The 57671-nt window shown below is 61.5% G+C and carries 56 protein-coding genes and 1 pseudogene (2 of these 57 only partly in view); 20 read left to right on the forward strand and 37 right to left on the reverse strand.

All coding sequences use genetic code 11. The features are described 5' to 3' along the window. The 6 genes from BJ997_RS05090 to BJ997_RS05115 form a co-directional block, all read right to left on the reverse strand. Positions 1-401: the 5' end (the start) of a Gfo/Idh/MocA family protein gene (locus BJ997_RS05090; protein ID WP_035836842.1), read on the reverse strand. It extends 739 nt beyond the left edge of the window; 401 of the gene's 1140 nt are visible here — the first part of the coding sequence; its start codon is at positions 399-401; its stop codon lies beyond the left edge, outside the window. Next, on the reverse strand, positions 401-1375 hold the full coding sequence (locus tag BJ997_RS05095; protein WP_035836841.1) for an ABC transporter permease: 975 nt from the start codon (positions 1373-1375) through the stop codon (positions 401-403). The genes BJ997_RS05090 and BJ997_RS05095 overlap by 1 nt, the downstream gene beginning before the upstream one ends. Next, positions 1376-2884, reverse strand: coding sequence for a sugar ABC transporter ATP-binding protein (locus BJ997_RS05100; RefSeq protein WP_035836840.1), 1509 nt, complete (start codon positions 2882-2884; stop codon positions 1376-1378). 5 nt (positions 2885-2889) lie between these two features. Then, complete coding sequence (locus BJ997_RS05105) at positions 2890-4080, reverse strand: levoglucosan dehydrogenase (RefSeq protein WP_035836839.1); 1191 nt, start codon at positions 4078-4080, stop codon at positions 2890-2892. A gap of 133 nt (positions 4081-4213) precedes the next feature. Then, on the reverse strand, positions 4214-5371 hold the full coding sequence (locus BJ997_RS05110; RefSeq protein WP_035836838.1) for a substrate-binding domain-containing protein: 1158 nt from the start codon (positions 5369-5371) through the stop codon (positions 4214-4216). A 37-nt stretch (positions 5372-5408) separates the two neighbouring features. Next, positions 5409-6263: a sugar phosphate isomerase/epimerase family protein gene (locus tag BJ997_RS05115; RefSeq protein ID WP_244962571.1), complete on the reverse strand. Its 855-nt coding sequence runs from the start codon at positions 6261-6263 to the stop codon at positions 5409-5411. A 182-nt stretch (positions 6264-6445) separates the two neighbouring features. On the opposite strand from BJ997_RS05115, the gene BJ997_RS05120 reads away from it, so the two are divergent. Next, positions 6446-7660, forward strand: a complete 1215-nt coding sequence (locus BJ997_RS05120; protein ID WP_052542277.1) for an ROK family transcriptional regulator — start codon at positions 6446-6448, stop codon at positions 7658-7660. Positions 7661-8123: 463 nt separating this feature from the next. On the opposite strand, the gene BJ997_RS21160 is transcribed toward BJ997_RS05120, so the two are convergent. From BJ997_RS21160 to BJ997_RS05140, 4 genes are read right to left on the reverse strand one after another with little or no spacing between them, the layout of a single operon-like run. Then, a complete protein-coding gene (locus tag BJ997_RS21160; RefSeq protein WP_201771717.1) occupies positions 8124-8303 on the reverse strand; it encodes a recombinase XerD in 180 nt (59 codons plus the stop codon). 12 nt (positions 8304-8315) lie between these two features. Continuing rightward, positions 8316-9122 carry a tyrosine-type recombinase/integrase gene (locus BJ997_RS05130; protein ID WP_221243926.1) on the reverse strand — a complete coding sequence of 269 codons (807 nt, stop codon included), beginning with the start codon at positions 9120-9122 and terminating at the stop codon, positions 8316-8318. A 38-nt stretch (positions 9123-9160) separates the two neighbouring features. Beyond that, positions 9161-10117, reverse strand: a complete 957-nt coding sequence (locus BJ997_RS05135; protein WP_035836835.1) for a tyrosine-type recombinase/integrase — start codon at positions 10115-10117, stop codon at positions 9161-9163. Beyond that, complete coding sequence (locus tag BJ997_RS05140; protein ID WP_338080919.1) at positions 10114-11418, reverse strand: tyrosine-type recombinase/integrase; 1305 nt, start codon at positions 11416-11418, stop codon at positions 10114-10116. Before BJ997_RS05140 ends, BJ997_RS05135 begins: the two co-directional genes overlap by 4 nt. A gap of 132 nt (positions 11419-11550) precedes the next feature. Between BJ997_RS05140 and BJ997_RS05145 the strand changes: the two genes are divergently transcribed. Then, positions 11551-11805 carry an integrase core domain-containing protein gene (locus tag BJ997_RS05145; RefSeq protein ID WP_268871381.1) on the forward strand — a complete coding sequence of 85 codons (255 nt, stop codon included), beginning with the start codon at positions 11551-11553 and terminating at the stop codon, positions 11803-11805. A gap of 91 nt (positions 11806-11896) precedes the next feature. Here the strand turns inward: BJ997_RS05145 and BJ997_RS05150 are convergent, their stop codons facing one another. From BJ997_RS05150 to istA, 4 genes are all read right to left on the reverse strand, one after another. Then, positions 11897-12154: a hypothetical protein gene (locus tag BJ997_RS05150; RefSeq protein ID WP_035836832.1), complete on the reverse strand. Its 258-nt coding sequence runs from the start codon at positions 12152-12154 to the stop codon at positions 11897-11899. A gap of 23 nt (positions 12155-12177) precedes the next feature. Beyond that, on the reverse strand, positions 12178-12978 hold the full coding sequence (locus tag BJ997_RS05155) for a hypothetical protein (protein ID WP_152602197.1): 801 nt from the start codon (positions 12976-12978) through the stop codon (positions 12178-12180). A gap of 179 nt (positions 12979-13157) precedes the next feature. Next, entirely contained in the window at positions 13158-13907 is a 750-nt protein-coding gene (locus BJ997_RS05160; RefSeq protein WP_183323274.1) for an ATP-binding protein, read from the reverse strand. After that, positions 13904-15457 (reverse strand): IS21 family transposase, encoded by a 1554-nt coding sequence (istA, locus tag BJ997_RS05165; protein ID WP_183323275.1) that lies wholly within the window; start codon positions 15455-15457, stop codon positions 13904-13906. The genes BJ997_RS05160 and istA overlap by 4 nt, the downstream gene beginning before the upstream one ends. 192 nt (positions 15458-15649) lie before the next feature. Between istA and BJ997_RS05170 the strand changes: the two genes are divergently transcribed. Both BJ997_RS05170 and BJ997_RS05175 read left to right on the forward strand, forming a co-directional pair. After that, a complete protein-coding gene (locus BJ997_RS05170; RefSeq protein ID WP_160175930.1) occupies positions 15650-18529 on the forward strand; it encodes a PA14 domain-containing protein in 2880 nt (959 codons plus the stop codon). A gap of 203 nt (positions 18530-18732) precedes the next feature. Beyond that, positions 18733-19119, forward strand: a complete 387-nt coding sequence (locus BJ997_RS05175) for a hypothetical protein (protein WP_152602368.1) — start codon at positions 18733-18735, stop codon at positions 19117-19119. Positions 19120-19440: 321 nt separating this feature from the next. On the opposite strand, the gene BJ997_RS05180 is transcribed toward BJ997_RS05175, so the two are convergent. The 3 genes from BJ997_RS05180 to BJ997_RS05190 all read right to left on the reverse strand — a co-directional run bounded on the left by BJ997_RS05180 (position 19441) and on the right by BJ997_RS05190 (position 23588). Then, entirely contained in the window at positions 19441-20832 is a 1392-nt protein-coding gene (locus tag BJ997_RS05180; protein WP_035841060.1) for an IS1380 family transposase, read from the reverse strand. A gap of 121 nt (positions 20833-20953) precedes the next feature. Beyond that, positions 20954-22084, reverse strand: a complete 1131-nt coding sequence (locus BJ997_RS05185) for an endonuclease NucS domain-containing protein (protein WP_160175860.1) — start codon at positions 22082-22084, stop codon at positions 20954-20956. A 766-nt stretch (positions 22085-22850) separates the two neighbouring features. After that, positions 22851-23588, reverse strand: coding sequence for a DUF6338 family protein (locus BJ997_RS05190; RefSeq protein WP_035836305.1), 738 nt, complete (start codon positions 23586-23588; stop codon positions 22851-22853). A 321-nt stretch (positions 23589-23909) separates the two neighbouring features. On the opposite strand from BJ997_RS05190, the gene BJ997_RS05195 reads away from it, so the two are divergent. The 4 genes from BJ997_RS05195 to BJ997_RS05210 all read left to right on the forward strand — a co-directional run bounded on the left by BJ997_RS05195 (position 23910) and on the right by BJ997_RS05210 (position 29419). Next, positions 23910-24608 carry a hypothetical protein gene (locus BJ997_RS05195; RefSeq protein ID WP_152602144.1) on the forward strand — a complete coding sequence of 233 codons (699 nt, stop codon included), beginning with the start codon at positions 23910-23912 and terminating at the stop codon, positions 24606-24608. Between the two features lie 325 nt (positions 24609-24933). Continuing rightward, positions 24934-25875, forward strand: a complete 942-nt coding sequence (locus tag BJ997_RS05200) for a hypothetical protein (RefSeq protein ID WP_152602145.1) — start codon at positions 24934-24936, stop codon at positions 25873-25875. Positions 25876-26669: 794 nt separating this feature from the next. Further along, entirely contained in the window at positions 26670-28715 is a 2046-nt protein-coding gene (locus tag BJ997_RS05205; RefSeq protein ID WP_035836309.1) for a hypothetical protein, read from the forward strand. A gap of 299 nt (positions 28716-29014) precedes the next feature. Then, positions 29015-29419 (forward strand): hypothetical protein, encoded by a 405-nt coding sequence (locus tag BJ997_RS05210; protein ID WP_035836336.1) that lies wholly within the window; start codon positions 29015-29017, stop codon positions 29417-29419. 1490 nt (positions 29420-30909) lie between these two features. Here BJ997_RS05210 and BJ997_RS05215 read toward each other — a convergent pair. After that, complete coding sequence (locus tag BJ997_RS05215; RefSeq protein ID WP_035836311.1) at positions 30910-31476, reverse strand: TetR/AcrR family transcriptional regulator; 567 nt, start codon at positions 31474-31476, stop codon at positions 30910-30912. Between the two features lie 136 nt (positions 31477-31612). Here BJ997_RS05215 and BJ997_RS05220 point away from each other — a divergent pair, with 136 nt between their 5' ends. Together BJ997_RS05220 and BJ997_RS05225 are read left to right on the forward strand one after the other, a co-directional pair. Further along, complete coding sequence (locus BJ997_RS05220) at positions 31613-32584, forward strand: NAD(P)-dependent alcohol dehydrogenase (protein WP_183323276.1); 972 nt, start codon at positions 31613-31615, stop codon at positions 32582-32584. Positions 32585-32661: 77 nt separating this feature from the next. Then, positions 32662-33324, forward strand: coding sequence for a stage II sporulation protein M (locus tag BJ997_RS05225; RefSeq protein WP_052542160.1), 663 nt, complete (start codon positions 32662-32664; stop codon positions 33322-33324). A gap of 68 nt (positions 33325-33392) precedes the next feature. Here the strand turns inward: BJ997_RS05225 and BJ997_RS05230 are convergent, their stop codons facing one another. The 4 genes from BJ997_RS05230 to BJ997_RS05245 all read right to left on the reverse strand — a co-directional run bounded on the left by BJ997_RS05230 (position 33393) and on the right by BJ997_RS05245 (position 38399). Beyond that, on the reverse strand, positions 33393-34304 hold the full coding sequence (locus BJ997_RS05230; RefSeq protein ID WP_152602146.1) for a CPBP family intramembrane glutamic endopeptidase: 912 nt from the start codon (positions 34302-34304) through the stop codon (positions 33393-33395). A gap of 355 nt (positions 34305-34659) precedes the next feature. After that, positions 34660-36059, reverse strand: a protein-coding gene (locus BJ997_RS05235; protein ID WP_152602147.1) for an IS3 family transposase whose coding sequence is annotated in 2 segments (ribosomal slippage) — positions 34660-35738 and positions 35738-36059 — 1401 coding nt in all. Because the reading frame shifts where the segments join, the coding sequence is not laid out codon by codon here. Positions 36060-36288: 229 nt separating this feature from the next. Next, positions 36289-37722 (reverse strand): MFS transporter, encoded by a 1434-nt coding sequence (locus BJ997_RS05240; RefSeq protein ID WP_052542162.1) that lies wholly within the window; start codon positions 37720-37722, stop codon positions 36289-36291. Between the two features lie 107 nt (positions 37723-37829). Then, a complete protein-coding gene (locus tag BJ997_RS05245; protein ID WP_035836314.1) occupies positions 37830-38399 on the reverse strand; it encodes a TetR/AcrR family transcriptional regulator in 570 nt (189 codons plus the stop codon). A 101-nt stretch (positions 38400-38500) separates the two neighbouring features. Here BJ997_RS05245 and BJ997_RS05250 point away from each other — a divergent pair, with 101 nt between their 5' ends. After that, on the forward strand, positions 38501-39655 hold the full coding sequence (locus tag BJ997_RS05250; protein ID WP_035836315.1) for an SGNH/GDSL hydrolase family protein: 1155 nt from the start codon (positions 38501-38503) through the stop codon (positions 39653-39655). A 293-nt stretch (positions 39656-39948) separates the two neighbouring features. On the opposite strand, the gene BJ997_RS21900 is transcribed toward BJ997_RS05250, so the two are convergent. Further along, positions 39949-40236: a CPBP family intramembrane glutamic endopeptidase gene (locus BJ997_RS21900; RefSeq protein ID WP_035836316.1), complete on the reverse strand. Its 288-nt coding sequence runs from the start codon at positions 40234-40236 to the stop codon at positions 39949-39951. A 62-nt stretch (positions 40237-40298) separates the two neighbouring features. Continuing rightward, positions 40299-40706: a RidA family protein gene (locus BJ997_RS05260; protein WP_035836317.1), complete on the reverse strand. Its 408-nt coding sequence runs from the start codon at positions 40704-40706 to the stop codon at positions 40299-40301. Positions 40707-40785: 79 nt separating this feature from the next. On the opposite strand from BJ997_RS05260, the gene BJ997_RS05265 reads away from it, so the two are divergent. Next, the gene (locus tag BJ997_RS05265; RefSeq protein WP_035836318.1) at positions 40786-41166 is read left to right on the forward strand and encodes a winged helix-turn-helix transcriptional regulator; all 381 of its coding nucleotides are present in this window, start codon (positions 40786-40788) and stop codon (positions 41164-41166) included. A 153-nt stretch (positions 41167-41319) separates the two neighbouring features. On the opposite strand, the gene BJ997_RS05270 is transcribed toward BJ997_RS05265, so the two are convergent. Beyond that, positions 41320-42315, reverse strand: coding sequence for a CPBP family intramembrane glutamic endopeptidase (locus BJ997_RS05270; RefSeq protein ID WP_201771705.1), 996 nt, complete (start codon positions 42313-42315; stop codon positions 41320-41322). Between the two features lie 26 nt (positions 42316-42341). Next, complete coding sequence (locus BJ997_RS05275; protein WP_052542163.1) at positions 42342-42950, reverse strand: DUF3887 domain-containing protein; 609 nt, start codon at positions 42948-42950, stop codon at positions 42342-42344. A 124-nt stretch (positions 42951-43074) separates the two neighbouring features. Between BJ997_RS05275 and BJ997_RS05280 the strand changes: the two genes are divergently transcribed. Beyond that, positions 43075-44109, forward strand: coding sequence for a DUF418 domain-containing protein (locus BJ997_RS05280; RefSeq protein ID WP_052542164.1), 1035 nt, complete (start codon positions 43075-43077; stop codon positions 44107-44109). Here the strand turns inward: BJ997_RS05280 and BJ997_RS05285 are convergent. After that, the gene (locus tag BJ997_RS05285) at positions 44106-45305 is read right to left on the reverse strand and encodes an MFS transporter (protein WP_236628922.1); all 1200 of its coding nucleotides are present in this window, start codon (positions 45303-45305) and stop codon (positions 44106-44108) included. The two genes, BJ997_RS05280 and BJ997_RS05285, sit on opposite strands and share 4 nt — an antisense overlap. 103 nt (positions 45306-45408) lie before the next feature. On the opposite strand from BJ997_RS05285, the gene BJ997_RS05290 reads away from it, so the two are divergent. Further along, the gene (locus tag BJ997_RS05290) at positions 45409-46005 is read left to right on the forward strand and encodes a TetR/AcrR family transcriptional regulator (protein ID WP_236628923.1); all 597 of its coding nucleotides are present in this window, start codon (positions 45409-45411) and stop codon (positions 46003-46005) included. Between the two features lie 80 nt (positions 46006-46085). Here BJ997_RS05290 and BJ997_RS05295 read toward each other — a convergent pair whose 3' ends face one another. From BJ997_RS05295 to BJ997_RS05310, 4 genes are all read right to left on the reverse strand, one after another. Next, positions 46086-47264 (reverse strand): AI-2E family transporter, encoded by a 1179-nt coding sequence (locus BJ997_RS05295; RefSeq protein WP_084141170.1) that lies wholly within the window; start codon positions 47262-47264, stop codon positions 46086-46088. Positions 47265-47329: 65 nt separating this feature from the next. Next, positions 47330-48064: a helix-turn-helix domain-containing protein gene (locus tag BJ997_RS05300; protein ID WP_052542165.1), complete on the reverse strand. Its 735-nt coding sequence runs from the start codon at positions 48062-48064 to the stop codon at positions 47330-47332. A 102-nt stretch (positions 48065-48166) separates the two neighbouring features. Continuing rightward, positions 48167-48982: an ABC transporter permease gene (locus BJ997_RS05305; RefSeq protein WP_152602149.1), complete on the reverse strand. Its 816-nt coding sequence runs from the start codon at positions 48980-48982 to the stop codon at positions 48167-48169. Then, positions 48979-49875 carry an ABC transporter ATP-binding protein gene (locus tag BJ997_RS05310; RefSeq protein ID WP_035836320.1) on the reverse strand — a complete coding sequence of 299 codons (897 nt, stop codon included), beginning with the start codon at positions 49873-49875 and terminating at the stop codon, positions 48979-48981. Before BJ997_RS05310 ends, BJ997_RS05305 begins: the two co-directional genes overlap by 4 nt. 130 nt (positions 49876-50005) lie before the next feature. On the opposite strand from BJ997_RS05310, the gene BJ997_RS21365 reads away from it, so the two are divergent. Together BJ997_RS21365 and BJ997_RS05320 are read left to right on the forward strand one after the other, a co-directional pair. Next, positions 50006-51316: a sensor histidine kinase gene (locus BJ997_RS21365; protein ID WP_160175861.1), complete on the forward strand. Its 1311-nt coding sequence runs from the start codon at positions 50006-50008 to the stop codon at positions 51314-51316. Then, positions 51313-51969 (forward strand): response regulator transcription factor, encoded by a 657-nt coding sequence (locus BJ997_RS05320; protein WP_236628924.1) that lies wholly within the window; start codon positions 51313-51315, stop codon positions 51967-51969. Before BJ997_RS21365 ends, BJ997_RS05320 begins: the two co-directional genes overlap by 4 nt. 16 nt (positions 51970-51985) lie before the next feature. Here BJ997_RS05320 and BJ997_RS05325 read toward each other — a convergent pair whose 3' ends face one another. After that, the gene (locus BJ997_RS05325; RefSeq protein ID WP_035836322.1) at positions 51986-52477 is read right to left on the reverse strand and encodes a MarR family winged helix-turn-helix transcriptional regulator; all 492 of its coding nucleotides are present in this window, start codon (positions 52475-52477) and stop codon (positions 51986-51988) included. Between the two features lie 96 nt (positions 52478-52573). Here BJ997_RS05325 and BJ997_RS05330 point away from each other — a divergent pair, with 96 nt between their 5' ends. From BJ997_RS05330 to BJ997_RS05345, 4 genes and pseudogenes are all read left to right on the forward strand, one after another. Beyond that, positions 52574-53476, forward strand: a complete 903-nt coding sequence (locus tag BJ997_RS05330) for an NADP-dependent oxidoreductase (RefSeq protein WP_035836324.1) — start codon at positions 52574-52576, stop codon at positions 53474-53476. 167 nt (positions 53477-53643) lie between these two features. Further along, complete coding sequence (locus BJ997_RS05335) at positions 53644-54024, forward strand: nuclear transport factor 2 family protein (RefSeq protein ID WP_035836325.1); 381 nt, start codon at positions 53644-53646, stop codon at positions 54022-54024. 27 nt (positions 54025-54051) lie between these two features. Beyond that, a complete protein-coding gene (locus tag BJ997_RS05340) occupies positions 54052-54252 on the forward strand; it encodes a hypothetical protein (protein ID WP_035836326.1) in 201 nt (66 codons plus the stop codon). A 42-nt stretch (positions 54253-54294) separates the two neighbouring features. Then, a pseudogene (locus tag BJ997_RS05345) lies at positions 54295-54561 on the forward strand (winged helix-turn-helix transcriptional regulator); the annotation flags it as partial. On the opposite strand, the gene BJ997_RS05350 reads toward BJ997_RS05345, so the two are convergent. From BJ997_RS05350 to BJ997_RS21170, 5 genes are all read right to left on the reverse strand, one after another. Next, positions 54556-55968, reverse strand: a complete 1413-nt coding sequence (locus BJ997_RS05350) for an alpha/beta hydrolase (protein WP_201771706.1) — start codon at positions 55966-55968, stop codon at positions 54556-54558. The pseudogene BJ997_RS05345 and the gene BJ997_RS05350 sit on opposite strands and share 6 nt — an antisense overlap. Positions 55969-56301: 333 nt before the next feature. Then, positions 56302-56520, reverse strand: a complete 219-nt coding sequence (locus BJ997_RS21165; RefSeq protein WP_035836329.1) for a hypothetical protein — start codon at positions 56518-56520, stop codon at positions 56302-56304. 133 nt (positions 56521-56653) lie between these two features. After that, positions 56654-56827 (reverse strand): hypothetical protein, encoded by a 174-nt coding sequence (locus BJ997_RS05360; RefSeq protein WP_160175862.1) that lies wholly within the window; start codon positions 56825-56827, stop codon positions 56654-56656. A 20-nt stretch (positions 56828-56847) separates the two neighbouring features. Further along, positions 56848-57603, reverse strand: coding sequence for a carboxylesterase family protein (locus BJ997_RS05365; RefSeq protein WP_236628927.1), 756 nt, complete (start codon positions 57601-57603; stop codon positions 56848-56850). Next, a protein-coding gene (locus BJ997_RS21170) for a carboxylesterase family protein (RefSeq protein ID WP_035836331.1) crosses the window boundary here: on the reverse strand, positions 57569-57671 show its final stretch. The gene runs 458 nt beyond the window's last position; 103 of the gene's 561 nt are visible here — the last part of the coding sequence; its start codon lies beyond the right edge, outside the window — the gene reads right to left on this strand; its stop codon occupies positions 57569-57571. Before BJ997_RS21170 ends, BJ997_RS05365 begins: the two co-directional genes overlap by 35 nt.

The following is a 57671-nucleotide window of genomic DNA, read 5'->3' on the forward strand; positions in this document are numbered from 1 at the left end:
ATCTCACGAACCGCAGGGTAATAACGGTAGATGAACGGAACCGCAGTCGGTGTTCCGGAGATTCTGGCGCGGCTCACCAGCTCTTCCGCGTCTGACACCAGCGTCGCCAACGGCTTCTCGCACACGACAGGTTTTCCGGCCAGAAGCGCCAGGCCCGCCTGCTCGGAATGAAACGCATTCGGGGTGCAGACATGAATGACATCGACCGCATCGGACTCGATCAAGGCGCGGGCGCTTGGAGCGATACCGTCGATACCCAACCGGTCAGCAGCGCGAGCGGAGCTATCGGGCGACGAGCTGGCGATCAGCACGACCTCGGAGCCGGCTGCCCAGATTGCTCGGGCATGTACCTCTGCCATGAAACCACCGCCGAGGATGCCGGCGCGGAGTGGGGGCTGCATCAGCTTGAGGCCTTCTTGCTCGACAAGGCGACGGCGACAATGATGATGGCGCCGCGAACGACCTGCTGCTGACTGACTTCAAGGCCGGCGAGGATCAAACCGTTGTTGACCAGACCGATGAACAGCGCACCGAAGAGTGATCCGATGATTGCGCCACGGCCGCCGAAGAGGGACGTTCCGCCCAGAATTACCGCAGCGATGACTGAGAGTTCATCACCGGTTCCCCACTGGAAGCGTCCTGACTGAAGTCGACCCGCGTAGAGCATGCCTGCGATGGCGGCCACGAGCCCGGAGAGGAGCAAAACGTAGAACTTGATCCGGGCGGTGTTGACTCCGGTAAACATGGCTGCCTGAGTGTTTCCACCCGTAGCCCGAACCTGGCGGCCGAATTTCGTCTTATTCATGACGACGGCGCCAAGGGCCACAATGACCACGGCCCAAATCAGAAGGGACGGAATTGCGCCCACATTGCCGCCGCCGAAGATCTGGATGAACGTGGCGTCGGCGATCGGCACCGGTGCAGAAGCCGTGATCCAGCGGGCGACACCCACAATCAGGCCGAGCATTCCCAAGGTCACGAGAAAGGAGGGGACTTTGAGCCATGCCACGAGTCCGCCGTTGACAGCACCGACAACGAGCCCGACCAGCAGGCCGGCCAGAATACCCGGGACCAGCCCGTAGGAAGACATGGCCAGGGCTGAAACCACGGAGGAGAGGCCGGCGACGGACCCGATACTGAGGTCGATTTCTGCGGTGGCGATCACGAATGTCATGGCCACGGCCATGATGGAAATGGTGGCCGTCTGGCGCGCAATGTTCAGGAGGTTGTTGGCACTGGTGAAACCGCTGTCGTTCAGGAGAACGGCGAAGAGGATAAACACCACCACAAAACCGACGTAAATAATGTTCTGGCGCCAGTCAAAGCGGTGAACAAAGTGAAGACTGCGGTTCATTTTCGTAGTCAACGTGGACATTTATGCTCCTTGTACAGCGAGTTGGAGGAATTCTTCAGATGGGATGTCCGCCCGCGAAAGATCGCGAGCCACTTCGCCATCTCGGAGAACGAGGATGCGGTCGCTCACCGATAACAGTTCCGGGAGTTCGGACGAAATGATGATGACGGCCTTGCCGTCGTCGGCGATCTGGCGAACCATGGCCAAGATCTCCTTCTTGGTGCCGATGTCGACGCCGGCAGTGGGCTCATCCATCATGAGGATGTCTGGATCAGTGCCAAGCCATTTTCCAATCACGACCTTCTGCTGGTTTCCACCGGAGAGCCTCGAAACATCCATTGTTTGGTCGGCGACCTTGATGGAAAACTTGCCAATGATCTCTTGTGCCCGGGAGACTATCTTGGAAGACCGCAGGAGTGGCCCGCTCTTGAGATCGTCGAGGAGGGGAAGGGTGATGTTCTCTTGCACGGAGTGCTCCAGCACCAGTCCCTGAGCTCGGCGGTCTTCCGGGATGAGCGCGAGCCCGAGGGAAATCGCGTGCCCTGGATTGCGAATGGCAACGGTCTGGCCATTGATCGTGATCGTTCCGGCGGATGCTCGGTCGATTCCGAATAGCGTGTTCACCAGCTCCGTGCGGCCACTGCCCATGAGACCGGCCAAGCCGAGAATTTCGCCGCGGTGCAGGTTGAACGTGATGTCTGACAGACGTTTGCCGGAAGCCAGACCGGTTACCGTCATCACGGCATCCGTGCTGATCTTTGCACAGCGGTCTTCGTAGGCCATGATCCCGGACATTTCTCGTCCAACAATGGCTGCCACGATCTGCGCCGGAGAGACATCGGAGAGTTTTGCGGTCAACGCATTCTTGCCGTCGCGAAGCACGGTAATGCGATCGGCAACTCGGTACACCTCATCCATTCGGTGTGAAATGTAGATGATGGAGATTCCACGGGCCTGTAGTCGCTCGATGAGTTCGAAGAGCGCATTCGTCTCGTGCTTGGCCAGCGATGCCGTGGGCTCATCCATGATGAGCACACGGGCGTTCTGGGCCAAGGCTTTGGCGATTTCGGTGAGTTGCCAGAGAGCCGTGGGCATGTTCTCGAGCAGGCTCGTGACGTCGACGCTGACACCCATGTCCACGAAGATGGCGCGCGCTTTCTCACGGGCGAGCGCGTCGTTGATAAGACCGAATTTGCCCATGGGTTCAGCCGTCAGGAAGATGTTCTCCCAGACGGTGAGGGTGGGGATCAGGCTGAACTCCTGGAAGACCATACCGATGCCTGCTGCCCGCGCAGCGAAAGTGTCGGTCAATGAAACTGTTTCACCCGCAACCTTCACCTCGCCGCTGTCACGCTGATAAACGCCCTGCAGGATCTTCATGAGAGTGGACTTGCCCGCACCATTTTCGCCGGCAAGGGCGTGCACTTCGCCAACGGCCAGTTCAAAACTGACTTCGCGAAGAACAGGTACTCCGCTGAAGGCTTTGGTGATGCCGAACATCTCAACTGCGAGCACGGGAGTCGTGGACATCTGGTTTATTCGACCTTTCCGGTCTCGCGGTTGAGCTGAGGGACCTTGACCCACTGTCCGGATGCTGCCGAGGTGAGAATGGCGTGATCCACCAAAGCAACCTGGTAGCCATCGCCGAAGTCGGGGCGAACAGGCTCACCACCGGCAATAGCGGTGAAGAGATCATGGGCTTCGATGATCTTCGTTTCGCCGTAACCGATACCCAACGCCGGGATGGGCCAGAGGTTGGCGCCATTGGGGTGGTTGGGGCCGGTGTACACAGTGCGGAATCCGCGGCGGTCGTTTTCGTCGCTCTTGAAACAGACCTGAAGTTCGTCCCGGTTCTCATAGTTGAAGACGATGGAACCCTCCGAACCATGGATCTCCAGAGTGATGAAGTTGTTGCGACCCCAGGCATTGCGGGTTGCTTCGACGGAACCGATGGCTCCGCTGGCGAACTTCACAAGCGACAAGACCTCGTCTTCGACGTCCACGGGTCCCATCGGTCCGCCATCGGCCTTGGAATTTCCGAGCGAGTCGGCACCAGCCTGCTGCAAGGGGCGTTCCGTGATGATGTTGGCCGTCAGACTGCTCACTTCGGTGATCTCGCCGGCGAGGTAACGAGCCATGTCGAGCACGTGGGTCAGGATGTCGCCCACGGCGCCCGAACCGGCAATTGACTTCTTGAAGCGCCACGACAGCGGCGAGCTGGGGTCTGCCGACCAGTCCTGCAAATACGTCGCACGAACGTTGAGGATGCGCCCAATCGCTCCTTCGTCAATATAACGCTTTGCCAGAGCGACAGCGGGGGTTCGGCGGTAGTTGAAGGCCACCATGTGCACGCGGTCGCTTCCGCGCGAGGCTTCGTACATTCTCGCCGACTCTTCTACCGTGCGGGCCAGTGGCTTCTCGCAGATGACGTGCTTACCGGCTTCGAGAGCGGCGATGGCGATCTCCGCGTGAAGATTATTGGGGGTTGCTATGTCAACGAGGTCAATCTCGGGGTCATCGATGATGGAGCGCCAGTCACTGGTGGACTTCTGAAAACCGAAGCGCGCTGCGGCGTCCGAAGCCAGGTCATCGGTGGCCTCAGCGATGCTGTGCTTGACCGGCATGATGTCGGTGGGCCAGTAAAACATGGGGACGGCGGAGTAAGCCAGCGAGTGGGCTTTACCCATGAATCCGCCGCCGATGAGGCCAACATTGATTTTCTTCATTGTGAATTCCTTGTCGTTTGAGGCGAAAGTGTGGGAAGGCTGCAACCGGGCTGTTTGGGCAAATCAAAAGGTGCGTGGGGCCTGCAGCAACAGGTGAAACGTCTGCTGCCGGCCCCACAATCAGAAGTTCGTTTTACTTCTTGTAGACGCTCGAGATCGACTCGGGTGCTTCGACCTGGTAGACCGTCTTCCACGAGTCGAGGACGTTTTCGTGCGTCACCGGGAGGGCACCGAGGGCGACGAAGTTCGGAATGTCCGTCTTGCCGATGAGCGAAGCTGCGCCGAGACGAGCCTCTGCGACACCCTGGTCGTAAGGCCGCTGAGCGCCCAGGCCGACGATGAGTTCGTCCTTGGCCAGAGCAATAGCAACGTTGGTCCCGAGGTCTTCGGTTGCAATCTTCAGGTCCGGGCGACCGGACTCACGGGCAGCAGCCATGATGCCTTCGGCGGGAACGTCCCACACTCCCCAGATTCCGGCGAGGTTCGGGTACTTGGTCAGCAAGGCGGTGGTAGCTGCCTGCGCGTCGCCGGCGAAGTCGGGGCCGCCGATGCCCTTTTCTTCAACAATGGTGATGTCAGGGTAGAGGGCAATCGTTTCTTTGAAACCCTCGTAGCGCTGGGCTGTCACGAAGAACTCCGCGTCGTGGAAGACGAGACCGATCTCACCCTGGCCGCCGAGAGCTTTGGCCAGAAGGTGAGCTGACACGACACCGTTACCCTTGTTGTCAGCGGAAACAACCGAGACGTAGTCTTTGCCGCCCACAAAACCATCAGGAACATTATCCATGAAGACGAGCTTCACGCCGGCGTCACGCGCCTGAGCGTACGCGGCAGCGGTTGCTACCGGGTCGGTGGGAATGGACACGATCAGGTCGGGCTTGAGTGCCAGCACCGTCTCCAGGTCCGAGACCTGCTGCTCGGGTTTGAAGTTGGCGTCTGTCACGGCAACGACTTCCATGCCCAGGCGGGTGAATTCTGACTCGAGCCCTTGTACCTGTGCAGTGGACCAGTCGTTTCCGGCGTAGTGCATGACAATCGCGACTTTGAAGTTCCCGGCCTTGACCTTGGCGACTTCGTCATCGGTCAGTGTCGTTGCGTCGAAACCCGCGGGTGTTTCACCGTTCGGACCAACACTCAGCACCTGACCGGACAATTCGGCCAGTGCGGCGTCTACCTGCGCCGACACATCAGCGTTTTCAGTGTTCGCGGTTTGGGTGGTTGCTGTTGAGCATGCTCCAAGACCGAGCACCAACGCTGTGCCGAGGGCAAGCGCTGCAATTGATTTCTTCATTGAAATAGCTTTCTTCTTGTGGGGGAGGGGGGGGGGATTAGTCTCGAAGCGCGTTGCTGGGGGCAAGAATGTCGTCGAGGTACCGCTTACTGATGACGGCGGCGTCGGTGGGGTTACCGTCGTATGAATCCAGTTCGACCATGAGCCAGCTGTCGTAGCCGGCGGATCGAACTGCTGCAATCACACCAGGAAAATCGATGTCTCCCTGTCCGAGGGGAAGGAAATCCCCGGTGGCGTATTTGTAGTCCTTGAGGTGCACATGGGCGAGGCGGTCGGCGTATTTCTCGATCAGTTCAACCGGATTTCCGCCGCCGGCAGTCAGGTGCGCGGTATCGGGGCAGAACTTGATTGTGGACAGACCCATCAGTCGTTCGAGGGCATCAGGCCCCTCAACGATGGTTCCGAGGTGGGGATGGTAAGTGCAGTCCAGCCCGAATGACGCGGCGATCTCCACAACCTGGTCAAGGGCACGACCCAGCTTGGCCATGTCGTCCGGCTGCTCGCCTCGTGCTCGTTTGGCGCCGCCGCCCACGACGAGCCTGGTGGCCCCGAATTCCGAGGCGAGCTTGGCCGACTGGGAGATCTTGTGTAGCTCATCTTCGAGAATGTCATCGTAAATGAAGTTGGCTCCGGTGTAGACGGCAACAAGCTCAAGCTGGGCCTTCTTCAACGCGTCGAGCAGCACGTCTGGCCGATCCGCGTAGTCGGCGAGATCTCCGTCGAAGACCTCCGTGCCCTGATAACCGGCGGATGAGATGTCAGAGACCGCTTCGAGGGTATCGCCGTTCGCACGATAGAAGAGGTCTTTCACAGCCGTGACGCCGGAGGGATGCCCCACGACCCCGCCCCATGTAATGGTCGAGTAGCCAATCTTCATCGATGTGCCTTTCATAGGTAAAGCTCCGCTGCCTGTGGCATTGATCTCACGGTGATTCTGTGTGTGAATCGATAATGACAGTAAACACTACTCTTTCGTCGAAAATCAACGTTACGTTACAAATTTGTTATCAACTACTGTCGAGAACAACTGGATCAAGGCGAGATCATTGGGTCTACCGCCAGTAAAATACGGGGATGGCTGAGATTCAAATCAAATTCAACGGCTTCAGTGCCGCGGCCCTTTTTCAACTCCTACGGAACGGGCAGCCACGAACAAAGGCCGAATTGGTGACGATGACGGGCTTGGCTCGATCGACCATCCAGCTCCGCATCGACACTCTGCTTGAGCTGGGCCTCATTGCGCCGGTCACGGATGCTGTCTCTACCGGTGGTCGGCCCTCGGCTCAAATGGCCCTCAACCCCAAAGCCCGGGTGATTGCGGCCGTGGACTTCGGCGCAACACAGGCGAGCCTGGCGCTGACAGATCTTGCCGGCGAGATCCTCGGCCGAACATCGTCAAAAATCATCATTGCGGATGGTCCTGAATCATGTCTCGGCTGGATGGTGAGGACAATTCGCTCAGAACTTGCGGCTCTCCGCCTCAAGGAAGTGGATTTGATCGCCATCGGGATCGGTCTCCCCGGCCCCGTCGAGCACTCGACCGGCCGCCCGTCAAACCCGCCCATCATGCCGGGGTGGGATGACTTCGATGTACCGGGCTTCGTCAATCACCACCTCACAGCGACCGTCCTTGTCGATAACGACGTGAACATCATGGCGCTCGGCGAGCAGAAGTTTGCCTGGCCCGACATAGAGAACATCATCTTCCTGAAGGCGTCCACCGGCATCGGCTCCGGAATTATCAGCAGCGGCGTACTCCAACGGGGTGCCGAAGGTATCGCAGGAGATATTGGTCACGTGCAAATCGCCCGCGGCCAGAATGTGCCCTGTCGGTGCGGCAATAGCGGTTGTTTGGAAGCTATGGCCGCTGGACCAGCATTGGCTCAGCGCCTAGCGCTCGCAGGAGTCGAGTACAACGGCAAATCCATCGCTGTTCTCAGCGACGTAGTGGCCGCCACAAAGGGTGGCGAATTGGCCGCCATTCAGGCGGTTCGGCAGGCGGGACGCGATATTGGTGAAGTGCTCACCACCTGCGTCAGCGTCCTGAATCCTTCTGTCATCTCGATCGGGGGTTCCCTCGCCTTCGCCGGGGAACATCTTCTTGCCGGCGTTCGTGAAGTCGTGTATTCGCGTTCGATGCCGCTGGCCACGGAACATCTCACCGTGGCACAATCTCGGGCCGGTGCCGACGCTGGCATTATCGGAGCGAGTGTCATGGCAATCGATTACGCCCTCTCGTCCGCGAGCATTGATGCAATGGCTGCCGCGCTGGAGTCTGCAAACAACTAGTGGCCTTGACCCCGGAGAGTGGACACGGGTTAAGCGGCGAGTTGGATCTCTGCGGCCTGTGACGAGTATTGCATCTCGAAGTCCACTGGCGTGACATGCCCGATCGAGGAGTGCCGCCGGCGGCGGTTGTAGCGGTCCTCGATCCAGTCCGAGACGCCTTGGATCGCGCGGGCCCGGTGGGCCAGATGCGGCGGTAGTAGAACTCTGTTTTCAGCGTCGCGAAGAAGCCCTCGGCCATGGCGTTGTCCCAGCAGATTCCGGTGTATCCCATCGACCGGGTGATGCCGTTCTTCGCGGCGAAGACGGTGATCTGTTCCGACGCGTACTGCGTGCCCCGGTCAGAGTTATACCGAATTCGGCTTAACTCTGATTATGCCGAGGATGACGTTAAGCCGAGAAATCGTGCCGATGCCAAGTGTCCATTGGGGACAACGTTTATTCTGTCGGCTTAGCGTTTTCGACGTTAGTGAAGTGTGTAGAGCATTTGCAATTTCTCCTCGCTGAGCCAGTCGCGGTCGACCGCGTCAATGCCTGGGGTGGCGGCGTTCATCGCTGTTTTCATCATGTCGAGCGTCGCGAAGGCGTAGAAGGCTGAGGTGGTGCTCATGCTTTCGTGGCCGAGGAGTTGCATGATGATCGGCAAAGGGATGCCTTGTTAGCAGAGGTCCATCGCTTTGGTTTTGCGCAGCATGTGGCAGTGGAGTCCGACCGGAATCGACGGACAGGACTGCCGGGCGAGATTGCCCGCTGTCACAAGGATCGCCGAGACGCTGTCGACGGACAACCGGGCCGGCTGCCCGAGGTGGGAACTGTTGAACAACGGACGCGTCGCCGGTAACCGGGCCTGGTTCGGATGGAACTCCGCAAGATAGACCCGCAGGTGTTCCACGGTCTTGTCGCCCAGTGGGACGACGCGGCTTTTGGCTCTCTTACCGGTCAGGGTGAGGTGCGCTGGCGTGCTCAGGGCCAGGTCTGCGAGGGTGATTGCGGTGATTTCGCTGACGCGTGCGGCGCTCTCATAGAGAAGAATCAACAGCATGCGGTTGCGCCGGGACTTCATCGTGGAGCCATCGAAGGCGGAAAGGATTTCCTTGGTTTCGCGTCCTTCGAGGTATTCGATTGGTTTTCGGGGTGCCGTAGGCGCTTTCAATGCTTTTGCGGCGTCATGGAGCGCGACCAGGGTGAGGTCTTCCTGGGCGGCGAAGGCCAAGAACGCGGTGATCGCCGTCAGGCGTAAGCTCACGGTCTTGGGCTGGTAGTTCTTCGTCTCACGCATCCAGATGAGCCACTCTTTCAGTACCGGCCGCTCGAAGTGATCAAAATTGATGTCTTTGCGGTGAAGATTCTTCTCATCGGTGAGGAAGGCGACGAAGCATTCCAAGGAGATCCGGTAGGCCTCAATCGTCCTCGGGGACAGCGCCCGAACTTTGGGCATGTAGTCGTGCAGAAAGTTGCGGGCCAACCCCCAAAAGTTCGGGATCGACGTTCTGGGGTCGCGTTTCATGCGAATCCCACCTCGGGTAGAAGCAGCTCGCTCTTCCGGGTGATGTCGGCGAAATTGTTCATGAAGTCCGGCGACGTGTGGACGTAGTAGTAGGTGCTGTCCAAGGACGCGTGCCCCATGTATCTGGCCAGGTAGGGCAACATCGCGTTGACGTCAGTGCCGTCAGTCATCCACCGCTCAAGGTTCGCGTAGGCGAAGTGGTGTCGGAAGTCATAAGGACGGGGCCGTTTCCCTGCGCTGGTTCGTCTCAGCCTGGCCTGATCCCAAATGCGGTTGAAGGCCACTCCGACCGCCGCAGGCGAGACTGGCTTTCCGCTGGAAGTCACGAAAAACGTGGCTCGCTGCTGGGCGAATGCTCGACGGGAATGTGTGTCGCACTCGGTGAGGATATCGGCGATCTCACCGGTGAGCGGGAGCCGCCGGTCACGGTCTCCTTTGGAAGCCAGTACCTCGATGACGCCGTCGTTGAGGTTAACATCGGTGGGAGTGAGGCGTCGGACTTCGCCGGTGCGCAGTCCGCAGGAGTGCATCAGGCCGAAGAACGCGACGGCCTGCCATTTCCACGGCGACGAGGCGACCAATCGAGCGGCCGCTTGGAAAAACAACGTGATTTCGGTCTGAGTCAGCAGATAGGGCTGGGACGGGATGAAGCCAGCTTTCCACTTCTCTGAGAGCACGTAGGCGTCCGCGTTGCCTGTGATTCGCGCCCACGGACCGAAGTCACGGATGTAGGACATCCACGAGCGAGAGATGGGTTGGCTCAAAAGTTGAAAGGTGACCCAGCCTTCAACGGTTGCCTGGTTAAGAACCTTCCGCCCTGTCGTTGCGCAGTACTGATCAAACCGTTTCAAGTACCAGATCCGGGAAGCGCCATAACAGCCCATGCTGGTCTTGAATGTGAGGTATTCCTCGAGGTCATCGGCGAAGGTACTGGTGAATCCGTGACCACTCATCGTCCGGCCCCCGCCGGCATCGGAAGCACGCAGGCGCGCATCTGATCGGTGTCCTCGCTCAAGTACACGTTCGTGGAATCGGGACTCGAATGGCCCAGAATTGCCGAGATCGTCGGCAAAGGCGTTCCCGCACGCAGCAGTTTCGTCGCTGCGTGATGGCGCAACATTCGAGTTGCCGCTTTCGTATTCGGCAGCCCGGCGGCACGGAACGTCCGCTGCGTTATGGAATAGATCGACGCATGGTCGCTGAACGCGAGGTGCGGGGCCAGCGAGCGTAGGAACACGTTCTTGAGGTCAGAGTCCGGCCGATCGTTCAGAATGTAGTTGGCCAGCTTCCCGATGATGACCGCAAGTAGGGGCAACGTCAGCGGGTTGCCCGTTTTCTGCTGCACGATCGCGAGAGTCGAGCTTCGCCAATCGATGTCCTTCAGCCGCAGGGCGATGATGTCGCATGCGCGCAATCCCGTCACCAGTGCGAGCAACGTGATCGCAGCGTCTCGGGCGGAAACTTCGTTATGGGTGCAGGCTTGCACGACCAACTGTTCCTCGCGTTCCCCCAGCAGGGGGACGAGTTGATGCCGTCGCCGGGTCTGTGCCATCTTCAGCGCGTCGAGCAGATCCTGTCGGTGCACGAAGGTGAGGAACGGACGAAAGTTTGTCACCACAGTCCACATCGCCGATTGCGCCCACCGGCCCCGTAAGGATTCCAGGAATCTGAACACCGTTGTTCCATCAGCGGCCTGAAACGACGCAATTCCACTCGCCTCCAAAAAGAGAAGGTATTCACCGGCCGCTCGCCCGTAAGCAGCGCGGGTCGCCGCGGCCAGTCCGCGACGCTCCATGTCGGCAGACCACGTTTCCCACAAGGCGACGAAGTCGGCGGATTGAGGAACAATCACCCGACCGCCGCGGCTACTCATCGCCAGGCTCACCTGGCCGGTTGCCGCGTACGAGTCAAAGAGCGTCGCCAATCGGCTGTAGTCGAAACGGCGCTGAGCGCTAAACCTCCCCGTCCTCGGACTCGTCGTCATCGACGCGAACTCGGCACCCAACCTCGGCGTGTAGAGGCCGCCCTCCTTCTGCGCAAGCAGCGCCAAAACGCGAATCGACTTTTGGTACTGCCCAATCGTCGACTCTTTGTAGCCGGCCGCTCTAAGTGCCTCAACAACGACAAGACCAATCCCATCAACCATCGCTTCCATGTCAAATCTCCCTTCACTTCGCATCTGGACACGATGAAGGTAACGCCAACGGAGGCAGCACACTAAACCGAGAAAATCAGAGCCGTCCCCAATGGACACTTGGTATCGGTACGATTTCTCGGCTTAACGTCATCCTCGGCATAATCAGAGTTATACCGAATTCGGCTTAACTCTGACCGGGGCACGCAGTACGCGTCGGAACAGATCACCGTCTTCGCCGCGAAGAACGGCATCACCCGGTCGATGGGATACACCGGAATCTGCTGGGACAACGCCATGGCTGAGAGCTTCTTCGCGACGCTGAAAACAGAGTTCTATTACCGACGGATCTGGCCTACCCGAGCCCGGGCAATCCGAGACGTCGCGGCGTGGATCGAGGACCGCTACAACCGGCGCCGTCGCCACTCCTCGATCGGGCACGTCACGCCTGTGGACTTCGAGCTGCAATACTCGTCACAGGCCGCAGAGATCCAACTCGCCGCTTAACCCGTGTCCACTCTCCGGGGTCAAGGCCATAGACAGGAGCGGCAACCGGTGATGTCATCGCCGGTTGCCGCTTCTCAGCTTTCCGAGCGGGTCATTGTTTTCCTGTGACTCGAGGAAGGTACGCGCGCAACACAGCGACGAGGACCAGCACGACAAGGACAGCCGCGCTGATAACGACCGCGTACACGGCGCCAAACCCGACTATGGCGCGCCATACCGGTCCCGGGCCATCCAGGCTGCTCCACTGCTCACCGAGACTATTCCCAACGGCGACATATGCGTAAATGCCCAGCACGACAACAACGCTCAAGCCAAGAAAACCTGCCGTACCGATGATCCATCGCTTCACGATTCTGCCTTTCGGTTACTTATCTACTTGATGCGATTACAACGATCCCACGGATTAGCAATTTGCTGCCAAGGCAGGGAAGGTTGCCAAGATTCCATGTTGTACACACCACTGTCAAGCCATCCGCCTACGACATGGCAAACAAACTGCTGTTCGATGTTGTCGTTCACTCGATAAGCCTGCGTGCCCAGGATCGATTTCAGGTGAGCGACATGTATGTAGTGAGTGTTCCATGCGATTTGCTGCTTACCGAGGGCTGTCGGGGCAGCGTTCACGATGTAGCCTCGGCTGTCTGTGGTCACCCAACCCGCCGAGTACCACTCAGTTGCGGCGAGGGCCGACATGCGGACCGGGTAAGCCACACCGGATTCATCCGTGTTCTGAAGGGTCTGGGTAATGGTAGTTCCATTGACTGTAAACGATGTGGGTACGACGTTGCCGCTGGCGTCGATGACGTCTCCGGAAGCAATGCCTCCGAGGAGTTCACCAGCGCCATTGAGCAACAGCACCGACTCTTCATTTTGATCGTTGGTGATCACTTGAGCAGTTGCAGATTCGGGAAGGGCTAGGGAGTAACTTTCGGATGCACTTGCTGCGTCGTTGATTGACGAGCTCAACACGATCTCGCTGTTCTCCGCGTCACTGCCGAGGCCGGCCGATAATCTTTGAGAATCAGTCGAAGGTTGCTGAGTTTGGTCGATTTTGAATGAGCCCCCTGGGCCAACAAGCTCCGTACCTGTTTCTTGAGCCTGTGCAGGAGATGTAATCCCCGCAACTAAAAATGCCGCAGCCATAACGGCAACGGCGTACTTTTTCACAATCATGAATCCCCCGTTTATTAGAAAAAAAACTTGTTGTCCAGTAGGTTCTCATCAATGTGCTGTCTTGACTGAGTATTCGAGCCGTTGAGCCCCACCCGATCGTGCCGTTGAGCCCCACCAGTCGTGCGGAAGAGCACCAGGGGTGGTGCGACTGGGAACCACTGGCTCTCTCCGCCCGGTTGTTAGACGCTGGTGAGTGCTGCCTGCTCCCTCATGTTGTAGGTGCCGGTCTCGACCCAGACGGTGTTGTGGATGATGCGGTCCATGATCGCGTCGGCGTGAACTCCCGAGCCGAGGCGCTGGTGCCAGTCCTTCTGCTGATACTGGGTGCAGAACACCGTCGAGCTCTCCCCGTAGCGGCGTTCCATCAGCTCGAGCAGCATGCCGCGCATCGATTCCGTCGGGCGGTCGAGAAGCCACTCATCAATGACGAGCAGGTTGAAGGAGGCGTATTTGCGCAGGAACTTCCCGGCACCGCCTGTGGTGTCTTGGGCGGCAACCCAGGCTTCCTCGAGGTCGGGCATGCGGACGTAGTGGGCACGGATGCGATGTTCGCAGGCGCGTTTGGCGATCGCGCAGCCCAGATAGGACTTTCCCGAGCCGGTGAACCCCTGAAAGACAACGTTCTGCTGCCGGGTCACGAACGAACACGTGCCGAGCTGGGTTAGCTGCTGCCGGTTCAGGCCACGCTCGTCGAGGAGGTCGATGCGGCGCAGATCCGCGTTGGGATAACGCAGCCCCGCCCGCCGGATCAGCCCGGCGACCTTGGAGTGCGTGAAGGTGGAGTAGGCGTCATCGACGACCAACCGGACCCGCTCTTCGAACGACAAGCTGATGCTGAGGGTCTCGTCTTGGGTGTCGATCGCCTCCAGCAGCTCGCCCGCGTTCATCTCCCGCAGCTTGCGTTTGGTCTCTGTATCGAGCCGGCTCATCGGGTGCCTCCGGCGTAGTAGGCGCCGCCTCTGACGTAGCCTCCGTCATCGGCTTCGGGCTCGTCGGGGACGTGCCCGGTCTTGTCTTGCCCGGTGTCGAGGAGTGGCCGCAGGTGCGCATAGCGCGGCGACCGGATCGGGCCTCGCAGCGCCAGTGCGCAGGAGGCCTCGACCCTGGTCGGGGAGAACCGACGGGACAGACGTAACACCGCCAATGCCGGGTCGTAGCCCGCTTCCTCGATCGAGGCGGCTTCGAAGATTTTGCTGATCACCGTCACCGTAGCCGGTCCCATCCGTCCAGCCCACTCGTCGATCCGGGTCCGGTCCCAGGCTTGGAAGCTGCGCCCCTCGGGCAGGTCAGCGTCGTTCGTCTGATGCTGGTTCGTCGTGCTTGTCGGCAGCAGCAGGTGGCTGGTCAGGCGTTCGTCGTTCCGATAGACCTCCAGCATGGTGTCCGTGACGCGAAGGTCGACGTGGGCGCCGATGTGGCTGAAGGGGACGGAGTAGAAGTTCCGTGCCCAGACCACGTGGGCGTTCTTGTTGACCTTGCGCTTGTAAGACCACGTGCTGATCTCGAATAGGGCCGCCGGCAGCGGTTTCATCAGCGGCTTCTCCTCCGTCGTGAAGACGCTCAGCCGGGACCCGTCCCGTTTCTGGAACGGCTGCCGGTTATAAGCATCGATCTGCTCAGAGATCCGGGCCCGCAGCTGGGGCAGAGACGTGAAGTTCTCATGACGGAGGCCCGCGATGACCCAGGTCGCGACATGGGAGACAGTATTCTCTACGCTGGCCTTGTCCTTAGGTGCCCGCACGCGCCCCGGCAGCACGGCGGCAGAGTAGTGCGCCGCCATCTCCCGGTAAGCATCGTTGAGAACGACTTCGCCCTCGCGCGGGTGGGAGATCACCCCGGTCTTCAAGTTGTCGGGCACCAGGCGTGGGACGCTGCCGCCAAAGAAGGAAAACATCGCCGTGTGGGCGCGCAGCCACGACTCCTGCCGCATGTCCAACGTGGCCTCCACGAAGGCGTACCAACTGAACGGCAGGCATGCGACGAACAGATACACCTTTGAGATCTCGCCCGTCGTCGGGTCCAGCAGCTGCATCGTGGGCCCAGACCAGTCAACCTCGATGCTGCGGCCGGCCTTGTGACCCACGCGCGACGTCGCGCCCGAGACGGCAGCGAAGTCGCCGTAGAGCCGACAGAACCGGTCGTAACTCATCACCGCCAGTGCCTGACCGCATGCGTCGACGTACTCCTGGTGCAGAAGCTTCAACGTCACACCGACCCGGGCTAGTTCGGTGTGCACCCGCCCCCAATCCGGCTGCGCGAACACGGACTCGCGCACTCCACGGCCGGGAAACAACGCCGCATAGACCTCGGCCTCCGGCATCTCCTCGACGTCATCCCAGCCGAGACCGAGCCTGTCCGCCGTCTCGAGCACCGACTGAACGCTATTTCGGGCGATGCCCTGCGCCGACGCGATCGCCCTGCCCGACAAACCTTGGTTTCGTAACTGCAAGACAAGTTTCGCCTTGATCTTCCGTACCATTACCGGTACTCCTTCCATCACGTGGCCCTCACATGATGGAAGGAGCTTTTCAGGTGGCTCTCAACAACGCCAACTGTGGCTCTGAACGACACGATTCATGGTTTGGTGCAGCGGCCTTCACCCGCACTACCCCCGGCTCCCTCGGAAGCCAATATTCAACTGCCGAAGGCGTTCAGCCTCGGAATCCCAACCGTGACTGACGGGACCATCAATAAGGACTGGTCTGGTGCCTCGCCGATCGAAGGAATCCCCACCACCGACTGGTCGGCGCAGTTAACCGGCACCATCACATTCCCCACCGCCGGTACGTACTATCTGCGCACCTACTCAGACGACGGGTCCAGGGTATTTGTGGACGACAACCTGACCGTCAACTTCTGGCGCGCCGGAGCCTGGACAGCCTCCCCACCCGGAACTTTCACCGCGACCGCCGAACAGACTGTGCGCATCCGAGTGGAGTTCTTCCAAAACACCGGACCAGCCGCACTGACCATGGAGTGGCAGAAGCCCGGCGATCCCGGCTACAGCATGGTCCCTGGCAGCGCACTCAAGCCCGCGTACAACCTGACCACCGGCACCAGCACAGATGATTCCGTCGCCGCCGACGCCCCTGCCGGCGTCAGCAGTGAGAATGCCCCCGGCATCGACACGTCCACCTCCTACGCCACCCCGTGGCTCGGGCTGGCGACCACGAGCACGATAGACCCGGGCACACTGAATCTCCGCACGACCAGTGCGTACGACAACTATCAGCGCCGCACCTCCCGGCTGCTCCCCGCCGGCGTAGCCGCCGGATCCAGCGTGGCCGCGGCTGGAACCCAATACGACTACTACTCCGAGGACGACACGGTAGGAAGCGTCTGGAACACCAGCAGCGCGGTCTGCGAGGTCGACCCGTCAGCGCGACAGTACGGGGCGTTGAAACAGACCACATTGGCTCCCGCCGCCGACGGAACTCGGACGACGACTCAGTTCGTGTACGACGTTCTCGGGCGGATTGCCGGAACCAAACGCAGTGGCGACCCGGCGTGGACCTGCGCCACCTACGACGCCCGTGGACGCATCGTCTCGACTGTTCTCCCCGAGTACAACGGGGTGCCGGGACGCACCGTGACAAACAACTACGCCGCGTCCAACGGCGATATCACGGCCGACCCGCTGACCAGCACCGTCACGGACCCCGCGGGGACGATCACGGCGACGATCGACCTCCTCGGCCGCCTGGTCCAGTCGACGGACGTATGGGGAGTGGTGACCACCGCGACGTACAACCTCCTCGGACAGGCCACCGCCTCCCAGACGACCGTGCCCGGTCAATCAGCGTCAGCGACAGCACTGACGTACAACCTCGATGGCCAAGTCGAAACAATCAGTGTCGACGGCACCCAACTCGCTGACCCCGCCTACGACGACTTTGCACAGCTGTCCACCGTGGCCCTGTCCAACGGCACCAGCCTCTCGGCCGTCGATCGTGCCGCGACAGGTTCGCTCACTGCACAGACCTGGTCGTTCCCCGAACAGGACAGCTACACCGACCGGGTCTATCGCTCCCAGTCGGGGCGCATTGTCGCGAACACGACCACCGATGGCAGCGTGAGCGCCAGTTCCACCTACGGATTCGACGGTGCCGGGAGACTCACCACCGCGACGATCCCGCAGCACACGCTGACGTATCAGTACGCGGACACGGGTTCCTGCCGTCTCAACCCCGGAGCAGGCCTGAACGGCAACCGCACCGCGAGCACGGACCAGACATCGTCGGGGACCCAAACGACCGCTTACTGCTACGACCATGCCGACCGACTCACCTCCAGCGGTGTCATCGGGCCCGTCGCCGGCCTGAACCCGGTCGCAGCCGGAGTCGCGGCCAGCGCCATCAGCTACGATTCGCATGGGAACACCACGAAGCTGGCCGACCAAACCATCGCGTACGACATCGCCGACCGGCACACCCGCACCACCCTCGACGATGGCACCGCCATCGAGTACACCCGCGACGCGAGCGGACAAATCGTCCAACGCACCGAAACACCCCCGACCGGCGCCGCCAAGACGATCCGTTTCGCCAACACCCCCAACGGGGCCAACATCGTCCTCGACGGTGCAGGCACTATCGTGCAAACGACTCGGTCCCTGCCTGGTGGGGCCAGCGTCAGCGTTCGTGCGGACGGTACTCAGTTGTGGTCCTACGCCAACATCCACGGTGACATCGCGGTGACCGCAGACGCCACAGGGACTCGCACCGGTTCGTACCGCTACGACCCGTTCGGACAGTCGATCGACCCGGAAACCGGGCAGATTGGCACGACCACAGCAGACGACGCGCTCCCCGATACACTTCCCGACACGGAGGCCGACTACGGATGGGTCGGCGGTGCCAGCAAACTCACCGAACACACGGGGAACATCGCCACTATCGAAATGGGGGCAAGGCAGTACGTTCCTGCGCTCGGACGGTTCCTCTCCGTTGACCCGGTGGAAGGAGGTGTCAGCAACGCCTATGACTACCCGGCAGACCCGATTAACATGTTCGACTTGACTGGGGAACGAGCAGACTGGGGCGGCTCAAGAGCCAGCAACGACGCCTACTACTCGCAACCAGGTATCAACCAACAGACAGGGGCCCCGTCCAATGCACGACCCGCATCAGCACCTTCGACGCGGGGCGAGACATCAGGCGCTTCCACCCGGCAACAACTTCAAGACGCGGCGATGTGGCTAAGTGTTGGCAGTGCGGTGCTGTACGGAGCGGGTGCAATATTGAGCTTGACCGGTGTCGGGCTGGCGTTTGCGCCTGCCCTGTTCATAGCTGCAACCGCAGTTGGAGCAGCTTCGACTGCTGCAACGTGTGCTGCTGACTGGGGCGGGGATCAAACTGGTTGCGCTGTAGGCGTCGCTACACTTGGAGTCGGTAGCTTGGCGCGCCCTGCATCGGCAGCGATTCGTGTTTTTGCCGGCACGAGGGTTGGCTTGGGCGTTGTCCGCGATGGTGTTCGCGCCACGACTTTGGTTGGTGGTTCGTACGGTGCCCTATCAACGGGTGCGTACGCGTATGGAAGGTATGTCCAATGAACGCTGTCAACTGGAAAGCCGTGACTCCGATCCTGATACTGGGTGGGCTTATCGCTTGGCTGGTCGTTTGGAATTCTGCTGACGCCTCGAACCCGCTTCTGCCTTGGGTAGTTTTGGGGGTGCCCACGGTGGGGGTCCTAACCCTTGTTATGAGCGTGTTAGCTTCTCTGCGGCGACGGAAGTCGAGTCGGACATGGGAGCTCATGCTGCGGGACGATCCTGATTCCGCACATTTCATCGCGTTCGTCTACCCGGCCGTGAAAGCGCAGTTGGGCCGGCTCGGCTGGCGCCTGCACAAGTCGGCGTATTTTTCGATACCCACGATTGGAGTCGGTATTGACTCGACCTCGGTCACTTTCTGGGAAGCGGGCATGATGGGCCCCACTCTCACTCTCGCGGGGTCTGAGATCGCCTCGGTGACGGTCGCGCCGGTTAGTGACGGCTATCGGAATCATCCCGCCATCCAGCTAAGACTCAACACGTCGAACCGGAGCAAAGTGCTCGACCTGAATCTCCGCGACGTCCGCCATCGGAACCTGTCGTCCGCCGAACTGTCCGAGGCAAGAGACAGAATCCCATTGATGCGCTGAAACTGAACGGTCATTCGGCTCGGTGGAATTGTTCGAGGCGGAGGTGCTGGCAAGACAATGGGTGGTGTACTCGGATCGGTCAACTCGGCCGGTGGGGCATATGGCAGGTGGGCACAATGAGTAAATCCGTCGAGTTTCGCATAGGAGCGAGGGTTGCGGGGATGTCCATGTGGCGCTTAGCCTGAATCCACCGGTCGACCTCTGATCGGATCCTGATTTTGTTTCGGCGAGCTTTCGGAGTTTCGGGCGTGGTTGTGGTCCGGGTCTCGCGGCCCGGGTGTTCCACTGGTGCTCCTGTTGATGTCGGTGTCGGCTGGTTGGTCAGGTGGGGGCGGGTTGTTGGGGCCGGAAGTTCTTTGTGAACAGGGCCGTCCAGGGTTTCTCCCAAGGCCAGTGTTCGGGCAGGTGCAATGTCACGCGCCGCGCCGAGGTTGAGATTCGTGCGGGGACGCTGACAAGTTTCCGGCGGATCGTTGCGGTGGTCGATCGGCTGAGACCGTTTCCCGCGATCGTCGCGGCGGCGCGGGTGAGGTTAAACGCCATGACGGCCATGACCAGCCAGGCGGCGTTGGCGGTGAATACACCGGAGGGTAGGTGCGCCAGGGCGCTGCTTTTGAGGTCGGAATTCACGAGCTCGATCGCCGCGTGGGCGCGGTGGGTTTTGTCGGCGGTGACGGTGTCGAGGGTGCTGGTGGTGAAAAAGGCGTGGAATCGGTGGGTGTCGAACAGGGTTGGCTGGTCGAGGTTTTTCTTGTTCAGTTCCGGGATCCGCCGCACGGCCAAGCGCCCGGTGATGTGCTCGCTCTTCTTGCGCGAGGTGAACGCGGTGAACGGGACCTCGGCGACTTCGGCGTTACTGATCCATGTTTTGCTGCCTTCGTCATAGATGGCGTTGGTGTATTCAATTGCGGTCCAGGCAGCGCCGGGGATCGTTCCGATCGCTCGTTTGATGGCGGGGTCCATCCGGGCAGTGACCGAAACGTCGGCGCCGGCTTTGAGGGCTGCGCTGATGGAGGCGTGCCCGTAGAACGCTGAGTCGGCACGAAAGAGCACGCGTGCTTTTCCCGCTCCGCGGAGCCGTTTGATCGTGGCGAGGGCGTCACGGATCAGACGGGCCGCGCCGCGCGGTGATCCGCAGGCACCGCGCCGGAGTCGCTGGCCGATGATGATCGGCGCCGATACGTCCGTCTTGACTGTCGCGAGGATCGCGTTGAGGCCGCGCACCCCGGAGTACCCGTAGCCGGAGCCTTCCTTCTGGTGGCCGTGAACTTCGATGATGGTGTCGTCGACGTCGAGGAACATGTAGCCGTCGGTGTCGTGCACGAGCAACGGAGTTTCCGCGGCCAGGCCCCGCACGAAGCGGGAAGCGACGGCGTCGAGCTGCCGGACGTGACCGAACGTGAACGCGCGCAGAAACGACCCCAACGTTGACGGCGCGTAGCAGTTGCTGAAGATTTTCCGCATGCCGCCGTGACGAAGAATGGCGAGGTCGTCGATGGAGTCCGCGCCGGCGACCATGCCGCCGACCAGAGACGTGACTTTCAGACCGGCGTTGGCGCCCTTGTCGGTGGGGACGCTCAGCCACTGATCGGCCAAGGTCGCCAACCCCGCACGGGCGGCTAATTTCATGATCGGGACCAAGCCCGCCGACGACACGAGATTCGGGTCGGTGAATGATGCAGAAACGGCGCGGTTGGTGTGGGAAACTTGCATCTACGAGATGCTCCTCTGGTTGGTAAATCTGAACTCTTGACAAGTCCTAATTTACCTGATCAGATGGGCATTCTCGGTTTAACGCGCCGTCAGATCTCGATCCCGATCGGTGGATTCAGGCTTAGACAACGTCAATTCTCAAGCGGTATGACCTGTACCTGATTGAGCCTTCTCGTGTGAACCTCAGTGCATCGCGAAGTCTTTGGTCGTCGTGGTCACCGATTATCATCCCCAATACACGCTGATCAGATGTCGCGAGAGCGCGCTCAACCCACCCCATGTATCTGAGGATTTGGCCCACGACCTTGTCGTTTGCCTTGTCCCTTTTTAGCTCAATGACGAGCCAGCGGCTCTTGTCTTTGCTCAACGCAAGGATGTCGATTTGGCCTGTACCCGCGGCATACTGCCGTTTGACAAAGTCGTAGTCGTCAAAGAGATCGATGTCTCGCCAGTTGGCTTCCAAGAAGTCCTCGAGACCATGCTCGACCTGGAATTTGATTCGCCGCGGTGCCTGGTCGCGTTCAATCAGGCTTCCGTCCGCGGCGCCACTGGGTGCACCCTGGTTGTCGACACTGATCGTGATCGCGGGCGCTGCTGGACTACCAATCTGGAAGTGCACGGCGACGCCATAACCGCCGTTGTCGTTGTATATGACGGACCCCTCAGGTCCGTGCTGAAACCGGCGTTCAATAAGTTCGTCTGAAGAAACGTCTGGTGCGAGTCTCTTCTGCGCTAGGTGCCCGATGTCCGAATTGCCCTCGTTCCACCGCACGCTGTTTGCGATGAATCTGATCGTTTCGATCGGTGTGGCCTCGTTCTGCAGGAGGGACAGAGCCGCGCGCCGACCAAGCTCCAACCGCCCGATTACGTCCAGGACTTCGGGCGCACAGTCCCGAATTGCCATGGATTCCATGACCATATCGAACTCGTGCTCAGGATTCTCCCGCCTGGCGATGACGAGCAGTGTTTCTGATGTCGTCGCGGGGTTCCGAGAGATTTCGTATCCGGGCACGTGGCCCGCGTTGACGGCGAGTTCCGCGAGAAGGCCCGGCGATTCCGTGACCCGTGCCAGTCCCGATACAACACCTGGCACGGAACCCATCAGAATTTTCAGGAGTTCGGGGATGCTGTGGATGTTCGCGTTCCGTGTTAGCACTTCGAGCACATAGAAGTTCTCGTCTGACGCGAGTTGTACGAGCACGGCGTCTTCGGTGTCGTGATTGCCCGCAACGCTGGCGCGCACCGATGACACGTCATCCTTGGCCAGGATGCGAAGTAGATCTGCGTCCCGAGTGTGAGTGGCCGTATGCATCCGCACTTCCCAGCGAGCGTCTTGAGCGAGCACTCGGTGTTCTGTGAACCCACCCTCTCTCGCGGCATCAATTTTTTGCTGAAGGGTCCCGCAAACCCGGGGGTCAAGGCCCTCCCCACGAGTCCGATCAGGCTGCATTCCGACCTCCGTGGGTCTGCTCGACAATTGACATCGTGTGCTCCCGTCTTCAGGGCCTTGCTGATCTCGTCGACACTAGTGGGACCCTCGGACATCTGCACGCTCTGTCATGAATGGGCCGCGTCACAGGCCGGCTCACATTGCCGACGTCGTCGGCGTAAGCAGTCCCATCGTTCTTTACACCTGGCAAGTGATCGCTGGCAGCGGCATTTTGACCGTGCGGTCGAAGGTCTGCCCGCCTGCTCGGCTACCGCGGGCCCGCACCTGAATCTCCCACGCTCCCCTTTGGTCCCTGCGTCGGGGCTTGACGGCTGTCCGTGGCTTCACCAGCGCCGGACGTGCACTGAACTGGCCATCGCCCTTCGCCGGCCGCTTCTGCTTGACCGTCTCACCGTCACTGGTTACCACGAACTACTTCTTCGACGCGCCCGAGTCGCCAGCGCCGCCGGATGGCCCACTACTGGGTGGCTTAATCGCGTGGCTCGGCCTGCTGCCATTCATGGGCTTCGCGCCCTCACCACCGCGACGAGGCGAGCTCCCCTTCGAGATCGGATCCGACTGGCGCCCTTTATTCGGCATGTGTGCTCCTACTTCTTATTGCTCTGGGTGTGGTCGGCGGGGCGGCTATCCACTCCACATGGCAGTCGTCGTTAATGGGCACCCAGACACCGAGGGAATCTTCGATTGGTTCGAGAAACTGGCCCCGCTTACCCATCCGCCACTGGTGGGCGATGAACATGTCGCGCTCGTAGGGGTAAGTGCTGATGTAACCCTCGATGTCGTACCAGCCGCCGACATAGATGCCTGTAGCGGTCTTCACTCGGACAAATCTAGGCGTGTCAGCTCCGTAAGCAGCCATGTCCCAAGCCCGTGGCACCGTCTGGTTACGGTTGACACGCCGCCGCTTGTACGTGACGTTCCCGTCGGCGTCTACCTCGGTCGCGATGCGACTCCAACTCATCAGTGCGGCGACGCCGCCAGGAACTCCGACGAGCAGGACAACTGAAACGAGACCGATCCACCACGCGGGGGTGTTGCGCCATCCATTCGTAACCCAGTTCTCGAACGAACCGAGATCCACCATCCCAGTGAGCTCGCTGGCAAGACCGAAGATTGCAAGACCGAGCCCTACATAGATAATGACGAAGATCGCGCTTACGTACAGTGATTCGAGGATGCGAGACCCGGCGCCGTAGTCCGGAGATCGCCACCCGACGAACCAGGTGCGCACCGTGACGAAGCTGATACCCGGAACCAGCATGGCGATGAAGATCAACACCTGGGGTAAGGACTCGGGCACGTTCACAGGGCAAGGGTACATGCACTCCGGGACGCCCAAGTGCGCTTACCAGGCGGCGGGGTCTGAGGATTTGAACCAATGCCGCCCTAAGTGCCCGAGCTGGGACGTTTTTGTATACATGTTGATCAGATGGCGGACTTTGTGTTCCCGGCCATGACGGCAAGATCCTGGGCCAAATTTCGATAGGCGGCGCGCCCGGGCTGGTGCGTTTCCTGACCTGCCCTCCGCGACGCGCTCTGCGCCAACGAAGCCAATCTCCTCGCTCCTACTGAGCAACAGGCACAGGACAGCGTGACGCTTAGTGGGGGATGGCGAGCGTCAGGGTTCGTGAGCAAAGATTATTTAGTGAATGCTGACGGACGACCCGCAACCCCGAAGATCTTCGCTGCGTATCCCGCCGTGAGCCACCGCGGCCTTATCCAGCGCTGGGGATCACGAAGCGACAGCCGCCTATCCTACGAATTCTTCGAGTCGGCGAAGCGACTTGCTGCTACCCACGTCGGTGAGCCCGGTGATGACGTGATCTTGCTGCCGATCATGCTGCTTTACCGCTTCGCTATTGAGTTGTCGCTGAAGGAATCAATTCACTATGCGGCGCTCCTACGCCGCCGCAACAAAGACTCAGACCCGTCGTTGGAGACACACGCGGTATCCGAGCGACTCGAACGGAAGCATCGCCACAGCATCGGGGCGCTCGTTCACGAGCTAAACACCCACATGACCGCCCTCGACTTGCAGGTTATACCGAAAGACACCGGCAGGATCCTTCAGATGCTGGCCGAAGCCGACGCGACCGGGGAGGCTTTCCGGTATACCGGGAAGCTCGCTGAGACCTACGACAACATCGATTTTCCATCGCTAAATGCCGCGCTCGACGAGACCTATGGCATTACTGCGGCCTCCCACGACGTTCTCGAGGCCTATGGAAGCGCCCAAGATGAATACCTCGAGGTAGAGCGAGAGATTGACGCGGAAATGCGTGCGGAGTATGAATCAAATTACAAGAGCGAAATGGGCGGTTGGTAGCAGGGGAAGCGTCCGCCAGCCACCAAACCTGCCACAGCCTCGGCGCGAGCATAGAGGGCTGCCTTCAATTCCTTCCACCTGACGTCGTCGAACCCTCCATCTGGCAAAGCGCCCAGCAGCTCGCGCTCCTTAGAATCGAACCTCTCCCGCCGGGTCGTGTCGTCGGCGCGGCGGATGCCGTGATTGATCTCCCTAAGTCGTTCCTCAATCGCAGCATTCAACTCCGTGGTCACCTTTGATGGACGCTCCCCGAAACCCGTGAGGCATTCGAAAGTCGGGTCATTTTCAGACGAGACGCAATCGCGGTCTGACGTACGATCAGGGTGTGCCTGACCTTGATGACCTACTCCCGTCCCGTGCGGCTTTCATTCGTGCACGAGGCGAGCTGGAAGCAGCCAACGGAGTGAAGTGGCTGACCGAATTCGACGAGCGGGTTCGATTTCGCCTCTATGCTGCATACGACCAGAGCTACATGAGCGGTCATTACGGCACGAGCAATCTGGTGAACAACGCCCTTGGGTCGTTTGTCAGCGACCAGTCTCAGATGCGGCTGTCGCATTCAAGTGCGGATGGAGCCTTCAGAAATGAGGTCGAGCCGTCGTCCACCGATGAGTTGCTGGATTGGCTCGCTGCTATCCCTATAGTCTTGGAACGGTTCGCTGCGGAGTACAACGGAACGCAAAGCGACGAGGAGTACGGATTCACCCACAATCTGAACCCCAAGAGATTCGCAGGGTTGGCAAATGATGTTCTGCTCGAGGCTCGGATTGGCTACACGTTCATCAACAACAGGCTGAAGCCACGCTCGGACGAGCCGTTGTTCCTCGCCGTGGTTGAACCTGTGGAGGCGTTGCTCACATCCAATTCACGATTCGCGGCTGTAGAGACGGCCTACCAGCAGGCCCAATCGAGCATCGCCTCAGGGCAGTACGGTGCCGCGATCACAAGCGCTGGCTCAGCGCTTCAGACAACTTTGGAAGCTCTCGGAGCATCTGGTTCCAACCTCGGAGCTCTCTTCGCCAACGCCCGCTCTCGTGGGTTTCTGATGGGGCATGACGCAAAGCTCCTGGAGAGCTATAAGTCCCTTGTCGATTGGGCAACGGCGGACAGAAGTAATCGTGGAACGGCTCATGGAGCTGCCACAGCTCAGCGAGCTGATGCGGACATGACCCTTCATGTTGTTGCTGCTCTCATTATTCGCCTCATCAAGCATGCTGAGCTGCAGGAATATACCGCCGCACCTAAATCAGTGCCGAACGTGGAGTAGCCAGGACGATGGTTCCGTCTGTGGTGACGTCGCTGAGGACGATGCCGGCTTGGTGGGCCATGTCGGATCCGGCCTGCGATCCCTGCCATGCTGACCAACATGGTAGACGTGCAAAGCGCGGACTTCCACGCCGCGTGCAGAGTGCGGCCTTGGAATCGAATCGCACCATGGCGTGAGATTCGAATCGTGGTGACTGAGGATTGATCGTCGCGTCCTGGTTGGCGCCCCGGCCCTGAGTGTGTTTCGTCAGCTGGAAACCAGCCAAAAGAGCGATAGCTTTCCCGCCATCTGAGCGACCCGGAATCCGGTGAGCTGAACGTCGGTAGCGACAGCTGACGGCGTGTCCTTGGATGCCCCAGGCGTGGCGGCGGTCCTATCCAGCCCTGCTCTGGCGCTGAATCAGCGGCGGCGGCCCCTGCACACGACCATCGCTGTTCCGAGTCGCCCGGGCCGCCACGGGCCGGTGCCGAAACGGCACGATGGAGGTGATGAAACGGCCGGAATGACGTGCTGAATCGGTCGGTTCTTACACACACCTGAGCCTCGGCCGTCGCGAGAGGTTAAAATAGCCGAGCGCCTGCGCCCCAAGCCATGGCCGCGAGGAGGCGCGAGAGTTGCGGGAGCAGTAGGATCAAAGCGCGTCCAGTCAGCGCGAAACCAAGGTTGCGAAGATCACCGCCCGCTTCAAAGAGGCTTCGGTTATCGCCGCGTCCCGTCGGGGCGCCCACGTCGACGCCCACGATGTCGTAGGGATCGAATAGAGTTCGGATTGTCGAATCTGAGGGGGATGCGCCTTGGCTCTAACTACGTCGCTTGCAGGCCGGGTACGCAACACTACGCTGCCGAAAACTCATGCCCTCCTGCCGCTGTTCGAGGCCGTGGTGAACGGCATCCAGTCGATCGATTCCAGGCATGCCCAAGAACTTGGACGAGGGCGTCTCACGGTACGGATCCACCGCGAGCAGCAGGTGGCATTCAATCTCGAGACGTCCACCCCCGGCCGCGCGCCGCTGGAGCCAATTACCGGGTTCAGCATCCAGGACAACGGGGTGGGCTTCACTCCTCAGAACATGGTTTCCTTCGAGACGCTTGATAGCGACTACAAAGCGGGTATAGGTTGTCGTGGAGTCGGTCGCCTACTGTGGCTCAAAGCCTTCGATCGAATCGAGGTCCAGAGCGCATACTACGACGATGCCAACGTCTTGCAGGGGCGGCAGTTCAAGTTCTCGGTAGCGCGCGAAGTGGAGCAGGACGGAGCTCCCGGCGGCTTCTCTGACTCAGGTTCCACGGTCATTCTCGATGGTTTCAAAAAGGCTTTTCAGCAGAGCGCCCCGAAGATGGTTGAAGCCATCGCGCGCGAGATGTTCGAGCACTGCATCTGGTACTTTCTTCGGCCAGGCGGTGCTCCTGACGTATACGTGACCGATGGTGATGTGTCGGTCCTTCTCCAGGGCTATCTGAGAGAGCTCGAGCACTCTGAGACGACCTCGTCGATCGTGGTTGACGGGCACAGGTTCAACATGCTCAACTTGCGGCTCAAGACCTCCGTGCGCAACGCCACGCCACGGCTGTACTGGTGCGCCGCGAATCGCGTCGTGAAGGACGAAAACATCTCCGGCAAGGTGCCGGGTCTCTACGGCCGGCTCACAGATGGGGATGCGGACGAGTTCACCTATGTCTGCTACCTAACATCAGACTTCCTCGACGAGCATGTTCGCTCCGACCGCACGGACTTCGATCTCCCCGAACGAATCCCAGGGGAGAACTTGGTCGGCGAGCCGTCGCTCGACGACATCAGACGAAGGGTCTTCCAAGAAGTCGCGCGGGTGCTGGTGAAACCTCTGTCGGCCGCACAGCAAGCAGGCAAGGAGCGGGTGCATCAGTTCGTGACCACGAAAGCACCAAAGTATCGCCCGCTGATCAAGTACATCGAGTCCTCCGGCATGACGGTCGACCCAGGAATCAAAGACCAGGACCTTGAGCTCGAGCTCCATAGGCATGTTCAGAAGATCGAGGCTGCGGTGTTGGCTGAGGGGCAGGCCGTGTTCGCTCAGTCGTGCGGTGACAAGCCTGAAGGCTACGACGAGCGCCTTGCCAAGTACCTCGAGACGGTGACTGAGTTCAACCAGTCAGACCTGGCGAACTACGTATCCCGGCGGCGGACGACTCTCCATATTCTCGAAAAGCTCATCCAGTCCGACGCCGAGGGCAAGTATGCCCGGGAGGAGTCGATCCATGAACTGCTCTTCCCGATGCGGAAGGACTCGAACGAGGTCGGGGCGGATGCCTCGAATCTCTGGATCCTTGACGAGCGGCTCGTATTCCATGACTACCTCGCCTCTGACAAGACATTCAAGAGCATCGTCATCACGGAGGATGATTCGATGAACAGGCCCGACGTGCTCGTGACGCGCGTCATCGGCCCGGACGCGCCGGTACTCGCCGCCGAGGGCAAGAAGATGCCGTTGCAGTCCATCGTCATTGTGGAGCTCAAGCGTCCAATGCGTAACGATGCGGCTGAAGGGAAGAATCCCATAGAACAATGCCTGGACTACGTCGCGCGCGTTCGGGCAGGTACCGCGAAGACCGCTACCGGACGCCCGATTCCATCGACGGATGACCCGCCGGCATTTTGTTACATCATTGCTGACCTCACGCCGACGATGGTGAATCGTTGCAAGCTGTCCGGCCTGACCATGACGCACGACGGCATGGGCTACTTCGGCTTCATCGAGCCGTACAAGGCCTACATCGAGGTGCTGAGCTTTGACCGACTTGTCAACGCGGCGACGGAACGGAACCGAGCGTTCTTCGACAAGCTTGGGCTGTCGTCGAGCTAACCGGCGCGCGAATCGGTCCAACGAATGTCGGGGTGGTTCGAACAAGCTGGGGGTCAGCTGGTTACGAGGACTTGTCAGACGTGATGAGCATCGGAGACGAGCTACTCAGCGTCGGTTCGTCGGGATCGTTCACATTTATGCCGCCAGCCCTGCTCCTTGCCAGCGCGACAGGGTCGGGAGCCTACAAAGGGAACCTCGCCAGAATCCAAGCGCGGCGATCTGTGCATTATTAGGAGGACACCGAAATCTGAGATCAGGTGCGCCGATATACTCACACGACAGAGATGAGAGGTGTGCTCGTGGGGAACCTCGGCATTTATCAGACGATGACGACCGTCATGAAGGCAATGGGTGGGCCAGCAAAGGCGCTCACGCTTGGTGTGGCCGTCGTCGGCACCGCGGGCTATGGCGTGATCCGCCTCGGAGAGTTTGGCGGGAAGAAGCTTATCGAGGCTGCAAAGGCCACCCTGGCCAACCGACGCGCCAGGTCAGAGGTGATCGAGCAGGTCTTCACCATCCACACCGATGGCGTGGCTGACGACGGGCTTGAGTTCAAGGCTGGCGGTCAGTACAGAGCCCTCGAGCAAGATGGCGACGCGGTTCTGATCGAGTTGTTTGGTGACGGCGATGGGCACTATGTCTCTGGTGCGTTCCTGGCCACGATCTCAGACTTCCCAGCAGAGCTGCCGGCTGCAGACGAGTAGTCGCACAACGCAGGAAGACCACGGCTGCATTTCTGCAATCGGAGTCTTCGTGTGTCTGGCGGCTGGCTGCCCAGTTGTGCGTCACAGTAGGAACCGCACGAGCGTCTCACCCGCGTCCTTAAGCATGTGCGCAAACTAACCGTGCTGCTCGGCGATCCGACGGTGGCGGCTCCCGTTGCCGACTCGGGGATGAAGGTGACGGCACTCAGAGAAATTTCCCGGACCTACGGACACTTCGGATTGGTCATCAATACCGAGTGTTCGCCCGCCGGCCTCCCTGAGCGGTACTACGAAAACACGTGGTTGAGGGTATTTTCACACGGTGACACGCAGAGTGGAGGAAAAACGGTCACGCCCCGCCGGGTGGTGTAATTCGTCGCTACCGCGCCAATCAATGGTTGGGTGCCCACCATTTACCTACCTAAATCATCCGTGATGGACCAAGGATGTCCGGCTAGGATCGGAGGTAGTGAACCGTTCGGTTTGCTGCACAGACATGGGAACCCGTGAGGTTCCGAGACATTCGGCGACGACCACAACTGCTCCGGTTTAGCAGGGGGTCGCAGGTTCAAATCCTGTCAGCCCGACAAAAGTCCTGATAAACCTAGGTTATCAGGACTCTTTTCGTTAAGAAACACGTGTCGTCATCATTTACCCACCGTTTACGCAGCGCTTGTGAGCCCAAATTCTGGAATCTCCATTCGATCTCGATGAGAGACTGGTGCCCGCGAATTCGCATGTAACTCCCCCTTACGATTTCAGTGAGATGCCCATATCTAAGTGGCGCATGACCGTCTGCAATGGAGCAATCGCTATCTCACTGAAATCGTAAAGGGGATGTAACTCTGGTCAGGGTTCTGTTTATGCTGATCAGGGAGGTTTCTGCGCTCGTGCGTGGAGCTGTCAGGCGTGGCCCGCGGATTTGATTGAGAGTCGCCGGGCCGCAGGATCAAATCCTAGCGGCCCGACAAGAAGTCCCGGTGAATAGCAAGATTCGCCGAGGACGTTCGGTTCGATTTGACTGGCCGCGTCCTGTGGGCCATCTTTTGACCCGATTCCGGGCGCGCACTTTGGTTTGTCCGCGTTGGTTCTCGTGTTCGTTGGGTAGTGCGGAATCCCATTGGTGTGTCCAGGTGCGAACGGACCCGGTGGCCTGCCGCCGTGTTGATTGTTGCCTGTCGTCAGTCGCCTCTCGGGCACAATTGTGAGGAGCAAGGGCGAGCTGACCTCCGGCGGGATCACCGCGAGACGTGAAACTCCACTCAGCGGGACGTGACCTTTGCGGGACGCGGTCAGCGCTGCAGGTGTGGCGTCCTCGCGGTCATATTTGTCGGGCGGGGTGCACGAGCATCCCAATGACGATGCGGTCGCACCGTTCACACTGAGCTGCGCTTGCTCGCTTGCTGACCGTCATGCGGGCGGCGCGTGGGTTATCTCTGGCGAAGCCGGTCCACTGCACTGGCGTATGGATGGCGCTCGCTCGCTCGCGCTTAGCTGGCGCGAAGACCGCGCAGGGCGAGCTCGACGAAGCGTGCCGAGGCGGGCATTTCATTCCCAGGCGAGTGGGCGATCACTCCCGCGTTCCCTTGGAGGATAGCGAGCACGTCGCCCAAAGTGACGTCGTGACGCAGCATTCCGGCGTTGGTGGCGTGCTGGGCGATAGAGGTGAACATCGAGCCGATGTGTCCTGCGGGGTCCGTCAGTGCTGCGGCGCTCACGCTGTCAGCTATCGCGCCCGCAAGACCAGGGTTCAGAGCCTGATGAGCCGCGCACGTGCGAATCGACGTAGTGAATGCCTCCCAGGGGTCGCCTTCTGAAGCGGGGTCGGTAGCTGCTTCCTGTATGCCTGAGAGCTCTTCAGCGATAATTTCGCGAAGCAGGTGGTCCTTCGTCGGGAAGCGGCGCTGCGCTGTGGCGAATCCCACACCAGCGCGCCGCGCAATTTCGGCCATCGAGACGTCAATTCCGTCGCTGGCAAATGCCGCGCGCCCGGCTTCCAGAATCAGCTGACGGTTGTGCGCGGCGTCCGCTCGCAATCGACGTTCGGCAACAGTCATGGCCTGCCCTTTCTCTTCAGCGGACGATACCGGTTGGGCAACATTCGTAAGTGGTTAGCCCTGCCCAGTTACATGCTATCGTCTGCAAGTGGAGAGGCCACACCGCTTAGTGGTCAAATATAGCAAGGAGCACATCATGGAGAGCATGCAGGCAGTCCTGTTCAATCGGTACGGCAACCCGGAGGAACTTCACCGGGGGACCCTTCCGATGCCGGAGGCGCGAGCAGGAGAGGTCCTTGTGCGAGTCGACGCCGTCTCAGTCAACGGCGCGGACCTGTTGCTTCGGTCGGGGAAGCTTGGCCTTATCACCGGCCGTCGTTTTCCGAAGCAACTAGGAATCGATTTTGTCGGAACACTCATCGCCACCGATCCCGGAGCCGATCTTGGCGGACTATCCATCGGCGACCAGGTCTGGGGCATAGTCGATGAGAAGGGAGGGCCCCGCTCGCTTGCCGAGTTCCTGAGCGTTCCCGCGATCCAGATCGCGCGGGCACCGAACAATCTGAGTTCGGAGGAAGCGGTCACACTCCTTGCCGGCGGCACGACCGCCTATACCGGTCTCGTGGAAAAGGCAGGCGTGCAGCGCGGTGAGCGAGTGCTTGTGCGAGGCGCGGCAGGTGGCGTCGGCAGCGTGGCAGTGCAGCTCGCGAAGATGCTCGGAACACACGTGACGGCGCTCGCGGGTGCGTCAAGCCAAGAATTCGTGAGGGGGCTGGGAGCTGATGCGGTGTACGACTACCGGGTAACGCCGCGTGAGGAGCTGGGCATGTATGACGTCATCTTTGATGCGCACGGGAGTGACCTGCTCGCGTTTCGCCGCCTGCTGGCGCCGGGCGGAAGAATGGTGTCGATCGCGTTCGACAAGAAGGCGCCCATACGCAGCCTTGTGACCATTGCGGCCAGCGCTGCTTTCGGCGCTCGACGCATCCGCTACTTCCTGGGCAAGCCTGAACGGCGGGACTTCCAGCGGCTCACCGCACAGGTCGAGCGGGGAGAGATTCGCTCCATACTCGATCGCGTCTTTCCGCTGGCCCGTGCCGCGGACGCACACGCCGCACTTGAAACCCGCGGCGTACAGGGGAAAGTGGTCATCTCGATCTCAGAGTAGGCCTCAACGGTCAGGCGGTCGATGTGGATGCTGACCGCCCTTGACTCTGTGGTGGGAATACGGGTTTGAGTGGTCCCATGACTACACAACCAGGTTTCCGAACGACCAAACGACGCACCAACGTGCTTCTCAGACCATTTCAGGTCATTCGCGAAAACCGCCGACCGTTTGTCGTCCTGAACGTTGCGCTGTTCGGGCTGTTGGTGGCGGGTTTCATTGTGGGGATGCTTTTCCCAGAGCTGAGCGCTGGGCAGGTGAACGGGCTTGTCGAGGACGGCACGTTAGACCAAATCGCGCCGCTTCTCGGCAACGTCTGGTTCTTCGCGCTGGCCATTCTCTTCAACAACGCAGTAAACGTCGGCGCCGTAATCGTCTTGCCCTCCCTTGTCGTGCCGTTTGCCGGCATCGCATATTTCGGCTATAAAGTGGCCGAGATCGGCCTGACCCTCGCCGCAAGTGGATCGGACCTCTGGGGCGCGATGCTCCCACATCTCGTGACCGTGGTCGTCGAGATAGAGGCCTATGTACTCCTCGCACTCGGCGCCTACATCCTCGGTCGGTCCTGGATCCTCCCCCGAACAGTCGGTGCCTCCAACCGGCGCTGGGGCTACCTTCGTGGACTCCAGCAGTTCGGCTGGCTGATCCTGCCCGCTTTCGTGCTGCTGGTCATCGGCGCGCTCTACGAGGCGGTCACGCTGATCTACGTCATCCTGCCTCGGGTGGCCGAGCTTGCCGGGTAGTGGTCAGGCTGTTAGCCCCGCCGCTCTCGTTGGAGCGAGGGCGGCGGGGTGCCTACGTTGGGGGGAACTTAGCCAGCAGACACAAGCACCTTGGGACCAGCTGCGCTATGTTTCTTGCGCTCGATCAGCCAGACCGTGCCTACTACGGCGACGTTCATAACCATCAGGATGATCAGTGAGGCTCCAGGTCCGGAGCCGGAGGCGCGGTCAACTACGGTCGCGTCGTTGCCCGCGAAAAGGGCATTGATGATGCCCACGAGGACGTTATTTGAGACATGGAGCGCCATCGCGGCTTCGAGGCCGCCGCTGATCAGCCCCATCAACACAGTGCAAGCGGAGAAAACAAACAGGTAGCTGACAAACCACGGGTCGATCGACACATGGACGAGGGCGAACAACGAACCCGAAAGGACGATGCCAAGGACGATCGCTGGGCGCACACCGCGAAACCACGACCCGGCCGCAGGAACGACTACCCCTCTGAACGCGACTTCCTCGCCAGCGGCCTGCAGGGGAATAGCCAACAAAGTCACGAGAATGATGCCAATCGTGGTGGCCCCGACGTCGAAGCCGCCCCAACCTGCCGATTCGGGCGCGATGAGGGCAGTGGCAACAACACTGAGCCCGACCAGCAGCACCGAAGCCGCGAAATAGATTCCTAGACGCCGCCAATCAAACTTGCGGTTGTGGCTAAAGACGCTCCGCCACGAAATTCTTGCTAGCCGAGCCACCAATATCGTTGCGATGAGCGCCGTGATGGCAGTACTGATTCCTGACGCCAGGATTGTCAACGGCGTAAGTCGAGGCTTCAGCGGATCCGCAGGACCTTCAATCATTACGACCGCTTGAAAAACTATGATCTGCACAAGCAGCAATAACACTGGTACGGATATCAGAACGACTAGCGATTTCCACCGGGGGAGACGGAAGTGAACCCCAAAGGGCCGGTCGGATAGGGTGGTGTGAAGCGGGCTGGTCATATCTGTCTCCTGAAAGAAATTGTGATCGCGCACCGGCGGGCCGCGCGGGTCTCCTCTCTCACGAGTACACACCTTGTGCTTACAACACGGTCAAGCAAAGAATCTTGCCGCCGGCGGAACACATCGCCCTTCCCTCGGTCGCTTTCCCACGTGGAGCGGTCGGCAGACAGCGGTGAATGGTCACAAGTAGCGGTCCACGGTGACGTGTTGGATGGATGACTGTGCGATCTCTCTCCAGCGCACCGCACTATGTACATCGGTCGCTGCAATCTGGTCAGCCATTGCGTGCAGGCAGCGACGGACGCGTCGGCCTGGCGCCGCGGAATTTGTCAAGGTGAATGAGGCCAGTGGGAGTTTAGGCGGCTAGTTCGAGCCCTTCATTCTCGAGGGGTTTGGCGGCTGGTTTGTTGATCCATGCCGTCGCGGGAATGGACAGGATCTTTGGTGCCTGGGTCGTGCTGAATCGCTCTGGGAAGCGTGCGCGTGCCGCGTCCAGCGTCGCCGCCCGTGCCACGGCCTTCGCCTCGGCGAGGCCGTAGTGAACGTCGGCTGGCGTGTTGAGGCCGATCCCGGAATGGCGATGTTCGTGGTTGTAGCCGTCGACGAATGAGGCCATGAACGTCTTCGCGTCGGCGAGGGAGCCGAAGCGTTCGGGGAACGTCGGTGCGAATTTCAGGGTCTTGAACCACGCCTCGCTGTAGGGATTATCGTTACTCACCCGAGGCCTCGAGTGCGACCTGGTGACCTCCAGATCAGACAACAGCGCGGCGACGGTCTTGGACGTCATCGACGTGCCGCGGTCGGCGTGAACGACCTGCGGGACGCCGTGAATGCCGAAGATCTCCTTCATCATCTCCACCGCCAGCTCTCCCGATTCCGACGCGTGAACATACGCGCCGACGATGTAGCGGGAGTAGATATCGATCATCACGTAAGCATCGAAGTACTTGCCCTTGATCGGGCCGGCAAGTTTCGTAATATCCCAGCTGAGCACCTGGCCAGGTCCCGTGGCCGTCAGTTCCGGGATCGCCCGGGCCGGGTGGCGTGCCAGGCGGCGGCGGTCCTTGACCTGCTGGTTCTCGTTCAACACCCGATACATCGTTGATATTGAGCACAAGTAGGTGTCTGCGTCGAGTAGCTGGGCGTAGATCTGGATCGGTGGCAGGTCAACGAACGACTTCGAGTTGACGACGTCGAGGATCTCCCGGCGGCCCTCGTCGCCGATCTTGTTCGCCGGGACCTGAGCCGGTCCGGGCACCGAGATGCGTCGTTTGCGCGTGGCGGTTGCTCGAGGGATCCCGACTAGGTCGGCCGCGACGCGAGTCGAGATGCCTCGGCTGGCCAGTTCGCGGTACGCGGTCATTACGGCTTCGTGTGCGGTGTTTCGTCCCGCGAGCTCTTCGAAAGACTTTCGAGTAGCTCGTGCATTTTTGACATGATCTCCAACGCCACCCCCGTCGTTTCCAGGCGCTGCTCGGTCTTGCTCAACTGGCGACGCAACCGGGCAATTTCAGCTTGCTCCGGAGTCAACCGGCCAATCTTTTCCCCGGGCTTCTTTCCCGCGAGGACACCGGCGTCACGCAGCTTTCGCCACTCCGTGATCTGCGAGGAGTAGAGCCCTTCGGTGCGCAGATACGCGCCGCCCTCGTTGTTCTTAATGGCCGTGTCGTACGCGGCGAGGTAGGCAAGCTTCTGCGCTGGGCTGAACGACCTTCTCGAGGTCGGGCCACCAGCTCGGGGTCCGGGACTACTCATATGACTATCGTCGCGCACTGCGCTCAAAGACGGACTGGACATGGTGATGATTCCTGATTCTCGCCCTACGTCAAACGGCGGACTTGCTCTGAGGTACTGGCCTCACCCAACCCTGACACGTAGGGCCGCAGCGCCGTTTTGAATGCCCGCCACGTTGTGGCGGAGGTAGTATTCATCGCTACCCGAACGAGACGCCCGTCGAGACCTCGGTTCGAATCCTCGCGCTAACCTAGCGTGTGGTTTTCACACCGAGGCCATCCGTCGGGATCTTGGGACGTGGAATGAAGGCGGCGATGACGATGCAGACGACCGCCGCTGCCAGTCCCAGGGTAAGGGCGAGCATGAACCCTGACTCCGTTGGGCCGGTGTTGCTGCCGCCGGTCATTGCGGACTGTGCCAGCACGGCTCCGACTACGGCAGCTGCGACGCTCGTGCCCAACGATCGCATGAGCGCGTTGAGCCCGTTGGCGGCTCCGGTCTCGCTCGCGGGAACGGCCTGCATGATGAGGGCCGGCATCGCGGCGTATCCGAGACCGATCCCCACGCCAACGAGAGTGTTGACGATGAGGATCTGCCAGAGAGTCGCGTGGAAGAGTAAGGCGCCCCCGTAGCTGATCGCGATGACCACGGCTCCGGCGATCAGCAACGGCTTCGGGCCATGTACTCGCTGAATGCGCCCGGCGACGGGTGCCATCGCCATCATCGCAAGGCCCGAAGGAGCGAGCACGAGTGCGGCAGCGAGCAGAGAAAGTCCGAGTCCGATTCCTGTAGTGGTTGGCAGCGCGAGCAGCTGCGGGAAGACGATGTTAGAGGCGAACAAGGCAAACCCCATGGCAATGGACGCGAGGTTGGTGAGCAACACCGGTCCGCGTGCGGTTACCCGGAGGTCGACAAGAGGGTCGGTGGTACGGAGCTCGAAAACGCCCCAGGCACAGAGCACAACGATGCCGCCGATGAGCAGGGTGAGGGTCCGCGGGTCGCCCCAGCCCCATTCTCCGCCGCGAGACACGGCGATGAGGGATCCGACCAGTCCGACCGTGAGGCCGGCTATTCCGATGATGTCGAGCCTGCCGGCTGTGCGGGACGTGTTGGCAGGCACGAGGACGGCATACAGAACCAGGCAAATCGCGGTCAGAGCCGCGGCGATCCAGGACAGGGCATGCCAATCGAGGTTGTCGGCGACCAGTGCGCTGATGGGGAGGCCGAGCGCTCCGCCGACCCCGAGGGTCGCGCTGACGAGTGCGATGGCCGAGCCGAGGCGACGCGGGGGTAAGACGTCTCGAAGGATGGCGATTCCTAGCGGGATGACGCCGGCAGCCGTTCCCTGGAGTACTCGGGCGATGATCATCGGGGGGAGGGTGTCGGACAGCGCTGCGAGGATCGCTCCGAGGAGCTGGAGCACGAGCAACACCATTGCGATGCGTCGTTTGCCATATATGTCGCCGAGTCGACCGGCGATGGGACTGCTGATCGCGGCAGCGACCAGGGTGGCGGTGATGACCCACGCGGTGCCTTCGCTCGTGGCGTTGAGCAGCTGGGGCAGCCGGGGCTGCAGGGGGATCAGGATCGTTTGCATGAACGCAGCGCTCACGCCCGCCAGCGCAAGGGTGGCCACCACGAGATTGGGATTGGCGGTGCGCGTCAGTAACGTTCGGTCTGTCATTGTCTGAGTCCTTTTAGATGAGTGCGCGCGAGCGCGCCAAAGAGGTCGCCGTGCCAATCGGTCGTGACGATCGTGGCCGGCGATGGAAAGTAGAGACTAAGCGGGTGTCAGCTGGATGGCCAGTTGCTCAGCGTGGTGTGCAGCGCGTCGAGGACGCGCTCCCACGATGCGCTGGAGGATCGAGCGCCACGGCTGAAGCCTCCGCCGCGTTCAAGGAGAACGAAGCCGTGAAAGGTTGCGTGCAGCAGTCGCACCGCATCCGTCTCATCGGGTTCGTTCAACGCGTAGCCGCGCAGGATCGCCCTGGTCATGGCCGCATGGCGTGCGGCGGCGCTATGCTCGGCGACATCGGGCTCCAACGTCATTTGTGTCGCGGCGTACCGGCCGGGATGACGCGTGGCGTACGCGCGGTACGCGTTGGCGAAGGCGATGAGTGCGTCGTGTCCCGCGCGCCCGGCAAGGGCCGCGCCGACCTGGTCAGCGAGTTCGGCCAAGGAGAGCACCGCCACACCGGACCGCAGTTCGTGCAGGCTGCGGACGTGCGCGTACAGGCTGGCGTCTTTGACCTCGAAGAGCCGCGCGACAGCGGACATCGACACACTCTCGAAGCCGTCCTTGTCAGCTAGGTCGGCAGCGGCGTCGATGATGCGGGCGGGCGTGAGTCCTGCACGAGCCATGAGTTAACCTTTCTCTTTTCCTAGGACCATACTAGAGTTACCTAGGAGTCCTAGGCAACTGGTTGTCAAACCGTTTGCGCAAACCATCAGGAAAGGTAGTCATGACCGAGTGGATTACGACCGAGATAGATGAGGACCTGGTGCACGGTGCTGTGGAACTCGAGCGCACCCCCGGAGGTGTGCTGCCCCATCGGCTTCCCTCGTGGGCGCGCCGTCAGTTCGCTGATGAGTACCTTGCGCGCGTGGAAAGCCAGCCGTCGGGTGTTCGCCTGATCTTCCGAACGCGCGCCACGGCAATCGAGCTGGACCTGATGTCGACGCGAACAGCGTTCAAGGGCGGCCCAGTCCCGGCGGATGGAAAGCTCGACCTGTATGTGGACGGACTGCTCGTAGCTCAGTGGGCCGTGCGTGCGGGCATTCTTCACGTCGTCGACATGATGACGCAGGAAACTGACACCCAGACCAGACCATCATCGACGTCCACGTTCCGGGGATTGCCGGCATCGGACAAGGAAGTGCAGATCTGGTTGCCGCAGTCGGAGACGACGGAAATACTCGAACTGCGAAGTGACGCCCCTATTCTCAGCGGGTTGGGCCGCCCTCGACGCGCCTGGCTGCACCATGGAAGCTCGATCAGCCACGGGTCGACTGCCGAGAGTCCCAGCGCCACCTGGCCGGCGATCGCATCGACGATGGCCGATACGGACCTGATCAACCTGGGATTCAGCGGCAACGCGCTGCTCGACCCGTTCGTCGCTCGCACAATGCGAGACACAGCCGCCGATGTGATCAGCATCAAGATAGGAATCAACCTGACGAACACAGACATTATGCGAGTACGTGCCTTCGTGCCGGCCGTCCATGGATTCCTCGACACGATCCGCGACGGGCATCCGACCATTCCACTCCTAGTGGTCTCTCCGATCTTCTGTCCGATGCAGGAGGACACGCCAGGACCCATTGCTCCGGACTTCAGCGGTGGACAGCTCACCTTTCATGCCACAGGGGATCCCGCTGACCCTACGCGTTTGACGCTGACAATGATCCGCAGCCTCCTGGCGCAGGTCGTGGCTGAACGCGCAGTCGACGATCCGAATCTGCACTACTTGGATGGCCGTGAGCTGTTCGGGGAACAAGACAGTGTCGAAACGCCTCTTCCGGACGGGCTTCACCCGAATCCAGCCGGGCACCGCAGAATCGGCGACCGCTTCGGTGAGTACGTCTTCGGAAACGCGGGTGTGTTCGCGGACCGGTAGCGACTCGGATCAGGTCGGCCGGCCTCTCATGCTCGTGGGGTGGATTCCCTTGCCGACCCGGACATCGACATGTGCGCGGCGCGCTCGGTCACGGTCAGTGCCCTTCCTCCCAGTTTCATGGTTGCTAGCAGGACCGAGCGACTACACCTGCCCGGCCTGTCCGGACGAGACCACCGATCATTTGCATCGGCGATGATCGATCAACACGTCGATCGAGAATCCGATCTTCGCTTTGACCTTCTTTAGCGCGTTCTTCGTCCCCAGGAGGATCTCGGCCGTGGTCTTGGGGCTCGCTACGCATCGGTTGGCCGCGCGGGCCAGCCTCTGGCTGCGGCTGCGGCTGCGGCTGCGGCTGCGGCTGCAAGCGCTGCGACACCGTTGAGGCCGAGCCAGCCGGGCGCGTCGGGGTAGTTGCAGCCGAGGAGGATCATCGGTGCGTGCCCGAGTCCCCAGGTGACGCCCGGCAACACAACCGCCGGTACCGTTCCGAGCGGCATGAGCTTCGGGAGAAGCCAGCCTCGCCAGCCGAGTTCCTCTCCGAGTGCCGGAAGCAGGTTGAGGAACGCCGCCACGGGGAGCATGAGCAATAGTGCTCTTCGGCCATAGCGCCTTGCGATGGGGCAGCCATGCCTCAGTCGCCGGCTTAGTCGAACACGGCGTACGCCTCGACTTCGACGAGCACGTCGGCTTCGAACAAGATCTCAACGCCGATGAGTGACGCCGGTGGCATCGGCTGCGATAGACCGACTTCCCGGGCTACAAGGTCGACGCCTGCCATGAAGTCGCCCATCTTCTCGGGCGACCACTGGGTAACGAAGAACCGCAGGCGCACGACGTCGGCAAAGGTCGCCCCCGCGCTGGCGAGCCCACGGGCGGTATTGCGCAGCGCTTGGGCAACCTGCCTGGCGAGGTCGTCGGGCAGATGGTCAGTGTCGGCGTCGCGGCCAATTTGGCCAGCGACATGCACATGGCGGCTGCCCGTGGCAACGGAGACGTGGGCATAAGGAACGGGCTGGATCATGCCTTCGGGGGATAGCAGCAGAACGGTCATAGGTAGTCCTCAATTCGAATCGAGTCGGTACCCTATGTCTACCTAGTGCACGAAGGGAACTTCAACGAGACTAAGTGTCATGAACGACACCTCCCACCCCGACGCGGGCCTGCTCCAGGTCAATGCACCGCACCGCGAACTCCTCGATCAGGTTCTCGACAAGTGGTCGATACAGGTGCTCGATGTGCTGTGTGGCCGCCCCATGCGTTTCAACGAACTGCGCCGCGAGATCCGCGTCGTCGGTCAGAAGTCACTCACCACGACCCTTCGACGACTCGAGCGCAACGGTATGGTCGAACGCGTCGTGATCGCTACCCGGCCCTTCGGCGTCGAGTACCGAATTGCCCCGATTGGCGATACGCTCAATGAGCTCATCGACGCGCTCCTGCGCTGGACGACGGCGAACATGCCTGAGGTGGAGCGGGCACGGGCACGATTCGACGACGTGGATGAGACGTGACAACGAGTCTCTGGAATCGCTCAAGCTGACTGAGGGGGCCGATCGTCCAGTCGGGAGTTGCCTCCGGCAAGTCGCAGGATGGTCGCGGCTGCGGTCGCACAACGCATGCCGGTGCACCGGTCACACGCTGCGGTCGCTCGTTTTCGATTCCCGTTAGCGCGAGCGGGGGACTGCCTCGTCGATTGCTGCCGGCTCCGCTTCGGCCGCGGTCCGCGCGGTCGGGGGGCGGCGGAATTGACCGGTGGCGACGAGGACGATGACGAGTGCGAGCGGGACGATCCATCCGCTCCATCCCAGGGGGGTCGCCTGCGTGGTGTCGATGTGTTCTCCCGCCATGGAGAAGATCAGGATGGTGCCGGCGGCCCCGTTGAACGCTGCGTGTGCAAGGGCCGCGGGCCACACAGAGTTGGAGCGAAGTCGCAGCCAGCCGAAGACCGCGCCAACGAGGATGCACAAGCCGACCATCATGGTGAGTCCGAGCCAGCCCGGCGCGTCGGGGTAGTTGTAGCCGAGGAGGATCATCGGTGCGTGCCAGAGTCCCCAGATGACGCCCGAGATCACAATCGCCGGTACCGTTCCGAGCGGCATGAGCTTCGGGAGAAGCCAGCCTCGCCAGCCGAGTTCCTCTCCGAGTGCCGGAACCAGGTTGAGGAACGCCGCCACGGGGAGCATGAGCAGCTGGATGGCGACGAGCATGCCGAGATCAATCGTCAACTCGCCCGACCCCGCAGCTTGTGCCCGTTGGGCGAGGTCCTGCTCGAATCCCGAGAAGTTCACGAAGTCTGCCGGATACACCCCCAGCAGTGCACCAATTGGGAGCGAGACGAGAACGAGCGCGATTGGCACGAAGATTCCCACGAGGGAGTATTTGACCAGTCGGTGTACGGGCTTCAGCGGCCAGAGCCCGAGCACTCTGGCTTTCTGCCGATCCCGGTCGATGAAGAACACCATGATCAGTGCGGCGATCGCGGGAGTCGCCATGGTCGCGACTGCGACGGTCCCGATCATGCCCGTCGGGCTATCGATTCCGTCGCCGAACCAGAGCGGGAGCGCGATAGCCCACGCGAGCACAAAGGCGATCGACAGGAAGATTGCAATGGACCGGATGTCGCGGCCACTCAGTCGAGAACGTGCTGGGGCGTCAAGCATGGGAGCTCCTCCGGAGGTGTGGTCGCTCACTGCGTCTGATCCGGGAGGATGTGCAGGCCAGTAATGGCCCGGTCGTCACGGAAGGAGATCCGCGCAGTGTAATCGCCCGCCTCCATGGAGAGCGGCGTGTTGGTCACCGTCACATCGCTGGCTCGCGACACGACCGGTTCTCCCTGGCCTTCGAACCCCCCGGACAAGCCCACAATCTGTGACCACGCCGCCGCCAGGGCATCCTCCGACAGCCCGTCACGCATAGCCGGGTCGAATCGCTCGGTGACGAGCTCCCACCGGCCGGCGGCAAGGTCGTGGACGATTGATCGGGCCAATTCGGCGGCGTCGTTGAGGGGTGTGGTGTTCATGGGTTCTCCGGTTCGTGGGTCAATGGGTTTGCCGTAGCGCTGAAAAGCTGCCTGTCTGCTCACACCAAGAGCGTCGCCGATGGTCTGCCACGTAGCGCCGCGCTCACGCGACTGCTGCACGACGGCGCGAACGACATCGTCTGCAGCCGTCTGGATTCGGAGCGAGTACCCGATCGCGCCGGCGAAGTCGTCGCCGTCGGTCAGAACGCGTGCCGCGAGGAATGCGTCTGCGTGCCGCTTGAGGTCTTGCATTGCATGTGTCACGTTGTTTTGCATGTGTAAACCCTAGCTTTACAGCGCTCGTTTTTGCAACAAAAAATATCGCCGGATGGACTCCAGGTTGACTCTGTGCCGAGGACACGGTGTGTTCTCGACTGTCACCTCTTGAAAGGAGACCGACATGCCGCCTCGTCTCACACCCGGCGCAACCCAGCGCTGGGCCGTCATCGACGCACTGAGAGGGTTCGCGCTCTGTGGAATCTTGCTAGTCAATATCCCCGACATCGTGCAGCTCGGATACGGGCTGGAACAAGACAGCGCGCCCGTCGCAGGAAAAGAAGCACTGGAATGGTTGGTCCAAACTCGATTCGTTCCAATTTTCACGTTCCTTTTCGGAATGAGCCTGACTTTCGTGGCGCATGGAGCGCGCCGTGGTGAGCGACGACCGTGGTCGGCACTTGTCGCCCGGTTGATGGCGCTCTTCGTCATCGGGCTTCTGCATTCCCTGATTTATCCCGGAGAGGTGCTGCGTGAGTACGCCGTCATTGGGCTGTTGGTCGTACCGGTCGTGCTTCTCGCCCCACGAACCGTGCAGCTTGTCCTCGGCGTCGTGCTCGTGGTCGCCGCCTATGCCGCAACCGGTGGCGGACTCGCCGCCACACCTGGACTCATGTTGTTGGGGGCCGCTCTGGGCGCCTTTGGTCTCGGCCAAGCGCTTGACACCAGATCGCGGGCAGTGGTGGCGACGTTCGCGATTTCGATGGTGCTGCTAATTCCAGGTCTGCTCTGGCAGGGGACTGCACCCGGTGATCCCCGGTTCTTGACCCCCGGGTCCGTGGCCGGCCTCATTATGGCTTCCATCTACGTAACCGGTCTGTCTTTCCTGTGGAACACCCCCGCGCGAAAGCTTGTGACAGTGCTCTTCGAACCTATTGGGCGGATGTCGCTGAGCAACTACGTGGGAGCATCCGTGATCGTCTTCTCTGTCAGCGCTGTCGTCGACTTCACCACCATGACCACGATCGGGCCCGTTCTCCTGCTGGCGCTCGGCATCCTCGTCATGCAGAACGTCGCCAGCCGCGTGTGGTTGCACTACTTCAGGTACGGGCCCGTCGAATGGATCTGGCGCATGGTCACCTGGCGCGAGCGTATTTCCCTCGGCGCAGCGCCACCGACAACCCCACGCCGGGACGCGGCGGGTGCCGCGGCCGTCTAGCGTGACGGGAAGGCGTGCCTTCGGCCGAAGGCGACTGTCAGGAGAGCGAGCGCCGACAGTGCAATCATCGCAACGGGGAGCGTAGCCGGTCCGCTGTCGTCTACCAGGAGCGCCCCGATCGCTCCTCCGCCGAAGATGGCAAGGTTGAAGGCTGTGGTGAGCATCGCGTTCGCAACGTCGACGCTCTCGCCGGCCGCATCGCCGATCGCCGTCTGAAGCTGTGTCGCGGCGCCGCCGAATGCGACGCCCCACAGGGCGACGGCGAGGATTGTCACGGGGAGCGACGCCGGGAAGGCGAGCAGCAGTGCACCGGCAATGACAAAAGTCGTGGTGCTCGCGAGGGTGAGGCGTCGAAGCGAACGGTCGATGAGGGTGCCCGTAATCCAGATACCGACCAGTGCGGCGGCTCCGAAGGCGAAGAGGGCGACGTCGGGGCGGAGATCGACCCCCACGCCGTCGAGGTAGGGTGCGATGTACGTGTAGAGCAGATTGTGGGAGAGCATCCAGGCGAACACCACTCCGAGTACCACGGCCACGCCCGGGATCACGAGTACACGTCCGAGGGGGAGTCGGGTGTCTGATCGTTGTCCTGGCGCGTTCGGCACGAATGCGAGCACCAAGAGCACGACGACCACCGTGAGTGCGGAGACGCCGGCAAAGGACCACCGCCAGCCCACGATCGAGCCGAGCCAAGCGCCGAGCGGTGTCCCAATCGAGAGCGCGAGCGGGGTGCCGGCCATGGCGATCGCGAGGGCGCGGCCCGCGTGTTCGGGGGCGGCGATGCGGCGCGCGTAGCCCGCCAGCATGCCCCAGATCAGTCCGGAGAACGCCCCGGCAATGAATCGCACAATGAGCGCGGTCACGAGAGTCGGCGCGATCGCTGTGAGGGTGTTCGCGAGCAAGAAGCCGAGCAGTCCGACGACAAGCAGCGGCTTGCGGGATGCGCCCCGCGTCATCGCGATTGTGGGGATGGCCGCGATGACAGTACCGAGTGCATAAGCGGTGACCAGCTGCCCGACGGCGCCGTCGCTGACTTGGAACTCGGCGGCGAGCTGGGGGAGCAGCCCGGCCGGAAGCGTTTCCGTCATGATGATGATGAATCCCGAGAGAGCCATCAGGACGAGAGCGAGGACGGGCAGTCGATTTTTGTGGTCCGACTCTATCGAGGCGGTGGATTCGGGTAGTGAAACGGTCACTGATATCTCTCCTCAATTTATGGAACGAACGTTCCAATAGTGATCAAGAAGTCGTGGTATGTCAAACTGGAACGAACGATCCGAAAGGGCTGAGATGGCACAAATGGGACGACCGAGGGCCTTCGTGGAGCACGAGGTGCTCGACGTTGCAATGCAGGTGTTCTGGCGGCACGGTTATGAGGCGTCGTCGATCGCGGAACTTCGTGCGGCGACCGGTCTCTCAGCCGCGAGCCTCTACGGCGCCTTCGGGTCCAAGGAGGGCCTGTTCCAGCGTGCGATCGAGCACTATATCGCCGGGCCGGGACGGGTCAGCGAACTCGTCGGCGACCTGACACTCGACCCGCTCGATGCGCTCGGCCAGATGCTTCACGGGACTATCACGATGCAGTCCGACCCCGCGCATCCGGGTGGTTGTCTCGTCGCGGTGTCGGCGACCGTTGGCGCGGGCGGAGACGATGACGTCGCGGCCCGAAGAGTCGTCGCCGAACGTCGCGCGGAGGACCGTTCAGGCATCGAGGCGTGCATCCGTCGAGGTGTCGATACCGGTGCGAACCGCGCCGATCTCGATCCTGCGATATCGGCGGTCATGGTGCACTCCTTTGTGCTGGGTGTCTCCACGCAACTGATCGATGGTGTCCCGCCCGCAGCGCTTCATGCCGCTGCCGACCTCCTCCTCAACGGCTTCCATCGTCCGTTCTGACCCCTGGCGCCCGTCTGTCGAGCGGTCGGTGAGTCGTCTCACTAGATTCGCGCCTGCCCGGAGTGCGACGGCCGTGCCAGCTAGCGCAGGAGCACTTTACGCTGAGCCCGCGCCCTCGGGGGTTTTGACGGGGCCTTCCGGGCGACGGAAGCGCCCACCTCGGCTGAAGGCGGCGTTGTCGGACGCCTATCCGGATCGCCCTGGGCATTCCAGATCTTGGCGATGGCCCAGGCGACCGCGGCGATGGGCACCGCCAGCACTGCACCGGTGATCTGGCCCAGGACGGTCCCGGCGGTTAGCGCCACAAGGATGACAAGCGGGTGCAGCTTAAGAGAGTTGCCCATCACGACAGGCTGCAAAAAGGTGCCTTCGAGCTGGTTGACCGCAACCACGATGGCAAGAACGATCAGGGCCACAACCCAGCCGTTGAAGACCAGAGCGACGAGTGCTGCGAGGATTCCGGTCGCTGTTGCGCCGACCAGGGGGATAAATGCCCCGACGAATACCAGCGCGGCCAGCGGGAGCGCAAGCGGCACCTGAAGAATCATGAGGCCGATACCGATGGCTGCAGCATCCACAAACGCGACGATCGCCGTTCCTCGAACGTATCCGCCGAGTACACGCACGGTTGTGCTGCCGACACGCTCGCCTCTGGCACGGCGTTCGTCCTTCAGCGGGCTGATGAAAAACTCCCAGATCTTCGGACCGTCTTTGAGGAAGAAGAAGAGGATGACGATCGCGAGGACACCGCCGGTGGCGAGCTGGCCGGCCACGGAGACCCCTGCGAGCGCACCGGAGCTGAACTGGCTGCTGGTCAGGAAACCGACAACACCGTCGATGGCAGAGTCAATCTGTTCCTGCTCGATCGGCAGCGGACCATTGATGAGGAACCCCTGCAGAGTTTCGATGCCATCGGCAGCGGCAACGACCAGCTCATCGACCTGGTTCTCAACCGCAAGAACGATGAGGGTGCTGACTGTGCCGAAGATGACGATGCCCACGAGCAGCGTGATCCACGTCGCAGCGAGGGAGGAGAGTCCGCGCCCCTTCAAAAACCTCATCACGGGAGAAGCCGCGGAGGCAATGATGAGGGCGGTCAGTACCGGTATGACAACAAGCTGCAACTGGACCAGGCCCCAGACGACTGTTGAAGCGAGCACGATTGCCAGCAGGACCTGGCCGCTGCGCAGTCCGAGCCAGCCGATCCTGTCGGTCAGGAGAGTATTTAGTGATGTCTTGGATGTATCTGAAGCGGTCATGTGATCCTTGTACAGGTCTGAGTTCATGGGGCGGGCCGGTGAACCGGGTCCGTAAACCGGGGCGGTCAGGCGGAAAGGGAGACGCCTTCCTCGGACGCGCCCGTGCGAGCCCGCTGGAGAACGTCTTGCTGGGCAGAGTTGTACAGTTCGCGGAGCGCCTCGGAGATCGTTTGTCGCGCTTCGTGGTCGCGCCGCCATCGACCGGGACGACGATGGCCTGACCACGGGCGGTCGGGGGATCGCCAGTTGGCTCTCGCGGCGACCATTCTGTGGGCCACGCGCTCCCGTGTGGTTTCGTCTGCGTTGCTGTGCAGGCCATCGAACTCGAGCCTGATCGTGTCAGGCTCCGTGAGCACCATCTGCCTCAGTCCGGACACTGATTCCGCTGCGGAAAGCGTCGTGAAGATGTGGACAAGCGCCTGGTCTGCCACAGACAGCCGCGACGCCAAGGCTTCGAAGCCCCTGGGAGTGTGAACGGGTGCATGATCGCGCAGAATCGCCGCCATGTCAGATCGGGCACGATGCAAACGCTCGATCTCCTCCTGCACGCATACGTCGAGTTGCTGCAGGCCACCCAGCACCACGACGCCATCCTCATCTGCGCGCACCTGCGCTAGCGGAACTCCCAGTTCCGCTATGCGCCGCACCTGAATCAGCCGCACGAGATGATGCACTTGGTACTGCTTGTATCCGTTGTCTTTGCGCTCGGGAGCGTCGAGCAGCCCAAGCGAGTGATAGTGCCGAACCGCATTGACCGTCGTTCCCGCGAGATCCGCGAGTTCACGAGTGCTCCACGTCACGAAATCCTCCGTCGTTGAATAAAAAGACCGTCGCTATCCGGCACGTTCGCGCCGGCCCGAGGTCAGCGGCGGCAATCGCCGCCACCGACCCATTGAGGGTTCTTACGGTTCGCGGCGCGCCGTGCGCCACAGACCGATCGAGAGAGGGATTCCGACCCACACCAGGACCGAGACAAGCAGTTTCGCCCAGGCGTCCGCCGTCATCAGCCCGCTCATGAGAGCGCCAAGAGTGCTGGTCATGTCCAGCCACTCAGCAGGTCTCAGCGGCTCGATGGCAAAACTGAGGATCGACCATACCGTCGGCAGACCGAGGTATGCCACGATCGCCACCGGTGTGCTCAAGAACGCAAGCCCGAAGGCGATGCCCTGTGCCACAAGCAAGATGAGCGCAAAGGCGGTACCGAGAATGATCGGCCTATCGATCTCCCACGAGCCACCCGTGTCGAGCCACACGATGCCGATGAGGTTGAACACGGCGGAGACCGCAAGGGTCACAACCATGAGCACCATGCCGAGATAGCTTGCCGAGGCGAGCTTGGCGAGCGCGACACGTGTACGCCGAGGTTCGAGAGTGAACGTCGTGAGCGCCGTGCGGGTGGACCATTCGCTCGTCGACGCCATCACTCCGATCAGTGGCAAAAGCAAGAGCTGGCCGGCGGAAGCGCCCGACACGAAGTTTGTGAAGGACAGGCCGTCGGCTGTGCCCGTGACCAGCGGCAATGTGATCAGACCTGCACTGATCACCGCGATTGTGACAAGCAACCACACCCCGGAGCGAGTGTCTACCTGCTTCCGAAGTTCGACAGACGCGAGGCGCAGAAACGGCACACCTTCCGTCGGGCGGATGCGCCGGCCCTGCGGGAATGGGCTATCTGACGCGACCAACGTCGAATCGTGCCTGATGTCTGGAGTAGTCATGCGGGTACATCCCCTCGCCCGTGCTGGGCGGTCATAGCGAAGAACAGTTCTTCGAGTCCGGCGTTCGAGGCCGGGTGGAGGTCGGTCACGACGATTGCCGCCCCGAGGGCGATCCGACCGACATCGTCCACAGATGCTGAGGTCGACAGCCCGTCCGCAACACGGGTGACATCAAAACCGGCGACGGTTAAGGCTCGGCTGAGTGCGTTATCGTCCAAGCTGCGCACCGACGTGCCTTTCGCGGCGAGCAGCTCGGCAGCGCTTCCTTTGGCGAGCACCCTGCCCCGCCCGATGATGACGAGGTCGTCGGCGACGGCTTCGACCTCGAGCAAGAGGTGGGATGAGAGCAACACAGTGCCGCCCGAGGCAGCGAACGACGTGAGAACGCCCCGCATCCACCGAATTCCCGCGGGATCGAGCCCGTTCGACGGTTCGTCGAGAATCAGCACGGCGGGGTCGCCGAGCAGGGCGTTAGCAAGGCCAAGCCGCTGGCGCATGCCGAGGGAGTAGCCGCGAAGACGCCCAGCCCCCTCCTTCGCCGTCAGTCCCACGATCTCGAGTACGTCGTCGGCTCTGCCCGCCGGCATGCCCATGAGCTGCGCCGAGAGTGCGAGTGATTCTCGGCCAGTGCGACCCGGGTGTTGGGCGCCCGCATCGAGCAGCACACCGACGTGGCGGCCCGGGTTGTCAAGGGAACGGAACGGAACGCCGAGCACGCTGCTGCTACCCGACGTGGGTTTGGCGAGGCCGACGAGCATACGCATCGTCGTCGACTTTCCGGCACCATTGGGGCCGAGGAATCCCGTAATGCGGCCAGGCTCGGCGGAGAACGATACGTCGTCGACCGCCGGCGAGTTTCGGTAGCGCTTGGTGAGATTGGTTGCGGTAATCATGTGTCCAAGAATCGCTCAGTGCGCTCCCACGCAAATCAGCGCATGGTCTCGTCTCCCTCCACCTTTGGGTTGAGGCGGTAGAGCGTTAGGGAGGAACAACTGCGGGATGCAACCACCTACGCTGGAGAACGTGACCAACAGGCAGCGCTCCGGCCCCGCCGCTGTGGCGGCTGGGGTTTTCGCTGCATCCAGCGCGCGCGGAGCGTCGACCCTGGTAGCCGGTGCTCCGCGCCTCGGACCGTGGTCGCGAATCTGGCGGTACCTCGTGGCGGGGGCAATCGGTTTGAGCTTGTGGGGCGCCGTCATCGCGGCGTACAGCGCGCCGAGGGGCATCGAGTTGACCGCCGACGACGTCGCCGTGATTGGCGGCTTCGTCACTCTGGATCTCGTCGCCGGTCTCGTTGCGGTCGCGGTCCTGCCGGCACGCCACCGCCACCCGATGATCGCGTCGGTGGTATCCGTCGGCCTCACGGTGATCTCTAGCTTCGCGGTGGGACCGGCGATGCTTGCCGTCGTGTCGATGAGCACTCGTCGGCGCTGGAAGCCAGCCGTCGCCATTGGCTTCCTCTGGGTCGGGTCCGCGTTGATCAACGAGCTGGTGCTCCGACCACGTGTGCCCGGCACGACCTCGGACCTCGCCTTTACCTGGGCGGGTGGCGGCTTGGCTGTCGCCGTCTACGCTGTCTGTGTGTCGACAGGCTTCTACATCGGTGCGCGGCGTGAACTGCTTGCTTCCCTGCGCGACCGGGTAGAAAACGCCGAACGTGAACAGACCCTTCGTGCACAGTCGGCGCGGGAGTCTGAGCGCACCCGGATCGCACGCGAGATGCACGACGTGCTCGCGCATCGCATCTCGCTCGTGAGCCTGCACGCGGGAGCGCTGAATTACCGAACCGACCTCACCCGCGTTGAGACCGCGGAGGCGGCAACGGTCATACAGAACAACGCACAGCTCGCGTTGACCGAGCTTCGACAGATCCTCGGTGTGCTGCGTTCGAGCGATGGAGATGAGCATGCAGAGCCCCCGCAGCCCACCCTTGCAGAGCTGCCTGCCTTGCTCGCCGACTCCCGGGAGGCCGGGATGGACGTCACCATGAGAGTTGTTGAATTGGATCTGGGTGACGGCCCACGAGGATCGGCGTTCGAAGGGCTTTCCGATTCGGTGTCTCGAACCGCCTACCGAATCGTTCAGGAAGCCCTCACCAATGCTCGTAAGCACGCGGGGAGGGCACCTGTGAATCTTGTACTGGAAAAGCGCGTCGACGAGTTGCTGGTCGTCGTGCGTAACCCGCGCGGGCGAGGGATCGAGACCGAACTTCGTGGCAGCGGCGTCGGGCTCTTGGGCCTGCGGGAGCGCGCCGAGCTTTCCGGCGGCAGTCTCGACTACGGGATCGACCGCGGGGATCGCTTTGTCGTGACGGCGAGGCTGCCGTGGGCGTGACGACACGCGTCGCGATCGTTGATGACGATGCTCTCGTTCGTGCGGGCCTGCGGATGATCCTGGGTGGTGATTCCTCGCTGAGCGTCGTGGGCGAGGCCTCCGACGGTCGTGAAGCGCTCGACATGATCGCGAGAGCGTCTCCGCACGTGGTGCTGATGGACATCCGGATGCCGCTGCTGGATGGCCTCGAGGCCACGAAGGCCTTGACACGCCGTGGCGACCAGGTTCGAATTATCGTGTTGACGACATTTGACACGGACGAGCTTGTCGTCACGGCTCTGCGATACGGCGCGGTCGGCTTTCTGCTGAAAGACACGTCGCCAGGCAATATCGTCGACGCAGTGCGACGTGTGGCCGCGGGGGAGTCGATACTGTCACCGAGCGTCACGGCCCAGCTCATCGCCAAGGTGACGGGCGGCTCGCACGCCGAACGCGAGCGCGCCGTCGTTTTGCTCGAGGGGTTGACCGATCGCGAGCGTGAAGTTGCGATCGCCGTCGGTCGCGGGCTCTCGAACACCGAGATCTCGGTGCAACTCTTCATGGGCGTCGCGACGGTCAAGACGCACATCGGGCACGTCTTCGTGAAGCTGGATGCCACCAACCGCGTCCAGGTCGCTCGCGTGGTGCACGACGCTCAACTCGCGAGCGAGTAAAGGGACGAGCCGCGTTTCACTGGGAGGTGCGTGGGGGCAATACCTTGACGCAATCCTCCCGCAACGGCGTCAGTACGGCCTCGGCGATATCTTCCAGCCCGTGAACTTCTGCTGGCGTCAGGTGTGCGAACACATTGCGGCGCACCTGCGCGCAATACCCGGGCTCCGTCACGGCCACGATATCCGCCCCGGCATCGGTCAATTTGGCCAGGGTCCTGCGAGCGTCGCGGGGATCGCTGCTGCGGGTTATCCATCCTCGCTCCTGCAGTCGGGCCACTATCCGCGATAGATGCGAAGGGGTGACGCTTGCGGTCGCGGCCAAGCGAGTCATGTGGATTTCGCGTTCTTCGCTGAGCGACAGCCATCGCAGGACCTGATACTCCGCGTGACTCAACTTCGCGACGCGCTCCAAGTACGTGTCCAGCTCAGCCGGCAGCCACATCATGACTCCGACAAGCAATGACCAGGTTCGGTCCTCGTGACTGGACAATCGCTCTTCAAAGGCCATGCCTGAATTCTATAACGTTTGCCACGGCAAGCATTCCCGTCTAGTGTTGCTTTCCGTGGCAAGGAAAAACCTTGCTCAGTCGAACAGGAGATAACGATGCGAGCTGCACGCTTCCACCGGTACGGAGACCCAGACGTTCTAGTTGTGGAGGAAGCTGCCGAACCTCACGCCGGGGCGAACTCGATTCGGATCAGGGTAAAGGCGGTGAGTGACAATGCCATCGACTACCTTCTTCGCGCCGGCACCCTGCAGGATTTGCTCCCTCTAGACCTTCCTGCGATTCCTGGACGCGACGCCGTCGGAGTCATGGATGAGGTTGGGGAAGGGGTGACGGATTCCAGCGTCGGCGACCTCGTCTTCGGGCTCGGCGGTGTGAGCGACACAACGGCGGAGTTCGCAGTGCTGACCGCATGGAGCGCGGTGCCTCCGCAATGGTCCATCGAGCAGGCGGCCGCCGCGGGGCTCGCATCTGTTACCGCGGCAGGCGCGATCAACGCTCTCGGCGATCTGACCGGTCGGACGCTATTGATCGAAGGTGCTTCGGGAGCTGTAGGAAGCGCTGCGACGGCCTTGGCAATTGCCGCCGGAGCCACAGTAATCGGTACGGCGAGCCCCGCGAACCATAAGCACCTCGCCGACCTCGGGGCTACTGCGACGACCTATGGGCCCGGTCTGGCCGAACGCGTCGCTGCATTGGCGCCGGAGGGAGTGTTCGCGGCCTTGCATGCTGCACCATCGCCGGCCCTGGTCGATCTTGTGGACATCGTCGGCGACAAGTCCCGCGTGGTGTCAGTGGTGGGCACGGAGGAAGCCGCGCGGCTAGGAGTCCGCATCGTGAACGCTGAGAATGACTCCGCACTCCTGGAACAGACTGCCGAACTCGGCAGGCGTGGACTCTACTTTCCGCGTGTGGGCCACGTATTGCCGCTCGCATCCATGAGTCCGGCGCACAAGCTAGCTTCGGCTGGCGCTGGCAAAGTCGTGGTGATTGTGAGCTGAGGCCGGTCGACCCGCACTTGACCGTGTGGTCGCAACACGGTGTGAACTGAGCGAAGAGCACAGCGGATGTCGATGGACCCATTCTCCATGTCCTCCTTGCAGACGCCGATCGAGATGCTCAAAAAGTGCGAATAGCAACGAAATCACCCCGATGAAAGCTGGCGAAAATGACAGACCTGGATGCGATCACCAAGCTCGAGGCAGCGATCAACTCCCATGACGCGACGAGCATCGCAGCGTGCTTCTCCGCCGACTATGTGTCCGAAACCCCTCATCATCCGTCTAGGAATTTCGAGGGTCGTGCAACCGTGCTGCGTAACTGGACGGCGATTCTCAACCGATTTCCAAATCTGACGGCGCGAGTTCTTCGTCGCGCGATCAATGGCGACGACGTCTGGTCGGAATGGGAGATGGACGGCGCCGTGGCTGACGGCACTTCGGCGGGAATCGTCGGCCCCGTAATCTGGCGCACCGATTCGAACGGCCTGGTGTCCTGGGCGCGTTTCTACCTCGAGCCTGCAACCGCTCGGCCGATCAGGCATTCCTGAAATACCACCCAGTAGAAACGAGACGACATGCTCAGAGTGACTGGAACGATTCTTCTCGCCGTCGGCTTCCTGATGCTGGCCGGCGCGTGGGCCATCACCGACCCTTTCGCCACCGATGCGAATATCGGGGCCGGCGGGCTCATCCTGATTGGCTGGCCTGCAGGAGCGGTTGGCTTGTTGATCTTGCTCGTCGACGGAATCCTCAGGCTGCGCAGGCGTGACGCTTGACCAAGCTCCGAGCACCTTGAGTCCGACCCACAGCGGTGGTCGCCCAGCATCCTCCGTGCCCTCGCGCGCGGCGCCGAACGATTCACAGACATCACGGCGGTCGTGGCCGGTCTTTCCGCGAGGATGCTCACAGTGCGCCTGAAGACACTGGAGGCAGCCGAACTCGTCCACTGGACCGTCGTGCCCACCACGCCCGTCATGGTCCGCCATCACCGGACACCCCGCGGCGTTGACCTCATCACCGCGCTACGGCCGATCGCAGGACACGTTCAGCGCTGCGAGGGCGAGGGCGGCCCGATCGGGTCATAGCCGGCACGTTGCGTCAGCCGGAGGGGTCGTGAGATCGACAAGGTAAGCGACGACGGCGGAGTCGATACACTCGTTTGCCGAGATCACTGACCCGTGCTGCGCCCCCTCAACGGTCAGCAGGCTTCCACCCAACGTTTCGGCGAGGTTGATGCCACCCTGATGCGGAGTGACCGGGTCACCCGTCACTGACACTGTCAATGTTGGAGGCAGACCCTCGATATCGGTCGCATAAGGGAAACCCAGCGTCGGTTCAACCGGCCAGCCCTCACACAGGGCGGGCGCGGCCTTCACAGGCGTCCCCGGGTCGAGGAAAGGGGCGGCGGCGAGTGCGGCGCCGACGAGCTCAGCCTGGCCCGCCGGGCTGAAGCGGTCCTCGTCCAGGCAGTCGATGGCCACCGTCGCCTCCGCGGAATTGGCATAGCCGCCGTCGGAGGACCGTTCGTGGTACAGGTCTCTGAGCCAAAGAAGGGTGTCACCACGACCCGCAGCGAGTTCCGTGAGGCCAGCGATGACGAGCGGCCAGAATTCGGCACTGTACATCCCCATGACAACGCCGTCGTTGGCTGCCGTGTAGCTCAGCTCACGACCTTCGCCGGCTGGGAGCGGCGTCTCGAGGAGGGGACGCACGAGCTGTTGGTACGTCTGTGTCGCGGAGTCAGGTTGCGTGCCGAGTGGGCAGTCGCCCTGTGTCGCGCAGAATTCCGCGAGTGACTCGAAGCCTTGCTGCAGCCCCGCCCATTGCGAGACGTTTCGTTCTTGAGTCCCCGTATGCGGATCCATCGCACCGTCGAGCACCAGGGCTCGCACGTTCTCCGGGAACATTTCTGCGTACACGGCACCCAACCTGGTGCCGTAGCTCACCCCGACGTAACTGAGATGGTCGTCGCCGAACACGGCCCGCAGAACATCCAAGTCCTGGGCCGCATCCCTCGTTCCCAGGTGCGCTAAGACGTCGATGCCGCCGACGCTGTCGGCGCAGGCGTCGACAAGAGGGCGCGAATCTGGCAGAGACAACAGACTCGCGGCCAAGGCGTCATCGTCACGCTCTCCATCGGTGTAGCAGTCGATCGCCGGTGTGCTGGTGCCGGTTCCGCGTGGATCAAACCCGACGAGATCGAATTGCGCGGTGATGGGACTGTCCACCCACGCGTTCGCCACATCAGCCGAGTACCCGATCCCGGGTAGTCCGGGACCCCCAGGATTGATGAAGAGCGATCCGATCGGCTCCGTGCCTGTCGCGGGGATGCGGAAGACAGCGATTTGCGCGGTACCAACGTCGGGGTTCTCGTAGTCGATGGGAACCTCGACGTGCCCACACTCACCCGGAATGAGGACATCGCCGGTTTGGACGGGCGTCTCGCAGGGCTCGAGAGTGAGCTCTTGATCGTAGAAGCTCTCGAGCGACACCGCTGCTTCCTGCGACTGGGGCGAGGGAACACACGCGCTCAACAGCAGCACCACCGGCACTATTGCGGCGAGCGCACGGAGGCGACTTCGGACTGGACCTAATGGTCGGTGCATAATTTTCCGCGACATAGAACGAGCAGACACTATGTGGACGGCACCGAGTCAAGCGCACATCCGCCGGCCTAACTCGTCAGTAGTGCGGGAATGAGGTAGATGGTCTCATAGGCCTCATAGAGGGAGCCGACGATGTGAAATGCGAATGCTGCCAGGCCCATCCAGCCCAGCTGGCGCAGGCCATGAACGTACCCGCTGCGATGGTTCAGCTTTCCGACCCTAGCGGGTCGCAGCCACGCCCGTCCGAGCCAGCAGAAACGCGACGTCGTCGAGTGATCCCCCCGCCACGACAGATGCGTTTCGGGATGCGGTGATGGTTGGAAACAGCGCACCCACGGCCATGCCGCTAAGTATCAGTCCATACACGAAGACGTTCGTTGCTAGATATGCGCGGAGATTTCCACGGATGATCTGCAGGGGACGGGTGAAGAGTCGCATGGGTGTTGCTCCAGAATCTCGTGCCTATCGACAGCCGTGGGTCGGCTGATGCACAACCAGTGGACACCGCCTTGTCGCGACAGGGTCAACCGCCGTCGTATCCGCAGCGCATCGGAGACCAATAGGCGGGGGACTATTCGTCGTCGCTCCACGTCGAGTCGGGGTCGATCAGCCAGTGCTGTCGCAGGGTGAGGGCTCGCTCGAGGCTGGCAAGGGCCGTTGCGACGATGAGCGTGCTGTTCGCCCCGGCGGGGAGAAGCATCGGCGACGTGAAGCTTCCGATCCGCTCGGAGATCGCCTGCTGCAAGGAGGATTCATCTGCTTCACCTATCGGATCGGGCCGTCGTAGCGGAGCCAGAAGTCGATGGCTGCCGCACGCGGTCGAGGGGACATGACGCCGCCGTTCGGACCAAAGCCCATGACGTCGTCAGAGGCGTGTGCAACCTTCGCCCAGGATGGCAGGCCGCTTCCGTTAGGGTCGCCGGTCTGCACGACGTTGAGCCAGTATCCGCTCATCTGGTCGCGGAGCATGTAATCGGACTCTTCGTAAACGTTGTCGTTGTCGGTGCCGAGGTTGTCGTACGCATAGGCGACTTCGGCGCCGTGGTAGGCACCGAACTTCTCGAGGCCCTCCGTCGGGGGAACGTGCGAGAAGAAGTACAGGTACGCGTTCTCATCGCCGCTGTCTGTCTGCAGCCGGGCCCAGCGGAGCATCGCCCGAGTCATGACACCGTCGGTGTGCGCCTGGAGCGAGGAATCGAGAACACGCTTCTCTGTATCACCCGGGTAGATTCCCACGAATCGCTCCGCTTCGTCGCCGTACTTCTCGCGCACCGACACCTGGTAGTCGGAAACTGTCGTCTCGGGCGGGCTTGCCAGGGCCAGCGACGCTTCGTCCGCGTTGCTCCCCACGAGACTCGGGACGCCCAACTGCTCTCCTGGCGCGTAGATCTCGGCGGCCGCGATTTTGAGTACGTACCCGTCTACGGAGGGGCGCCAGTGGCTGGTGAGCGAACCCGCCAGATGTTGAGGGCGAGACTCTCCGCGCTCACGGGATACGGGTCGAGGAATGTGTCCTCGAATGGCACCTTGACCATCTGCGCGCGCGCGTGAAGAAAGTCGACGTGCTTTGGATGGGTGCGGAGGAAAAG

This window comes from Cryobacterium roopkundense, assembly GCF_014200405.1.
GTDB lineage: Bacteria > Actinomycetota > Actinomycetes > Actinomycetales > Microbacteriaceae > Cryobacterium > Cryobacterium roopkundense.

Bases quoted from the DNA above. Each gene is read 5' to 3' on its own strand.
- BJ997_RS05095 (WP_035836841.1), bottom strand. From the start codon at position 1,375: ATGTCCACGTTGACTACGAAAATGAACCGCAGTCTTCACTTTGTTCAC.
- BJ997_RS05100 (WP_035836840.1), bottom strand. From the start codon at position 2,884: ATGTCCACGACTCCCGTGCTCGCAGTTGAGATGTTCGGCATCACCAAA.
- BJ997_RS05105 (WP_035836839.1), bottom strand. From the start codon at position 4,080: ATGAAGAAAATCAATGTTGGCCTCATCGGCGGCGGATTCATGGGTAAA.
- BJ997_RS05110 (WP_035836838.1), bottom strand. From the start codon at position 5,371: ATGAAGAAATCAATTGCAGCGCTTGCCCTCGGCACAGCGTTGGTGCTC.
- BJ997_RS05115 (WP_244962571.1), bottom strand. From the start codon at position 6,263: ATGAAAGGCACATCGATGAAGATTGGCTACTCGACCATTACATGGGGC.
- BJ997_RS05120 (WP_052542277.1), top strand. From the start codon at position 6,446: ATGGCTGAGATTCAAATCAAATTCAACGGCTTCAGTGCCGCGGCCCTT.
- BJ997_RS05135 (WP_035836835.1), bottom strand. From the start codon at position 10,117: ATGAGTGGTCACGGATTCACCAGTACCTTCGCCGATGACCTCGAGGAA.
- BJ997_RS05155 (WP_152602197.1), bottom strand. From the start codon at position 12,978: ATGATTGTGAAAAAGTACGCCGTTGCCGTTATGGCTGCGGCATTTTTA.
- BJ997_RS05160 (WP_183323274.1), bottom strand. From the start codon at position 13,907: ATGAGCCGGCTCGATACAGAGACCAAACGCAAGCTGCGGGAGATGAAC.
- istA (WP_183323275.1), bottom strand. From the start codon at position 15,457: ATGGTACGGAAGATCAAGGCGAAACTTGTCTTGCAGTTACGAAACCAA.
- BJ997_RS05175 (WP_152602368.1), top strand. From the start codon at position 18,733: ATGCTGCGGGACGATCCTGATTCCGCACATTTCATCGCGTTCGTCTAC.
- BJ997_RS05180 (WP_035841060.1), bottom strand. From the start codon at position 20,832: ATGCAAGTTTCCCACACCAACCGCGCCGTTTCTGCATCATTCACCGAC.
- BJ997_RS05215 (WP_035836311.1), bottom strand. From the start codon at position 31,476: ATGACTGTTGCCGAACGTCGATTGCGAGCGGACGCCGCGCACAACCGT.
- BJ997_RS05220 (WP_183323276.1), top strand. From the start codon at position 31,613: ATGGAGAGCATGCAGGCAGTCCTGTTCAATCGGTACGGCAACCCGGAG.
- BJ997_RS05225 (WP_052542160.1), top strand. From the start codon at position 32,662: ATGACTACACAACCAGGTTTCCGAACGACCAAACGACGCACCAACGTG.
- BJ997_RS05230 (WP_152602146.1), bottom strand. From the start codon at position 34,304: ATGACCAGCCCGCTTCACACCACCCTATCCGACCGGCCCTTTGGGGTT.
- BJ997_RS05240 (WP_052542162.1), bottom strand. From the start codon at position 37,722: ATGACAGACCGAACGTTACTGACGCGCACCGCCAATCCCAATCTCGTG.
- BJ997_RS05245 (WP_035836314.1), bottom strand. From the start codon at position 38,399: ATGGCTCGTGCAGGACTCACGCCCGCCCGCATCATCGACGCCGCTGCC.
- BJ997_RS05250 (WP_035836315.1), top strand. From the start codon at position 38,501: ATGACCGAGTGGATTACGACCGAGATAGATGAGGACCTGGTGCACGGT.
- BJ997_RS21900 (WP_035836316.1), bottom strand. From the start codon at position 40,236: ATGCTCCCCGTGGCGGCGTTCCTCAACCTGCTTCCGGCACTCGGAGAG.
- BJ997_RS05260 (WP_035836317.1), bottom strand. From the start codon at position 40,706: ATGACCGTTCTGCTGCTATCCCCCGAAGGCATGATCCAGCCCGTTCCT.
- BJ997_RS05265 (WP_035836318.1), top strand. From the start codon at position 40,786: ATGAACGACACCTCCCACCCCGACGCGGGCCTGCTCCAGGTCAATGCA.
- BJ997_RS05270 (WP_201771705.1), bottom strand. From the start codon at position 42,315: ATGCTTGACGCCCCAGCACGTTCTCGACTGAGTGGCCGCGACATCCGG.
- BJ997_RS05275 (WP_052542163.1), bottom strand. From the start codon at position 42,950: ATGCAAAACAACGTGACACATGCAATGCAAGACCTCAAGCGGCACGCA.
- BJ997_RS05280 (WP_052542164.1), top strand. From the start codon at position 43,075: ATGCCGCCTCGTCTCACACCCGGCGCAACCCAGCGCTGGGCCGTCATC.
- BJ997_RS05290 (WP_236628923.1), top strand. From the start codon at position 45,409: ATGGGACGACCGAGGGCCTTCGTGGAGCACGAGGTGCTCGACGTTGCA.
- BJ997_RS05295 (WP_084141170.1), bottom strand. From the start codon at position 47,264: ATGACCGCTTCAGATACATCCAAGACATCACTAAATACTCTCCTGACC.
- BJ997_RS05305 (WP_152602149.1), bottom strand. From the start codon at position 48,982: ATGACTACTCCAGACATCAGGCACGATTCGACGTTGGTCGCGTCAGAT.
- BJ997_RS05310 (WP_035836320.1), bottom strand. From the start codon at position 49,875: ATGATTACCGCAACCAATCTCACCAAGCGCTACCGAAACTCGCCGGCG.
- BJ997_RS05325 (WP_035836322.1), bottom strand. From the start codon at position 52,477: ATGGCCTTTGAAGAGCGATTGTCCAGTCACGAGGACCGAACCTGGTCA.
- BJ997_RS05330 (WP_035836324.1), top strand. From the start codon at position 52,574: ATGCGAGCTGCACGCTTCCACCGGTACGGAGACCCAGACGTTCTAGTT.
- BJ997_RS05335 (WP_035836325.1), top strand. From the start codon at position 53,644: ATGACAGACCTGGATGCGATCACCAAGCTCGAGGCAGCGATCAACTCC.
- BJ997_RS05340 (WP_035836326.1), top strand. From the start codon at position 54,052: ATGCTCAGAGTGACTGGAACGATTCTTCTCGCCGTCGGCTTCCTGATG.
- BJ997_RS21165 (WP_035836329.1), bottom strand. From the start codon at position 56,520: ATGCGACTCTTCACCCGTCCCCTGCAGATCATCCGTGGAAATCTCCGC.